The organism is Archangium sp. (genome assembly GCF_036388035.1).
GTDB lineage: Bacteria > Myxococcota > Myxococcia > Myxococcales > Myxococcaceae > Archangium.
Genome location: NZ_DASVSO010000604.1, coordinates 1 through 41,216 on the forward strand (window position 1 = coordinate 1; position 41,216 = coordinate 41,216).

Annotated in this window: 29 protein-coding genes and 1 pseudogene; 14 read left to right on the plus strand and 16 right to left on the minus strand. The window is 71.5% G+C overall.

Annotated features, from left to right (window positions below; translation table 11 throughout):
- On the plus strand, positions 1–533 hold a 533-nt coding region (locus VF697_RS24680), incomplete at its 5' end, for an NAD-binding oxidoreductase (protein WP_331099038.1).
- Here the strand turns inward: VF697_RS24680 and VF697_RS24685 are convergent.
- The 8 genes from VF697_RS24685 to VF697_RS24720 all read right to left on the minus strand — a co-directional run bounded on the left by VF697_RS24685 (position 530) and on the right by VF697_RS24720 (position 14,034).
- Positions 530–2,131 carry a WD40 repeat domain-containing protein gene (locus VF697_RS24685; protein ID WP_331099040.1) on the minus strand — a complete coding sequence of 534 codons (1,602 nt, stop codon included), beginning with the start codon at positions 2,129–2,131 and terminating at the stop codon, positions 530–532. The two genes, VF697_RS24680 and VF697_RS24685, sit on opposite strands and share 4 nt — an antisense overlap.
- The gene (locus VF697_RS24690) at positions 2,128–4,314 is read right to left on the minus strand and encodes a penicillin-binding protein activator (RefSeq protein ID WP_331099042.1); all 2,187 of its coding nucleotides are present in this window, start codon (positions 4,312–4,314) and stop codon (positions 2,128–2,130) included. The genes VF697_RS24685 and VF697_RS24690 overlap by 4 nt, the downstream gene beginning before the upstream one ends.
- A 199-nt stretch (positions 4,315–4,513) precedes the next feature.
- Positions 4,514–5,596: a methyltransferase gene (locus tag VF697_RS24695; protein WP_331099044.1), complete on the minus strand. Its 1,083-nt coding sequence runs from the start codon at positions 5,594–5,596 to the stop codon at positions 4,514–4,516.
- Complete coding sequence (locus VF697_RS24700) at positions 5,593–6,738, minus strand: aminotransferase class V-fold PLP-dependent enzyme (RefSeq protein WP_331099046.1); 1,146 nt, start codon at positions 6,736–6,738, stop codon at positions 5,593–5,595. The genes VF697_RS24695 and VF697_RS24700 overlap by 4 nt, the downstream gene beginning before the upstream one ends.
- Positions 6,735–8,507, minus strand: a complete 1,773-nt coding sequence (locus tag VF697_RS24705; protein WP_331099048.1) for a tryptophan dimethylallyltransferase family protein — start codon at positions 8,505–8,507, stop codon at positions 6,735–6,737. Before VF697_RS24705 ends, VF697_RS24700 begins: the two co-directional genes overlap by 4 nt.
- Before the next feature lie 343 nt (positions 8,508–8,850).
- Positions 8,851–11,982: a protein kinase domain-containing protein gene (locus VF697_RS24710; protein ID WP_331099050.1), complete on the minus strand. Its 3,132-nt coding sequence runs from the start codon at positions 11,980–11,982 to the stop codon at positions 8,851–8,853.
- Positions 11,983–12,318: 336 nt separating this feature from the next.
- Positions 12,319–13,446 carry a molecular chaperone DnaJ gene (dnaJ, locus tag VF697_RS24715; protein WP_331099092.1) on the minus strand — a complete coding sequence of 376 codons (1,128 nt, stop codon included), beginning with the start codon at positions 13,444–13,446 and terminating at the stop codon, positions 12,319–12,321.
- 144 nt (positions 13,447–13,590) lie between these two features.
- The gene (locus VF697_RS24720) at positions 13,591–14,034 is read right to left on the minus strand and encodes a hypothetical protein (RefSeq protein WP_331099051.1); all 444 of its coding nucleotides are present in this window, start codon (positions 14,032–14,034) and stop codon (positions 13,591–13,593) included.
- A gap of 139 nt (positions 14,035–14,173) precedes the next feature.
- Between VF697_RS24720 and VF697_RS24725 the strand changes: the two genes are divergently transcribed.
- Positions 14,174–15,937 (plus strand): ABC transporter ATP-binding protein, encoded by a 1,764-nt coding sequence (locus VF697_RS24725; protein WP_331099053.1) that lies wholly within the window; start codon positions 14,174–14,176, stop codon positions 15,935–15,937.
- A 130-nt stretch (positions 15,938–16,067) separates the two neighbouring features.
- A complete protein-coding gene (locus VF697_RS24730) occupies positions 16,068–17,018 on the plus strand; it encodes a hypothetical protein (RefSeq protein WP_331099055.1) in 951 nt (316 codons plus the stop codon).
- A gap of 21 nt (positions 17,019–17,039) precedes the next feature.
- Here VF697_RS24730 and VF697_RS24735 read toward each other — a convergent pair whose 3' ends face one another.
- Positions 17,040–17,666 (minus strand): hypothetical protein, encoded by a 627-nt coding sequence (locus VF697_RS24735; protein WP_331099057.1) that lies wholly within the window; start codon positions 17,664–17,666, stop codon positions 17,040–17,042.
- A gap of 239 nt (positions 17,667–17,905) precedes the next feature.
- Between VF697_RS24735 and VF697_RS24740 the strand changes: the two genes are divergently transcribed.
- Both VF697_RS24740 and VF697_RS24745 read left to right on the plus strand, forming a co-directional pair.
- On the plus strand, positions 17,906–18,670 hold the full coding sequence (locus VF697_RS24740; RefSeq protein ID WP_331099059.1) for a hypothetical protein: 765 nt from the start codon (positions 17,906–17,908) through the stop codon (positions 18,668–18,670).
- 3 nt (positions 18,671–18,673) lie between these two features.
- Positions 18,674–19,243 (plus strand): hypothetical protein, encoded by a 570-nt coding sequence (locus tag VF697_RS24745; protein WP_331099061.1) that lies wholly within the window; start codon positions 18,674–18,676, stop codon positions 19,241–19,243.
- Positions 19,244–19,288: 45 nt separating this feature from the next.
- On the opposite strand, the gene VF697_RS24750 is transcribed toward VF697_RS24745, so the two are convergent.
- Positions 19,289–20,074: a LysM peptidoglycan-binding domain-containing protein gene (locus tag VF697_RS24750; protein ID WP_331099063.1), complete on the minus strand. Its 786-nt coding sequence runs from the start codon at positions 20,072–20,074 to the stop codon at positions 19,289–19,291.
- A gap of 99 nt (positions 20,075–20,173) precedes the next feature.
- On the minus strand, positions 20,174–23,209 hold the full coding sequence (locus VF697_RS24755) for a helicase-related protein (protein WP_331099066.1): 3,036 nt from the start codon (positions 23,207–23,209) through the stop codon (positions 20,174–20,176).
- A gap of 241 nt (positions 23,210–23,450) precedes the next feature.
- Here VF697_RS24755 and VF697_RS24760 point away from each other — a divergent pair, with 241 nt between their 5' ends.
- The 5 genes from VF697_RS24760 (at position 23,451) to VF697_RS24780 (ending at position 30,980) form a co-directional block, all read left to right on the plus strand.
- Positions 23,451–24,398: a HAMP domain-containing sensor histidine kinase gene (locus VF697_RS24760; RefSeq protein ID WP_331099068.1), complete on the plus strand. Its 948-nt coding sequence runs from the start codon at positions 23,451–23,453 to the stop codon at positions 24,396–24,398.
- 285 nt (positions 24,399–24,683) lie between these two features.
- Positions 24,684–26,471, plus strand: a complete 1,788-nt coding sequence (locus VF697_RS24765; protein WP_331099070.1) for a cytochrome C — start codon at positions 24,684–24,686, stop codon at positions 26,469–26,471.
- 29 nt (positions 26,472–26,500) lie between these two features.
- Complete coding sequence (locus tag VF697_RS24770; RefSeq protein WP_331099072.1) at positions 26,501–27,652, plus strand: FIST signal transduction protein; 1,152 nt, start codon at positions 26,501–26,503, stop codon at positions 27,650–27,652.
- A 3-nt stretch (positions 27,653–27,655) separates the two neighbouring features.
- Positions 27,656–30,586 carry a response regulator gene (locus VF697_RS24775; RefSeq protein WP_331099073.1) on the plus strand — a complete coding sequence of 977 codons (2,931 nt, stop codon included), beginning with the start codon at positions 27,656–27,658 and terminating at the stop codon, positions 30,584–30,586.
- Positions 30,579–30,980 (plus strand): response regulator, encoded by a 402-nt coding sequence (locus tag VF697_RS24780; RefSeq protein ID WP_331099074.1) that lies wholly within the window; start codon positions 30,579–30,581, stop codon positions 30,978–30,980. Before VF697_RS24775 ends, VF697_RS24780 begins: the two co-directional genes overlap by 8 nt.
- A 232-nt stretch (positions 30,981–31,212) precedes the next feature.
- Here VF697_RS24780 and VF697_RS24785 read toward each other — a convergent pair whose 3' ends face one another.
- Together VF697_RS24785 and VF697_RS24790 are read right to left on the minus strand one after the other, a co-directional pair.
- Positions 31,213–31,893, minus strand: coding sequence for a response regulator transcription factor (locus VF697_RS24785; RefSeq protein ID WP_331099075.1), 681 nt, complete (start codon positions 31,891–31,893; stop codon positions 31,213–31,215).
- Between the two features lie 216 nt (positions 31,894–32,109).
- A complete protein-coding gene (locus tag VF697_RS24790) occupies positions 32,110–32,400 on the minus strand; it encodes a hypothetical protein (RefSeq protein ID WP_331099077.1) in 291 nt (96 codons plus the stop codon).
- A gap of 176 nt (positions 32,401–32,576) precedes the next feature.
- Here VF697_RS24790 and VF697_RS24795 point away from each other — a divergent pair, with 176 nt between their 5' ends.
- The gene (locus tag VF697_RS24795; protein WP_331099079.1) at positions 32,577–34,541 is read left to right on the plus strand and encodes an ATP-binding protein; all 1,965 of its coding nucleotides are present in this window, start codon (positions 32,577–32,579) and stop codon (positions 34,539–34,541) included.
- Positions 34,542–34,763: 222 nt separating this feature from the next.
- Positions 34,764–35,180: a response regulator gene (locus VF697_RS24800; protein WP_331099081.1), complete on the plus strand. Its 417-nt coding sequence runs from the start codon at positions 34,764–34,766 to the stop codon at positions 35,178–35,180.
- A gap of 6 nt (positions 35,181–35,186) precedes the next feature.
- Here VF697_RS24800 and VF697_RS24805 read toward each other — a convergent pair whose 3' ends face one another.
- The 3 genes from VF697_RS24805 to VF697_RS24815 form a co-directional block, all read right to left on the minus strand.
- Positions 35,187–36,497, minus strand: coding sequence for an AarF/ABC1/UbiB kinase family protein (locus tag VF697_RS24805; RefSeq protein WP_331099083.1), 1,311 nt, complete (start codon positions 36,495–36,497; stop codon positions 35,187–35,189).
- 16 nt (positions 36,498–36,513) lie between these two features.
- A complete protein-coding gene (locus tag VF697_RS24810) occupies positions 36,514–38,400 on the minus strand; it encodes a protein kinase domain-containing protein (RefSeq protein ID WP_331099085.1) in 1,887 nt (628 codons plus the stop codon).
- Between the two features lie 486 nt (positions 38,401–38,886).
- Positions 38,887–39,216, minus strand: coding sequence for a hypothetical protein (locus VF697_RS24815; RefSeq protein ID WP_331099087.1), 330 nt, complete (start codon positions 39,214–39,216; stop codon positions 38,887–38,889).
- Positions 39,217–39,454: 238 nt separating this feature from the next.
- On the opposite strand from VF697_RS24815, the gene VF697_RS24820 reads away from it, so the two are divergent.
- Positions 39,455–40,798, plus strand: a complete 1,344-nt coding sequence (locus VF697_RS24820) for a short-chain fatty acid transporter (RefSeq protein ID WP_331099089.1) — start codon at positions 39,455–39,457, stop codon at positions 40,796–40,798.
- A 106-nt stretch (positions 40,799–40,904) separates the two neighbouring features.
- Positions 40,905–41,216: pseudogene (locus VF697_RS24825) on the plus strand (hypothetical protein); the annotation flags it as partial.

The window sequence follows — 41,216 nt, forward strand, 5'->3', positions numbered from 1 at the left end:
TCGCCATCGCCTCGGCCCCGGAGCCCTTCGCCACCCGGTGGGAGTTCCTCCTCAAGGGGGGCAGCCCGCTGGCGGACACCCTCATGCGGCTCCAGCCCGGGGCCCAGGTGTACAGCAAGCACCCCGAGGGCCGCGGCTTCCCCCTGTCCCTGGGACGGGGAAAGGACCTGCTGCTCTTCGCCACCGGCTCGGGCATCTCGCCCATCCGCTCCGTCATCGAGAGCATCCGCGCCGAGCGCGGCGCCTACGGGAAGGTGACGCTGTACTTCGGGGCGCGCACGCCCCAGGCCTTCGCCTACGAGGACGAGCTGCACCACTGGGAGGCGGCGAACATCCGCGTGGTGCGCACGGTGAGCCAGCGGGGCGCGAGCGGCTGGCAGGGCCTCACCGGCTACGTGCAGGAGTGCCTGGGCGAGGAGGCCGTGGAGGGCGCCCTCGTCTTCGTCTGCGGCCAGTCGGGGATGGTGCAGGGCGTCATCGACGCGCTGCGCACCCGCGGGGTGCCCCGCGAGGCCATCCACCTCAACTACTAGCGCCGCTCCACGGTGGGGGCGGCGTAGCGCACGGTGAAGAGCGCCGCGGCCGGGTCACTCTCCTGGTTGCCGGTGGCCTTCTGCGGCGTCCACGCGGCCACGCCCACCCGCCGGCCCTCCGGGCTGAAGCGCACCCGCCGCACGGACCAGCCGAACTTCCGCTCGGCCACGGGAGTCTCCTGACCCTCGCGCCACAGGTAGAGCCGCTTGTCCCAGCCGCCGCTGGCCAGCGCCCGGCCGTCCGGGGAGATGCCCGCGGTGGCCACCACGCCCCGGTGCGCCGTCCACTTGCGCAGCACCTGACCGGTGGCGGCGTCCACCAGCGCCGCGAAGTTGTGCGCGGAGGGCGGCTCGGCGAGGCCCTTCTTCTCGCGCTCGTAGATGGCGCGGGTGCGCTCGGCCCTGGACTCGGAGAAGGCCACGCCCAGGCGCCGCCCGGCCGCATCCAGCGTGACATCGTTGACGTGGGCCTCGAAGGTGAAGGTGGTGCGAGGCGCGAGCACCAGCCCCCGCCGCGCCTCCGGCCCCACCGGCGCGGGCGCCTTCAGGGTGAGGACGGCCTCGCTCGTGCTCTCGTCGAAGGCCACGTCGACACGCTCGGAGAAGGGCGCGCCGAGCACCCCCGCCACATCCTGGGGCAGGCACGCGTCGCACACCGCCACGTCCACGCCCTCCAGCTCCATGCCCTTGAGGCGCAGGCGCTGACCGCGGGCCACACGCGCCAGGTTGGCGCCGAGCGGCGTAGGCAGGGACACCGTCTCCTGCAGGAAGGCCGTGTCGATGCCGGCCGCCGCCGCCGCCTGCGTGCCGAGCACGATGGCGGGCGTGCGCGCATCCAACGCGAAGGTCACCGCCGACTTGCCGTTGACGGTGCCTCCCACCACGGCGAAGCCCCCGCGCCGCTCGAAGCGCAGCCGCGTCTGCTCGCGCCTCAGCACCTCCTCGCGCGAGTCGAAGACCTGGATGCGCTTGTCCCAGCCTCCCGAGTACAACGTCCCGTCCTGAGCGAAGGCGAGCGCGCTCACCCGGTCCGCGTGGGGCCGCGCCTCGAAGGAGAAGCCCAGGTCCGACACGCGCAGCACGGTGAGGAGCCCCCGGGCACTGCCCACCACGAGGGAGCCGCCCGTCGGGTGGAAGGCCACCGCGGTGAGGGGCTCGTCGGTGCGCAGGCTCGCCGTCCGCGCGCCGGTGGCCGCGTCATACAGGCGCACCATGCCGTCCCAGCCCGCGCTCGCCAGCAGCTTGCCGTCGGGCGAGAAAGCCAGGGCCTCCAGGTCGAACTCGGCGGGGTTGACGGACTGGTCCACCACGCGCGCCGGCGGGGGGCCCAGCGTCCAGAGGGCGAGCTGGTACTCGCGGGCGCCCAGGTGCGAATAGGCCACGCGCGAGCCGTCCTGCGCGAAGGCCAGCGTCCACACGAAGTCCTTGCGCTCCAGGACGTCGGCGTCCTCGAGCCCCTTCACCTCGCCCGCGAGGTACGCGCCGGGCGTGGACTCCAGGCGCGCGGAGATGTCCGGAGCCACTCCTGGCGCGTGCTGACACCCCGCCAGCGCCAGCAGTCCCACCATGGCCAGCGCGCGCGGCGCGGACGGGCTCATGAGCCCCCCAGCGCCGCTGTCTTCTCCGGCGGCACCTCGGTGATGCCCTTGTTGTCCACGGAGAGGATGAACAGGGGCTTGCGCGCCTCGCGCTTCTCGTCGAAGGACGTCTTGCCGGTGGCGCCGTCGAAGTCCTTCAGGTTGACCAGGGCCTCGCGGAACTCCCCGCGGCTCCTCGGCGCCTGCTTCGAGTCCATGATCTGCCGCACCATGCGCGCCGAGTCATACCCGTAGGCCTCCAGCAGCCCCGGGTCGCCGGGGTTCGCCTGCCGGTAGGCCTTCACGAAGCGCTGCGTGGCCGGGCGCTGCGAGTCCACGAAGAAGCCGTCCACGTACACCGAGCAGGTGACGAACTTGCCGCCGCGCTCGAGGAGCTCGGGCAGGCCGCTGGCGCCCTTGGCGCTGCTCCAGGCGTTGGTGCCCAGCAGCATCACCGTCTTGAGGTCCTTCTTGCCCGTCGTCTTGCGGATGCGCTCCACGTCGCGCGCATCGCACGCGTTGGTGACGATGTCCTCCACCGCCAGCGCCGGAGCCACCAGGCTCACCCGCTTCCACTCGTCCGGGAGGAAGATGGCGTCGAAGTCGATGATGGGCTCCACGTTGCCCTTGGCCTTCTCCATGGCCTTGCGCTTGCGGAACGCATCCATGCCGCTGGTCTGCTGCTGCACCTCGCGCACGCTCTCGATGTAGTCGAGCCGATCCTCCAGGTAGTAGCGGCCCACCAGCTTCTTGGCCTCGTTGGTGAAGGTGGTCTGGTCATGCGCGTACGCCTCGGCGCCGCGCACCTGTCCACCGTTCGCCGTCACGTGGTCCCAGAAGTCGTTGGCCAGCTCCACCCCGTACGGGAGGTTGGGGTAGAGCATCGCGAAGCTCTTGAAGCCCTTCTGCTTCATCGCGTAATCCGCGATGGCGCGAGCCTGGGCCTCGTTGGTGAGCATGTTGCGGAAGACGTAGGGCCCGATGTCGGTGATGCCCTCCAGGCGCGTGAGGGTGATGAGCGGCACCTGGAGCTCCTCGGCCACCAGCGCGGCGCGGCGCGAGTCGTCCGAGACGATGGGGCCCAGCACCACCATGGCGCCCTCGTCGAAGGCGAGCTGCTCCATGGCCTGGCCGGTGATGTTCACGTCGCCCTGGGTGTCCTTGACGACGAGCTCCACGTCGCTGCCCGCGAGGCCCAGCTTCACGCCGCGCAGCACCGCCTCGCCCACGGCCTTGTACTTGCCGGACATGGGCAGCAGGATGCCCACCGTCTTGGGGCGCACCTCCACGCGCCGGGTGGCGCGCGCGAGCAGCTCGCGCGCCTGGCCGGCGAAGGGGTGCGAGGGAGCCTCGGCCAGGAAACGGTTGAGCGTCTCCTCCAGGCGCGTCCAGTCACGCAGGTGGTAGTAGATGCGCGCCAGCTTGAAGGTCAGCACCGGCCAGGCGGGGTTGGCCGGGGACAGCTCGTCCATCACCTTCGCCACGTCCGTGAAGCCCGCGCGGCCCTCCACGAGCTGCTGCACCCGGGCCACCGCGGCCTGCCGCGCCTCGGGCGTCTGCGCGTTGCCGGCGAGGTCCACGGAGATCTGCAGCGCCTGCCCGAAGAGGCCCGCCTTCTCGGCGGCCTTCGCGGCGTCCTCGAGGAGCTGGAGGCGCTCGGGGCCCTCGGCGCGCTCGGCGAGGCTGTAGAGCGTCTGGTACGCGTCGCGGTAGGCCCCCACCTCCAGCGCGGCGCGGCCCAGCCGGCGCTTGGCGTCCGGAGCCTGCGGGTGGAGCGGGTTCTCGAAGAGCAGCTCGTTGAAGGTCTTGCGCGCGTTGACGTAGTCCTGCGAGTCGTAGAAGACCACGCCAGCGCGGTAGAGGGCCTCCTGGCCCGCCGTCGTCTCCGGGTAGGCCTTGCGCACGGCCAGGAAGGACTCGGCGGCCTGCTTGCGCGGCAGTGTCTCGGCCTGCTGGACGGCCTGGGCGAGCGCCTCATCGGCTCGCGCATCCTTCCGGGCCTCCACGGAGGGCTTCTTCGGGAAGGGGTCGCCCTGGGGGACGTCTTGGGTGTTTCCGGTGCTGGAAGACGTGCCGGTCGAGTTGCCGGTCGAGGTGCCCCCGCCCGTGGCGGAGGGCGTCTTGCAGGCGGACATCAACAGCGTCAGCGCCAGCAGCAGCGCGCGGCGCGGAGAGGGACGGACATCCATGGTGTGGGTGTGCATAGCAGTGGGCCGGGTCTCCGTCGACAGTCGAGCGGGGGGAACATTCCCCTCGTCGGCGGATGGGTCTTGCACCCGACGTGCCTCCCTTGACTCCGAGTAAACCCAGAAGCCGCGCGGGCTGAACGCGGGCCGTGGGCCACGGTGCTGTGGCCCGGAGTGCTCGCCCGCCCGGGGGACGGCGGGGAAGCACCCCACCCGGCTAGCCTGGACGGCGAGCCACCGCGAGGTCCCGCAGGCCCTGGGCGCCGTTGAAGCAGAGGCGGATGTCCGACAGGCCCGCCGCGCGGAGCATCCCCTCCAGCTCGTCCGGCGTGAAGTTGTCGCCCCCGGTGCTGAGCAGCATGAAGAGCGACAGGAGCGCGGGCAGCAGGGGCCCCCGCCGCTCGGGGTGGAACAGCGTCTCGCTCACGAGCAGCAGGCCCCCGGGGCGCAGCAGGCGCACCGCTCGCGCGAGGACGCGGGCGCGCTCCTCGGCCACGAAGTCGCCAATCACCCCCGACAGCAGCACCGCATCCGCCGGTGCGAGGGAGCCGCTCAGGTCCTCGCGCAGGTCCGCCGTCGTGCAGCGGATGCGCTCGGAGAGCCCGGCACGCGCGATGCGCCCGGCGGCATGGGCCCGCGCGGGGGGCGTGTCGACGAGCTCGATGGACAGGTGCGGCACCGCCCGCGCCAGCTCGAGGGCCACCTGTCCTCCGCCGCCCCCGAGGTCCACGAGCCGGTGCACCCCGGAGAAGTCCACCTGCTCGGCGATGAGGCGCCCTACCCCACGGCTGGCGCTGTCCATGGCCCGCATGAGGAGCGCGTACTCGTCCGGGTGCCGGGCCAGCTCCGAGTACGGGTCCCCGGCACGGCGCGCGGGGTCCACGAAAGGCCAGTGCTCGAATTGTGGGCGGCCCGTGCGCACGCCCGCGTCCAGGTGCGCGAAGAGCGAGTCGACGTGACGGCGCTGGTGGAGGAGGAAGGGCACGAGCGAGTCCTCTCCACCGGAGGTGAGCGCCGCGGCCGCCAGGGGGCCGTTGCGGAAGCGCGGGCCCTCCTCCTGCTCGACGAGTCCGAGCGCCACGAGGGCCGTGAGGAGGCGCCGCGCCCCGTCCACGGAGATGCCCGCGCGGGTGGCCAGCGCCTCGGCGTCGAGCGCTCCGGCCGCCAGGTGGTCGAAGAGCCCCAGGTCCACCGCCGCGCCGAGCACCGAGCCCAGCAACGGCGCGCAGGCGAGCAGTTGGAGGGTGGCCGGCGTACACGGCACCGGCTCGCCTCGAAAGTCGAGCGTCGCCCCACTCATCGCCGTGTCAGGCGCGCGAGCTCGTCGATGACGCGGTCGCACTCCTGCTCCGTGTTGCAGGGGTGGGGTGAGACGCGGACTCCCGCGCCCGGCCGGGTGTCGATGTCGATGCCGAGCGCGGCCATGCGCTCGACGACCGAGGACCCGTCCTCCAGGTCGAAGCAGAGCATCCCGCCGCGCCGCTCGGGCTCGTGCGGCGTCTTCACCGAGAGCCCCGCGTCGAGCGCCCGGGCCAGCATCCGGGTGGTGAGCGCCACGTTGCGCGCCCGCAGCCGCTCCACTCCCGCCTCCAGCACGAAGCGCAGCCCCGCGCGCGCCGTGTAGATGGGCTCGAGGGCGGGCGTCCCCTGCTGGAAACGCGCACCACCCGGTGCGGGCTCATAACGCTCCGCGAACCCGACCATCTCCCGGTGGCCGATCCACCCCGGGTAGGCGGGCAGCAGCCGCTCGGCCAGCGAGGGCCGCACGTACAGGAAGGCGAGCCCGGTGCCGCCGCCGCCCAACCACTTGTGGGTGCCGCCCACCACGACGTCCGCGCCGAGCCGCCGCACGTCCACGGGCACCACCCCCACGGCCTGGTACGCATCGAGGACCACGAGGGCCCCCGCGTCATGCGCCGCCTTCACCACCGGCACGACGTCCAACAGCGCCCCGGTGCGTGGAGACACCAACGACAGCGCCACGAGGGCCACCCGCTCGTCCAGGTGCCGGAGCACGTCCTCGGGCCGCAGCGCCACCCCGTCCTCGGGCCGCACTTCCTCGACGGAGAAGCCGCGCCGCACCTGCGCGGACCACAGGTAGCGCGAGGAGTGGAAGTCGAGGGCGCTGAAGAGGATGCGGTGGCGCTCCGGCCGGGGCGTCACCGCGGAGGCGATGGCCGCCTGTGCCGCGGTGGCACTCTCCCGGAGCGCCACCGAGCCCGCCTCCGCGCCGAGCAACTGCTCCAGCAGGCCGATGAGCTCGGCCATGCGCTCGAGCCACAGCGGGATGGAGCGGCTGCGCAGCCCCAGCGTCCGGGCGTACTCGAAGAGGTCCGCGTACGCCTCGGCGGGCATGGGGCCGAGGCACTGCGTGGCGAAGTAGGTGCGCTCGGAGAAGATGGGGAAGCGGGCGCGCAGCGCGCCGAAGTCGAGGGCGCTCATGGGTAGCACTGGCGGTAGAGCGCGTCGAAGAAGGCGCGAGATGCGGTGGCCACGGCCTTCGCCCCGCGCCACGCCGCCTCGCTGCCCGCGCCGGAGGGGATGAGGCGGGCGATGTCCATCGACTCGTCGGCGTGCTCCACCTCCAGGTTCTCGTGCAGGTGCAGCCACTCCAGCGCCGAGGGGGGAATCTGCGTCTGGCGGCGGAACTGGTCCGCGATGACCGTGTCCACCTGCTTGCCGTAGACCTCGACCACGAGGCTCGCGCCCACGCCCTCGTACGGCTCGGCCGTCACGTAGCAGCGCTCCAGCTCCTCGCCGAGCGCGAAGCCCGGCGCGAGCACCTCCTCCGTTTCCGGCGGAGCCCAGGGCGCGAGCACCTCGAACATGCGCTCGAAGAGACCCCGGTGGGCACGCGTGAAGTCCCCATCCCCCAGCTCATCGTTGAGCTGCTTGGCCAGCACGCTCCGGATGCACTCGTCCCCGACGCGCGCGGTGAGCCACGCCAGCCGGCGCGGGAACTCCCGGGTGATACCCACGCGGAAGTTGGCCAGCACGCGCGCCAGGACGTCCAGCCGCACCGGCTCGCGGCGCATCCGCGCGAAGAACGGATGGTCCGCGAGGGAGTGCGCCTCGAAGTGGTCGACAATCCCCGTCGCGGGCCGGGTCTCCTTCATCGGTCCCGCGCTCCGCTGTTGCATCATCCCGTAGGTCTCCGGCGAGAAGTACACGGTGACACGGGGCTTTCCCTGCCACCGCACGGCGGCATAGGTGTGGATGCCCGCGCCGGCCTCCAGCGGACGGCGAGCACAGGCCTCGAGCGCCCCCAGGTACGGGGCCGTGGCGAGCCCCTGCTCCTTCAGGTAGTCGACGAGCCGCTGGCGGATCTCCTGGTCGTCGCGCGCGTGGTGCGCCACGGGGAAGTAGGCCGTCACCGCCTTGGGCCGCGCATCCGACGGGTCCGTGAAGCTCAAGCACGTCACCGGCCCCTTGCCGCCATAGGGTCCCTCGCCACCGCCCGCCATCTGGCGGCAGAACGCGGAGACGACGCCCGGCTGGTGGTGGCGCGCCACCGCGCACACCTCCTCGAGGAAAGCGGCGGTCGGCTGGTAGTGGCGCAAGTAGAGCTTCGCCCGTGCGTCGGCGCGCGAGGACAGGTCGAGCGCGAAGTAGACGACCGCGTCCAGGCCCTCCTCGCGGCGGCTCAGCACCTCGGCCACCGTGGCCCAGGCCTCGTGGAAACCAATCCGATCCAGCGCCTCCTGGGTGAGCCGGGCCGCGCGACCCGGGCCGTGGGCCAGCAGGTTGAAGTACACCTTGAAGTCCACCGGCTGCCCCGGGCTGAAGGCCGCCGAGTGCCACGCGACGAAGCGGCCCTGGGCATCCTCCGGCATCAGCAGCGACTCGAGCGCGCGCAGCCGCTCGACGTTGACGCCGTGGTGGCGCGCGAGCTCCTCGTGCAGGCGCAGGCTCGCGGCCCGGTTGGAGGAGAGCGAGGGCGACGCATCCATCGGCTCCACCAGCACGCGAAGCTGGGGTCCCTCGGCGTCGAGCGCGATGGACAGCTCGAAGGGCGAGTGGTCGTCACACACGTCCGAGGGCCAGGGGGGAGCCCCACCGGCTGGCACCTCTCGCCAACTCGAGGCGAGGGTGAGGAAGACCTCCTGCATCGCCTGCGTGGCGGGCGCGTCGAAGCCCAACGTCCGTGCGAGCGCCGTCAGCCGCTCACGCCCCGAGGTGATGAGCGTTCCAGCGAGACCCTTCTCCCGCATATCTCCTCCTCAAAAAGGACGCGGGGGTGGCCCTCCGTTCCAAGCAGAACGGCGTGCCATCCCCCGCGGCGACTCGTTTGCTCAATACATAAAGCTCATCGCGTGTGGCTGTCTATGAGCGGTGGTCGCACCACCGCATCAGCTCACACGAGCCGAGCAACCGAGTTGCGGATAGCGAGAGAGTACCGAGGGAAGCGTGGAGCCAGCGCCTCGAGGAGAGCCAGGAGATTTCCTGACTCTCCCCGCACGCTGAAAGGAATCATCCAGACTCGCCATCGCGGCTGTCACCGCGATAGGAATTATCCAGAATCCAGACTTCCGTCCGAACGTCAGACAACAAACGTCACGCACTCGCGGAGGCTGGGGTCATCATGACCACCGCTGGGGTCACCGCGACCCGGCGAGGCTGAAGGGCGCGGCGCAGCTTGGCCACCAGCACGTCGGGATTGACCGGGTAGGTGAGGACGTCATCCGCGCCGGCATCCAGCCCGGCCTCCACCAGCCCGGGGTCCTCCGGAGGCGCCAGCACGAAGATGGGCAGCGAGGCGGTGTCCGCCGCGGAGCGCAGCGAGCGCGTGAGCCCGGCGCCGTCTCCGTCCGGCAACCGCGAGGCCACCACCAGCGCCTGGCTGCCCTGCGAGAGCAGCACGCGCACGCGAGCGGCGGAGTCGGCGAGCACCACCCGCACCCCGTCCGCGAGGAAGCGCGCCTGGAGGGCCGAGGCCCGCGCCGCGTTGGGCTCGGCGAGCACCACCGTGTGCGAGACACTGTCGCCCAGCACCAGCTCCATCACCTCCGCGGAGAGAGCTTCCAGGGCGGGCGCGGGCAGCTTGCCCTCGGCCCGCAGCTTGACGAGCGACTGCGACGCGGTGGAGGCCGCGGGAGAAGCCGTCCCCGCCACCTCGAGCAGCGCCACCGCCGCGGCCAGGGCCAGCGCGTCCCGGCTGCTCTTGGCGGACAGCGGCGGAGCCTCCCGGGTGCAGGCGCTGATGAGGTCGGCCAGCTCGCCCGCGTCCCGGCCGAGGATGGCGCGCATTGCCTCGCACGAGGGCCGGATGAAGCGATCCTCCGACTCCTGGAAGGCCGCGAGCGCCACCGCGTAGGCCACCGCCGAGGCCCGCTCGGCCTCGGTGCGTCCCGCGCCCAACCGGCGCGCCACGCGCCGGGCCAGCTTGGCGAGCGAGGCACCCTGCACGCCCACTCCCCCCAGCTCGGCGAGCGCCGCGTCCACCACCCGCGCGTGCAACCGCGCCGCGCGGCTCAACGGACCGGCCTCGCCACCGAGCGCCTCGGCCAGCGAGGGCAGCACGCGCACCTCCATGGTGGGCGCCACCCGCATCAACCGGGCCACCAGGGCCGGTGCGTCCGGGACGGTGTCCGCGGCCACCAGCGCCACCTCGGTGCCACCGAGGGCCACGGCCTTCTCCACGTCCGCGGCGCCGCTGCCCGAGGCCGCCACGCCCTGGCGCGTGAGGAGCCGCACCGCCGCGTCCCGCAGCTCCACGTCGTCCGTCACCACCAGCATGGTGCGCGCCAGCGAGGCGGGCGCGAGCGTCGGAGGAGGCGGCGCGGGGGCCGGCTCCGCCACGGGCGGCGGAGGCGCGGGCGGCGGCGCGGGGACGGCCTTCACCTCCTCGAAGGCGGACTCGTCCAGCAGGCGCTCGCGCGTGCGGGTGTGCTTGTCGGCGAAGGGGGTGACGCCTGCCTCCGCCTCCGAGCCCGCCAGCGGCATGGAGTTGGACCAGTCATCCATCTGGTCCGGGTCATCTCCCCGGTAGAAGCGGCCGATGGCGCGGCGGATGGCGCCCTCGGTGGCGTAGATGCCGCGCACGGGGCTGCCGGTGACGAACTTCAGCTCGTCCAGCCGGGCCAGGTCGCGCGGCTCGCGCATGGCGCACACCAGCTCCTTGCCCTGCTGGGCCACCAGCACCGACTCGAGCCGCTCGGCCTTCTCCAGTGGCAGCAACGCCAGCAGCGCCTTGGGCACCGGCATCGTGCGCAGCACCTTGTCCGAGACGAAGGGGATGCCGCCCTGCTCACTCAGCATCCGGACCACGTCCTCCTCGGTGATGAGGCCCTCGGCGACGAGCAGCTCGCCAATGCGCCCGCCGGTGCGCTTCTGCCGCTCCAGCGCGCCCTTGAGCTGCGTCTCCGTCAGCTTGCCGGCGGCCACCAGCATCTCGCCCAGCTTGCGGCGCGCCGCGCGCATCACGCGCGTGGGCACCGGCATGGCCAGGGAGGAGGCCCCCCCGGACGCCGCGCGCGCCGGAGGCGGAGACACCGTCGTGAGGGGGGAGGCCCCCACGCCCGGCTGCGTCATCGCGCGCGCCGCGAGCGGCAGCGGCGGCGGCACCTGCATGGTCAGGGACGTGCCCGGCGGCGGAGGCGGAGGCGCCCGGCCCGGGTCCGTCAGGGCGCGCATGGGCGTCGAGGGCGTGCCCGGACGCGGTCCCCCCGGGAAGGGCGGGCGCGAGCGCACCGAGGTGAGCGTCTGCGGGCGCTGCAGCCCCGCGTCCGAGCCGAGGCGGATCTCCTCGCCCCGCACCTCGGTGGAGCCCTCCAGCGGCGAGCGGCGCTCGGGGAAGCAGCGCCCGAAGAGGGCCGCCACGTCCTGCGGGCCCACGCGCAGCCGGTGGTCGAAGAGGAAGTTCTGCAGCGCGTCCGAGATGTCGCGCGCCCGCTGGAAGCGCGCCGTGGGGTTCTCCGCCAGCGCCCGGGTGACGATGCTCCAGAGCGCCGGAGGCACACCCGGCACTGGCGCGAGGCTCTTCACGTCGAACTGGGCGATGTTGCGCAGCGTGGCGAAGTAGTCCGCGCCCCCGAAGAGCTGCTTGCCCGCGAGCAGTTCGTACAGCATCAGGCCGATGAGGAAGAGGTCCGCGCGCTGGTCCACCTCCAGGCCCTTCACCTGCTCGGGCGCGAGGTAGCCCGCCTTGCCCTTCACCACGCCCACCTGGGTGCCATTCTGGGCGTTGGCCGCCTTGGCGATGCCGAAGTCCGCCAGCTTCACCTCGCCGCTGCTGGCCACCATCACGTTGGACGGGTTGACGTCGCGGTGGATGATGTTGAGCGGCCGGCCCGCGGCATCCGAGCGCCCGTGCGCGTACGCCAGGCCCTCCGTCACCTGCTGGACGATGAAGCACACCTCGCGCATCCCCAGCGGCACCTGGTGGGACGCCGCGCCGCGCTGCACGGCCCGGAGGTTCTCCCCGTCCACGAACTCCATCACCATGTAGTACTGGCCGCTGATGGAGCCCAGGTCGAACACCTGCACCACGTTGGCGTGCTGCAGGCACACCGTCAGCTTCGCCTCCCGCAGGAACAGCTCGATGAACTCCCGATCCTGCGCCATCGACGGCAGCACACGCTTGACCGCGACCGGCTTCTCGAAGCCCTCGGCCCCGACCACCTTGGCCAGGAACACCTCCGCCATTCCGCCTGCCGCGATCTTGCGGATGAGTCGGTATGTGGCCATGCCGGCACCTCCCCCATCTCCCTGGTTGCGTGCTCGGTATGGGCACGGGGGGGCGCATCGGTGAGTGCCCATCGCCGCCGGACGTGATGAACGTCCACCCCACGGCACTCGGACGCCAGCTCACGCCCCCGCGCCGTTCACGGGCGATCACCCGTCTGCGACTTCGGGGACGGTGGGGCCCTCTGCGGCACGGGGGCAGGTGGCGGTACATGCCCCTGCATTCCGGCAGCTCCACGGGCCCGCGCTTCGCGGAGGATCAGACACATGAAGAGGGCCGACGGTGGAGTCCGGAGACCCACACGTCGGCCCTGGTGCCGCACCGCGCGAGCGCGGTTCTCAGCCGAAGAGCTCGCGCACCTTGTCGAAGAAATTCTTCGACTGCGGGTGCGCATCTTCCCCACTCACCTCGGAGAACTTCTCGAGCAGCTCGCGCTGCTTGGACGACAGCCCCGTGGGCGTCTCCACGATGACGCGCACGTGCTGGTCCCCGCGCTGCCCGCTGTGCAGGTGGGGAATGCCCTTGCCCTTGAGGCGGAAGACCTTGCCCGACTGGGTCCCCTCGGGGACAGGCAGCTTCACCTTGCCGTCCAGCGTGGGCACGTCGATCTTCGCCCCCAGCGCCGCCTGGGTGAAGGAGATGGGCACCTCGCAGAAGACGTCGTAGTCCTCGCGCTGGAAGAGCGGGTGCTCGCGCACGATGACGGACACGTAGAGGTCGCCCGGAGGCCCGCCCCGGTCACCCGGCTCGCCCAGGCCGCCCAGCCGCACCCGCGTGCCGCTGTCCACGCCCGGCGGGATGTTGATTTCGATGGCCTCCTCGGACGCCACCTTGCCCGAGCCCTTGCACTTGGCGCACGGGTCCGGCACCACCGCGCCGGTGCCGCTGCAGTCGGTGCACGGCCGCGACACCGCGAAGAAGCCCTGGGTGAAGCGCAGCTCGCCCGAGCCTCCGCACGTGCCGCACGCCTTGGGGCCCGCCCCGCTCTTGCTGCCCGTGCCCGTGCACGTCTCGCACTTCTTCGGGCGCGGAATCGTCACCTTCGGCCGGCAGCCAAAGGCCGCCTCCTCGAAGGAGATCTCCAGGTTGAAGCGCAGGTCCGAGCCGCGGTTGCTCACCCGGCCCCGGCCCCCCCGCCCCCCGAAGATGTCTCCGAAGATCTCCCCGAAGATGTCGTTGATGTTGACGCCCTGGAAGCCGCCGAACGGATCTCCGCCCGCGGCACCGCCCACGCCCGCATGACCGAAGCGGTCGTAGCGCGCCCGGCGATCCGGATCGCTCAGCACCTCATAGGCTTCGGAGGCCTCCTTGAACTTCTCCTCGGCCGCCGCGTCCCCGGGGTTCCGGTCCGGGTGGTACTGCAGGGCGACCTTTCGGAACGCGCTCTTCAAATCCTGCGCCGAGACGGTCTTCTGGACCCCGAGTACCTCGTAATAATCGCGCTTCTGACCCGCCGCCGCTGGCATTGCGTTCAAACCCCTGGATTTATTGAACTTTCTACGCTCGCGTAGTCTTCGAAATCACTATAACGCAGGCGAGAGTCCAGGCAATCCGGGCCCGCCCCGAGGAACGGAGCGGGCCCCTGGTTCGAACGCTCGACAACGGAAGGCTCAGACCGTCCAGACGCGGTTGGCCGTCAGCTCCATCCGAGCAAGCCGCCGCTTGAGGACCTGGTCCACCGCGCCCCGTGGAGCCCACTTGGGGATCACGAAGTGCAGCTCCGCGTTGTAGAGCTTCGCGGCACTGGACAGCAGGCTCCAGCGGTTCTCGGTGACGGGGTCTTCCACCATGTTCGGAGTGACGATCTCCAAGATGATGGGAGTCCGAGCCGAGTCGGATTGACGACAGGTGAAATCTGGCCGGTGATCCTCGATGGTGCCCGAGAGGACGGGCGGTGGCATGAATCCGGGCAGTCGGGCTTTGATGTCCGTGCAGCCAATGGTTCGGAAGTACTCCGCCATCAGCCACAGGAGCCGACGGCGCTCTTCTTCCTCCACCACCGGCTCACACCCCGGATTGAACAGCGCCTCTTTCCCTGTGTTGTGTGTGTCCATGGCTGAGGGAAAGCTGACCGCCGCTTCCCGGCGGAGCAATGAAAGGGCCAAAGACCGGTAATCGGTGGGCAGCAGGGCAGGCAAGGGAGCGAGAGCCTTTGCCGGGCGGCGAGCAGGGTGCGAGAGTGCGCGCTCCGCCGTGGCCCCCCGACCCTCTTCGCACGTCTATCTCCGCCTGCTGGGCTACCTCCGTCCCTATCGGCGCCTGCTCGTCGCGGGCGTGGGGGCCTCGCTGGTCACCGCCGTCGCCACCTCCGCCTACGCCTGGCTCGTGGGGCCACTGCTGCGTGCCGTCCTCACGGGCGCCCCGGTGGAGCTCGCTGGCCTCACCCTGCCGAGCACGCGGCTGCTCGGCCTGCTGCCCCTGATGGTGGTGGCGGTAGCGGCCGTGAAGGCCACGGCGGCCTTCTTCCAGGGCGGATGGATGCAGCGGCTGGGCCAACGGGTGATGGCGGACCTGCGCGGCTTCCTCTACTCGCGGCTGCTCGCCCAGCCGCCCGCCTTCTTCGAGCGCCAGCACTCGGGTGAACTCCTCACCCGCTTCACCGCGGACGTGCCGTTGGTGGAGTTCGCGGTGACGCAGGCGCTCACGTCCTACGTGAAGGACGGGCTCCAGATTCTCGCGCTGCTCACCACCTGCTTCCTCATCGACGCGAAGCTCTTCCTGCTCACCTTCGTGGTGATGCCCCTCACGGTGCTGCCGGTGCGCAGCTTCGCGCGCTCGCTGAAGAAGGTGGCCAACCGCTCGCAGACGAGCCTCGGCGCCCTCACCGCGCTCACCGCCGAGCAGCTTCAGGCCCTGCCCGTCGTCCAGGCCTATGGCGGCGCGCCGCGGGCCCTCGGGGCCTTCGAGGCCGAGTCGGCGCGCTACCTCAGGGAGATGCGCCGCTCGCTCTTCCTGCGCGGGGCGTACAGCCCCACGGTGGAGGTGATGGGGATCCTGGGCGTGGCGGTGGCGGTGGCCTGGGGCGCCCGGGCGGTGTCGGTGGACCCGGCGCTCTCCGGGCGGCTGCTCTCCTTCATCGCCGCGGCCCTGCTGCTCTACCAGCCGGTGAAGTCCCTCAGCGGCACCCTCTCCCAGGTGATTACCGGCCTGGTGAGCGCCGAGCGCCTCTTCGCGCTGGCCGACGCGCCGGTGGCCCCGGACGAGGGCGAGGAGGCCCCGCCCCTCACCCGCGCGCTGGAGCTGGAGGGGGTGCGCGCCACCTACCCGGACGGCCGCGAGGCCCTGCGCGGGGTGGACGTGACGGTGCCGGCGGGCGCCCGCGTGGCGCTGGTGGGCGCCTCGGGCGCGGGCAAGACGACGCTCTTCTCCGTGCTGCTGGGCTTCGTGCCCCCGAGTGGCGGCACGCTGCGCTGGGACGGCACGCCGCTGTCCCGGCTCAAGCCCTCGAGCGTGCGGGCCCGGATGGCGTGGGTGCCCCAGGAGCCGATCCTCTTCTCCGGCAGCGTGCGGCACAACCTGCTGCTGGCCCGGCCCGAGGCCACCGACGCGGAGCTGTGGGAGGCGCTGCGGCTGGCCCATGGGGAGGACTTCGTGCGCGCCCTGCCGGGTGGACTCGACGAGCCGGTGGGTGAGCGCGGTGCGCGGCTGTCCGGCGGACAGCGGCAGCGCCTCGTGCTGGCGCGGGCCTTCCTGCGCCGCCCCTCGGTGCTGCTGCTGGACGAGCCCACCAGCGCCCTGGACGCACAGAGCGAGGCCGCCGTGAGCGCGGGCCTGGCGGCGCTGATGAAGGGCCGCACGGTGCTCGTCATCGCCCACCGTCTCTCCACCGTGAGAGACGCGGACCTCATCGTCGTCCTGGATGCGGGCCAGGTGGTGGAGGCCGGTACCCACGCGGAGCTCGTCGCCCGGGGCGGACGCTATGCCCAGCTCCTCGGCGAAGGCGCCGTGGCCGCCTGACGTTCGAGCGCCCGCTCCCCCGCCTGTCCTCCGGCACGATGCTTGCTTGGCGTGTTCTCCGCCAGGCAGGCAAGTCACACTTTTGGACCAAAACTGGAAATCCCGGCGGAGAGTGTATAAACCTCCAGGCATGCTGGTCCCCGCAAAGCTGAATCCCCTGCCTGGTCTCGCCCTCGCCGCCCTGCCCCCCGTGGCGGTCCTGGGCTTCGGTCTCGCGTTCCTCTCCTTCGTGGGAGGCAGCGCCGCGGTGTGGCGCATGGCGAATGCCGCGGGCTCCTACAGCCTGCTGATGGTGGCGGCCATGGTGGGCGTCACATGCCTGCTCTCGTGGCTGCTGTGCATGGGCCTGTCGGGACGGCACGCGCCGCTGGTGGCCCTGGTGGGACTGGCCACGCTGCCCTGGTTCGTCGGCATCGCCGGGACGGAGGACGCGGTGGAGCGGGTGCTGGCGGCCCTGCCGGAAGTCGGCGGCGGCAACGCGCTCGCGGTGCTGGTGGCGGGCACGGGCGAGGCCATGGTGACGCGCCTGCTGGGCGCGTGGACGAGCGCGGCGCTGCTGGTGAGCGTCTCGGTGGGACTCGTCCTGCTGCGCGAGGAGGCGGCGCTCTCGGGCGAGGGCGCGGGCCGACTGCTGGGCGCCGGGCTGGGGCTGGTGCTGGGCGCCATCGCGCTGCTGGTGGCGCTCGAGGCGCACCAGCTCTTCGAGCTGCTCACCTCGCTGGCCACGCAGGCGCCGGAGTCCCGGGCCGGGCTCATCCTCGCGGGCACCCGGCAGCTCACGCAGTGGCAGGAGCTGCGCTCGGCGACCCTGGGCGCGCTGGGTGTCCTGGCGCTCGCGCTCGTGTGCTGGCAGCTCTTCCTCCACCCGGAGGCCATTGGACAGTGGGTGGGCAGCATGGCCCTGGTGGTGCTCGCCGCGGCCGTGCTGATGCTGGACGCGCACCCGCTGCGGCTCGCCGCCCAGGGGGCACGGCAGCCGGACCTGGCGCACCTGCTGCTGTCGGCGCCGGTGCACAACCAGGCGCTCAGCGCCCTCCCCTCGGTCAAGCTCCCGGCGCGGGGCCTGCACTCCGCGCGGTAGGCGCGCGGGCCTCCAGGGGCCTCAGACGATCCACAGCAGCAACGCCACGCCCACGATGAGGCCCAGCCCGAGGACGATGAGCATCGTCAGGCCCTCGGTCTTCTGCCGACGGAGCATCACGGGGTCGATGAACGGCTCCGGGGCCGGCAGCGAGGACGGAGCGACGGGAGCGGGGGCGTGAGGCGAAGTCCTCGGGGGAGCCGGGGCCCCCGGAGCGGGAGCGAACCCCCCGGGGGCGGGAGCCGCGGCGGCGGCGCCTCCGGAGAGCACGAGCCCCTGGCGCGCGAGCGCGAGCACCCGCTGGATGTGGAGGATGTAGCGATCCTCGCCCTGGTAGTTCTCGAGGGCGAGCGCGGCGCGCAGCAGCCGGGCGGGAACGAGCTGGGCGTCCGGGTGGACGACGCTGGTGTCGGCGCGCGCGGCGCCCTCCTGCTCCACGCGGCCGGTGCGCAGGCCCACGCCGCTCGTCCACACGCAGTGCTCGTCCAGCAGCGTCAACTCCTGGCGCTGGACGCGCCCCTCGCCATCCACGAAGGAGAGCAGCTCCGCGCCGTGGTTGGACAGGTGCCAGACGGAGCGCTGCCCGTCGTCACCCGGAGGGCCTTCCATGGGACGCGCCTGGAACAGCGCCAGGATCGCGGCCTTCACTCTCTCGGACGACGGTTCGCTCATGTACGGCGGGCGAGCCTAGGACCGGACGCGGGCAAACGGAAGCGCGCGTGTCCAGGACAGGACGGGTCGGGCATGCCGCTGACCCCCTGGCCGGTCTGCGCGAGACAACCCGGGCGAGGGAGCGTGGGCGTCCCTATGCTTGGGCCTGGAGGCATCGCCTGGCACGGCGAAGGCCACGTGCCTCGCCGCCGTCCGGGCGCTACGGTGTGCACCTCATGAGTCGCTCTCGCTCCAAAGGAATGGATTTCGTCCGCCACTTCGAAGGCGCGCCGGTGCTCGACGGGCTGCTGGAGCTCGCGGGCACTTCGCACGACAGCCTGACGGTGCTGGCCCACATGCGGCAGGCCCACGCCGAGGGGCGCCCCTCGCAGGAGGTCATCTCCGACCTCTTCGAGAAGGAGCCGCGCTTCGGCTCTCCCGAGCTGGCCCGCCGCCTCTTCCAGAACCTGCTCGGGTTGTGGGACCTGGTGGAGGAAGGCAAGCCGGTGCGTCTGGAGGACGGGCCGCGTCCCCCGCGTCCGAAGAAGGAGAAGGTCCCGGCGCCCCCGGCCTTCGCCCCGGGCGAGCCGGACACGGCATTCGTGGAGGCCGCCTGGCGTTACCTGGAGGACGACGAGAAGGCGCGCACCCGCCTGCACGATGCGTTCGAAAACAAGCAGGACGCGCTCCTGGGTGAGCTTGACGCCGCGGGGCTCACGGACGAAGGATATGGCGCTGCCCGCCACCTGCTCTTCGAGCTGCACGCCATGCTGGAGCTCGGCTGGCCGCAGGGACTGGCGAGCGTGGCGGCCAAGGCGATGGAAGACTCGGGCACGGAGGTTCCGCCAGTGCCCGCGGCCCTCACCGCGTACGCGGACGAGGCGCTGTTCGAGGCGGAGCAGGACGAGGAGCACCCCCTGGCACCCGAGGAGCTGACGAAGGTCCGCACCCTGGTGAAGCGCGGCATGGCGGCGCTGTGGAGTGCTCGGAAGGGAAAGTGATGAATGGCACGTGACAAGGACGATGGGGGCGGCGGGGGCTTCTCCGGCAAGCGGACGAAGAGCTGGCGGGAGATCGACGCCGGGCGCGGCAAGGGCCGAGGCCACACCTCCCGGCAGGACGACCCCGCGCAGCAGCGCATCGAGCGCAGCGCGTCCTACCAGAAGTACAAGGCGGCGGCGGACGCGCTCTTCACGGGCGGCGAGCTGCCCGAGGGGCTGGCGAAGACCTTCGACCCCGAGGGCAAGCGCAAGGCGCAGAAGCAGGCCATGCAGAAGCTGATGGAGTCCGCCGAGGACCCGCGGGCCTGGGCCCAGGGCGTGCTGGACTACCTGGAGAAGTACCCCGAGCTGCCCGACGACCCGTACTTCCTCGACAGCCTGCTGGGCCACCCCCGCGAGCGCATCGCGGACAAGGCGCTGGGCAAGCTGGAGGGGATGGAGGCCGAGGGCAAGCTGGTGAAGGCGAAGCTGCCCAAGAGCCTGGACCAGCGACTCAAGGGCATCGAGCTGACCAGCTCGGACCCGGACACGCAGAGCCGGGCCAAGACGCTGCGCGAGAAGCTGCGCGCCTGAGAGCGGCAGCGCGCGGGGGGCTCATCGCTCCCGGCGCGCCTCCACCTAGTTCAGCGCGGCGAGCGCGCGGCGGTAGTACGCCTCGCGATCGGCGAGCCCGTTGTAGCCACCGTTGATGCGGCGGGTGAGCTCCCGGAAGTTGCCGGAGTCCGCGTAGCTGTTGAGGTTGCGCGAGTTCCAGAACCAGGCGGCGGTGCGGAAGCCCACCTCGGGGGTGGCGGCCTGACGGGGGTTGTTCACCAGGTCCAGGCCCAGGGCCCGGCCGGCGGCGGCGTAGTTGGAGCGGCCGGTGAGCTGGATGGGGCCACGGCCCTTGAAGCGCACGCCGTCGCCCGGCTGCGTGTTGCCCAGGTCCCGGCGGCCCTCGTACGCGGAGCCCGAGGCAATCTCCTCCATGTAGCGCAGCCCGCCGCTCTCGTGCCCGAGCTGCGCGAGGAAGGCGGCCTGGCGCTTGGGGGTGTTGATGCCGGCCTCGGCCATGGCGCGGTTGATGTGCGGCAGGTACTCCTTCGCCTTCGCCGCCGACAGGTTGGGCATGATCTGCCGCAGCTGGGCCTCGGAGACGCCCCTGCCAGGAGCCGCGTTGCTCGGACCCGAGACGGGGCCCGCGCTCTGGGGGCCACTGGTCGTCGGATTGCGCCCCGCCGTCGGCCTGCCCGTCGGCGCGGGCTCGAAGCTGTCGCGCGAGCCGGGGATGTTGAGCTTCTTCCCCGTGATGATGAGGTCGGGGTTCTTGATGTTGTTGGCCTTGGCGAGCTGGCCAACCGTGGTCCCGTACTTCCTCGCGAGCGCCGAGAGGGTGTCGCCACGACGGATGGTGTGGATGCTCATTTGGAAGGACCCGCGAGAAAAGGGGGGAGAAATGTGGAGTAAAGCTCTCCCCTCCATTCTCGCGGCGAGCGAAACCGAGTTGCTTGGGGGCGAGAAAATCTAGCGGTTGATGACGAAGCCGCAGGCGGCGTCGAGCACCACCTTCGCCCCCGCCAGCGCCGTCAGCAGCCGCTCGTAGTGGGTGCGCTCGGCGGCGAGCTGACCCTCCACGGCCTCGGCCTCCAGTCCCTGGTGCGTCAGCGACAGCCGCATCCGCTCCAGCGCCCCGTCGCGCTCGGCTTCAATCGCCTTGCGCGCCCGCGTCTGGAGCTTCTTCAGCTCGGCCTCGGCGGCCTGCTGCGCCACCGGCACGCCGGTGTCCACGAAGGCGCCAAAGCCCGGGAAGAGGCGCAGCACCTCGTCGCCCTTGAGCGCCTTGCCCTCGGCCTCCAGCGCGGGCAGCACGGCCGTGTCCGCCTTCGGGCCGGTGGGGCCCTCCACCACCGCCACGTGCACCAGGGTGCGCTCCAGGAAGCGGGCGATCTGCCGGCTCGGCACGCGCGCGCCCGGCGAGGTGTCCTCGGGCTCCGGCATCTGCACGTGGTAGAGCAGCTCCAGGCCCCGCGCCTTCATCGGCCCGCGCCTCTCGATGAAGCGCGCCCCGCTGCGCCCGTACGGCCCGTCGCGCAGGAAGCCGAACAGCGCCTCGACGATGGGGTGGCCCGTGGCGAAGTACTCCAGCTCCTCGGCCTCCACCGCCGTGTCGCGCCAGAAGGTGCCCAGCACCGTCCGGTCCTCGGTGATGTCGATGCCCGGCAGGCCCTCCACCTTCAGCGCGTGGCCGAAGTGCAGCGCGCACTGGAAGGCGTCCACCTGCTCGTCCGTGTCCACGCCGATGCCCACCCGGCGCGCCAGCTCCGTCACCGACTCCTCGAGCCGCTCGTCCAGGTCGCGCGCCACGCTCCACAGGCCTTCCTCGAGGGTCGACTCGTCCTCCTCGTCGGCCTCCACGCCCATGCGCTCCTGGGCGCGCGTCACCAGCCGCGCCACCGCCTCGCGGTCGAACGAGCGGATGTCCAGCAGCGGGTCATACGCGCGCTTCACCTGCGCCCGCGCCGTCTCCACCCGCGCCTTCAGCTCCGAGGCGTACGCCATGCGCGACTCGCGCGGCAGCAGCGCCAGCTCGGTGAGCCGCTCCTCCACCTCCTCCAGCACCGCGTCCAGGCCGCCCACCGTCTCGCCGAAGACGCCCACCGCGTCCGCCAGCAGCATCAGCACGTCCGAGGCCAGCGTGCCCGCCGGGTCGAAGACGTGGATTTCCACGGGGTGGTTCTGCCCGATGCGGTCCAGGCGGCCAATGCGCTGCTCCACCGTCGCCGGGCTCCACGGCAGGTCGTAGTGCACCAGGTGGTGCGCGAACTGGAAGTTGCGGCCCTCGCCGCCCACCTCGGTGCACAGCAGCACCTTGGGGCCCTCGGGGTCGCGGAAGCGCGCCACCTGCCGGTCCCGCTCCACCATGGGCAGGTCGCCATGGTAGGCGAGCGCTTCAATCCCCTCGCGCCCCAGCTCCGCGCGCAGGTTCTCCAGCGTGTCCCGGCTCTCGGTGAAGACGAGCACCTTGGCGCTCGGCTCCGAGCCCCACACCCCGCGCAGCACCTCCAGGAAGGCGCTGAACTTCGCGTCACGCGCGGGCAGCTTGAGGCTGCCGGCCACGCCGGCCAGGGCCTTGTTGGTGCGCAGGGCCTCGCCGAAGGCGGCGGGGCTGGACTCCAGCCGGCGCAGCAGATTGCCCAGGGGCGCGCCGCGCAGGGTGGAGTCCGCGAGCGCGGCCAGGGCGGCGTCGCGCGTCTTCAGCTCCTCGGCGGACAGCGTCACCGGGTGGCGGTGCAGGCGGCGCGTGGAGAAGCCGCCCACCACCGCGCGCCGGTTGCGCACCAGCCGGTCCGACAGGCTGTATGTCTCCGCCAGGTGCTGGAGCAGCGCGTCTCGCTCCTTCAGCCCCGCGAGCTTCGGGTCCTCCGGGAAGCGCGCGGCCAGGGCCTTCACCGCGCCCGCCGCGTCCTTGCCCTCCAGCAGCCCGCGCACCGCCGTGCTCAGCTCCTCCTGGCGCGCCAGCCGCTGCTCGAAGCCCTTCACCGTGGGCGCCGTCGCCGCGTCGATGAGCGTGAGCAGCCCGTGGTACTCGGCCGGATCCAACTGCATCGGCGTCGCCGTGAGCAGCAGCAGGCCCCAGCTGTTGGCCGCCAGCCCCTCGGCGGCCTCGAAGGCCTTCTCGCCCTTGAGGTGGTGCGCCTCGTCGATGATGACCAGGTCCCAGAAGGCCCCCTCGTCGGCCACGGCCTCGCGGTGCTCCTCGCCGCGCGCGAGCATCTCCAGGCTCGTCACCACCAGCGGGAAGCGCGCCCACGGCGACACCGTGGGCAGCTCCTTGAGCGACTGCGCGTAGCGCTCCGAGTCCATCAGCGTGAAGAGCTGGTTGAACTTGTGGAACAGCTCCACCAGCCACTGCACGGTGAGGTGGCTGGGGGCCACCACCAGCACGCGCCGGGCGAGCCCCGACAGGCGCAGGGCGCTGAACACCATGCCCGCCTCAATCGTCTTGCCCAGGCCCACCTCGTCGGCGAGCACGAAGCGCGGCCGGCGCGCGCTCAGCACGCGCTGCACCACGCCCACCTGGTGCGGCTTCACCATCACCCGGCTGGCCAGCAGCGCGCCCAGCGCGTCACAGCGCCGCTCGTCGTCCAGCACCAGCGCCTGCTTGCGCAGGGCGAAGGCGCGCGCATCCCCCACCCGGCCCTCGCGCAGCGTGGAGAGCAGATCCGAGCGCGGGGCGAGCGCGTGCACCTCGGACTCGGGCATCTCGTCCTCCTCGCCCGTGTCCGCGTAGCGGATGACGTAGCGGCGCAGGCCGCGGCCGCCCTCCTCCTCGCCGATCACCGTGGCCCGCCGGCCCTTGGCCGTCTGCACGGGCTCCCCCTTCATCAGCGCGTGGGGCACCAGGGCCCCGCCCTTGGTGGACACCAGCACCGGCTCCCCCTCCCGGGCAGGGAAGAGGACGAGCGCCTTGGCGCCCGCATCCTCGATGGAGAGGAGGTGCCCCACGCCCCAATCGGGCTGGGGGAGGTAACGGACCTTGTTGCCTGGAACGAGGGACATGGTCGGAAGCGAGCCCTTCGACTGGGAAAGGAAAAAAGAGGGTTCGCTCATAACCTCGGGAGGCCCCCCTGGCCATCCCGCGAACCCCGCGAATTTCGGCCCGGCCTCGTACTCCGGGGCGATGCGCCTGTCATCTATCGGACGCGGACCTGTCCGCGAGGGTGATTTCTCGACAGGCACGCCCCGGGCAAGGTGCACGGGCCTGTGACCCCGGACTCGGGGCCGCTGGGGGGGAAGCCACATGCCGCCAAGTCATCCGATCGCGCCGCGCGCCGGCGCGAGCCTGCTCTTGTCGACGCTGTCGATGGGAACCGTGTTGGGGCTGCTGCTCCTGGCCCCGGGTCCCCTGCCCTCGCTGGACCCGAGGGCCAGCGGGCTCCGGCTGCTGGTGATGACGACGGGCTTCGTGGCGCTGGCGCTGGGGTGCGCGCTGGGCTGGACGCTGCGGCAGACGCTCCACCCCGAGCCGCCCCACCCCGCGGCGCTGACCCAGGAGAACGCCCGGCTGCGCGCCCAGGTCCAGGCCGCCCTGGAGCTGGTGGGGGTGGCCGCGCACGACCTGGGCAACCCCCTGACGTCGCTCCAGCTGCGCCTGCACCGGCTGCGCGGCCAGCTGCCCCCGGACGCCCGCGCCCTGGAGGCCCTCGCCAAGGCCGAGCGCGAGACGCGCCGCATGGGCCTGCTGCTGCACGACCTGCTGGACCTCTCGCGGCTGTCCGCGGGCCGGCTCGAGCTGGCGCTGGGGGAGCTGGACCTGGCCGCCCTCACCCGCGAGGTGGCCGAGCGCTTCGCCGATCAGGCCGCCGCCGCGGGCACGCCCCTGGTGGTCCACGCGTCGGGCCCGGTGCGCGGCCGGTGGGACCGCCAGCGCCTGGACCGGGTGGCCACCAACCTGCTGAGCAACGCCCTCAAGTTCGGCCAGGGCCAGCCCATCGAGGTCCACGTCCTCGCCGAGGGCTGCCGCGTGCGCCTCGAGGTGCGCGACCACGGCAGGGGCATCCCTCCCGAGGCGCAGGGGCGGCTCTTCGGCCGCTTCGAGCGGCTGGGTGATACCGGACAGCCCGGCACCGGGCTGGGCCTCTACATCGTCCGCCAGCTCGTGGAGGCCCACGGCGGCACCATCCGCGTCTCCAGCCGTCCCGGGGCCGGCTCCACCTTCACCGTCGAGCTGCCGCAGTTCTCCGCTTGACGTGCCGTGTCTCCTGACGCGGTGCGTTCCCGCAGAACTGTACAATCCGGACTCCAGGGAATACTTAATTTTCTCCCGGAAGTTGAAATTCCAGGGGGAAACACTTTATTCTGTCGTTGCTCGAATCGAGCTGTTTCCTGGTTGACAGGGAACGGCTCGGAACCCAGCGCTCCGACCTGGTGGGTCGGGACGAGAGCCGCTGGCGCGAAACAGCCCGGGCGTAGTCCGCGCCCGCCGCAACGATAGCGAGGAGGGGCCGCCATGAGCGGAACTGGAGCGCATTGTGTGCCGTCGCAGAGGACTGTCCGCACCCCGGTGGTGAAGGGGCTTCGGAGGGGCCTGTGGCTCGCGGCACTGGCCCTGCTCGCGACGGGTTGCGCGGAGCGTGAAGGAGCCGAGCAGGCCGCCTCCCGCGTGGCCCAGTCCCTGGAGGAGGCCGCGCGCCCCGCTCCGGCCAGGAGCCCCGTGGGACTGGCGCTCGAAGTGGACAACGGCGTGCCCGCCTCCCTCAAGGTGAAGGCCGGCGAGACGTTCTTCATCAACCAGATCGACCTGCGCGCCGCCATCTCCACCTCGGTGGACCAGGGCGTGAATGGCCTGCGCACCGCGGGTGACTTCGCCTCGCTCGCCTGGCAGGGCGTGGAGCTCGCCGACGACGACCGCTCCCTGGCCGCCAACATGGACGGCACCTTCACCCGCCGCCGCTTCTACCGGGGCGCGCAGTGGATGGAGCAGCCCAGCGTCTTCACCGTGCAGCCGGTGAACGCCGAGGGTCGCGCCACCGGCAAGGCCCTCGTCCTGCGCCTGGGCAGCGAGGACAAGCGCAAGTCCAACGACGACTTCTTCATCCGCCGCCTGCGCGCCATCCAGTGGACGCACAACTGCCGCTCGGCCAAGGACTGCACCGGCGCGAGCAACTTCACCGAGGAGGCGCTCGTCGAGGTTCGCAACGCGCGCACCGGCGCCACCCCCTTCACCCTCTCGGCGGACACCCGCGCCCTGCGCCTGGACTGGTCGGCGCGCCAGGGCGCCTCCTACCTCATCCCCGTGGAGCAGGTGCACAACCCCACCTGGGGCTACGGCTTCTCCATCGACATCAAGGCCCTCACCCCGCCGCGCGCCGACGGCACCTACGCGCCCGGCTCCGCGGTGACGTTCCAGATGACGCTCCGGGACGGGGCCGGCAAGCCCCTGCACCCGGCCGGCAGCCTGCCCACCTACTTCGAGTTCCTCTCCGGGCAGATCCAGTCCGGCATCGAGTACTACCGGGGCTTCTCCGAGCCGGCCGCCACGTACTATCGTCGCAAGCATCGCGAGCGGAACTTCTCGGTGTCCTTCATCGGCCCTGCCCACCGCATCCAGCCCCTGCGCAACATCGTCGAGTTGGAGTCCTTCCTCGGGCCCGATGATGTCATCAGCATCGCCACGCCCGAGCGCGACGGCGTCCTCGCCCAGGCCTCGCTCGTGCCCCCGGCCAACGACACGTTCGGCGGCGCGTATGACCCGAGCCACGCCGGCTGGTTCGCGCCCGTGAGCGACACCTGGACGCACCAGCTGCCGGCCAACGCCGAGCCGGGCACCTACCGGGTGACGGTGAAGGCCCGCCGCGTCTACCTGGGCGAGGACCTCCCCGCCAGCCGCACCGTGGAAATCCAGGTCGGCACGACCCAGCACACCGAGGCCACGCTCACCACCGGCAAGTGCGACACCTGCCACGTGCAGGGCGGCGAGCTGGGCCAGGTGCTGCACGCCACCGACGACCGCGCCACCTGCACCACCTGCCACGCCCCGCTCTCCTTCGAGCTGGAGGGCCCCGTCGCGGTGCGCACGCACTTCGTCCACTCGCGCGGCCGCTTCGACGCGCCCCTGGAGAAGTGCTCCTCCTGCCACCTGTCGCAGGAGAGCACCCAGCGCACCAGCAAGGCCGCCTGCCTCTCGTGCCACAAGAGCTACCCCGACTCCCACGTGGAGAAGTTCGGGCCCATCGAGCACCTGTACGTGGGCGGCGGGCGCGAGTCCTTCCAGCAGTGCACCGGTAGCTGCCATAAAACCCACCCGGGCAGCGGCTTCTAGCGCCGCCGCCCTCCCCCCGGAGGTCCTCCTTGGCAATCGTGAAGATGCAGACGGCCCGTACCACGCAGACGGAGCCCGTCGCGGCCGCCGAGGACCTCGTCAGACAGCTTCAAGGGGGGGCGACGCCCAAGCTCGTCACCCTCTTCGCCTCGCGGGAGAGGGACCAGCTCGCGCTCAACCGCGCCCTGCGCGAGCGGCTGCCCCCGGGCACGCGCCTGGTGGGCGCCACCACCGGCGGCGAGCTGGACAACCAGGGCATCTACCAGGGCAGCGTCGTGCTGGGCGCGCTCTCGGGGGACTTCGAGGTGGGCCTGGGCCTGGGCACCGGCCTGACGCTGGACGCGGTGGGCGCGGGTGCCACCGCCATGAAGCGCGCCGCCCAGGACCTGGGCGTGCGCCAGCAGGACGTCGACTCGCGCAAGTTCGTCGGCCTCGTGATCGACGACGGCTTCCGCTACAAGAAGGAGGAGCTGCTCCTCGGCATCCTCGAGAAGAACCCCACCCTCATCCTCGTGGGGGGCGGCGCCTCGGACGACAAGCTCCAGTCCGCCCAGCTCCACGTGGACGGCGAGGTGGCCACCGACGGCGTGCTGGTGGCCCTCTTCAAGACCAACGCCCCCTGGGCCGCCCTGCGCTCGCACTGGTACGTGCCCACCGGCGAGCGCCTCGTCATCACCAAGGTGGACGACAGCGCCCAGCGCGCCCTGGAGATCGACGGCAAGCCGGCCGCCCTGCGCTACTCCGAGCTGCTCGGCGTGCCCCTGGAGGAGCTGGAGTACGGCAAGCCCAAGGGCTTCGCCGCCCAGCCCACCGCCCTCAAGGTGGGCCGCGAGTACTTCATCCGCGCCGCCTGGAAGCCCCTGCCGGACGGCTCGCTGCTCTTCGCCAACCTCCTGGAGGAGGGCACCGAGCTGGAGCTGATGAAGGTGGGCGACATCGCCGGCGCCACCCGCTCCTTCTTCCAGGAGGAGCTGCCCCGCCGCGTCCAGAATCCCCAGGCCGCCCTGTTGTTCCATTGTGGCGGTCGCATGTATTATTCCCACATGGTTGGAATGGCCCCCCAGCTTGCCGACACCTTGCGCCACGCACCCTCGGCGGCTGGCATGAATGTGCACTTCGAGATCTACTCGGGGTTCCACATCAACACGACGCTGACCGTCCTGGCGTTCGGGGGAAACTGACCGATGACCACAGAGGCGCCTGCCGCGACGGGCACTGAGCTGCCCCGGCTGCTCTTCGTCACCAGCGAGGCGGAGTCCACCCGGGTCCTGGAGCTGCTGCGCGGCTCCGGGGTGGATGTGGCCGCGGAGCGGGTCTCCACGCCCGAGCAGCTCGAGGCGGCGCTGGACAAGCCCTGGGACCTGGCCGTCGGGGGCCCGGGGCTGCCCGGGCTGGGCTTCCGCACGGTGGCGCCGCGGCTGCGCGAGCAGGTCGCGGATCTCCCCTTCGTCGTGCTCGCCTCCGTCTGGGACGAGGCGGAGATGCGCGCGGCCATGGAAGAGGCCGGGGCCTGCAGCTACCTGGAGCTGGACAGGCTGGCGCTGATCGTCCCCGTGGTCCGCCGCGAGCTCAAGCGCGCCATCGAGCGCCGCCAGCACCAGCGGGCCGAGGAGGAGCAGCAGCGCTCGCGCTGGCTGCTGGAGCAGATCGTCGACAACCTCCCCTTCGTCCTCTTCGCCAAGGACGCCGAGGAGCGGCGCATCCGGGTCGTCAACAAGACGCTCGCCGGCATGTTCCAGATGACCAAGGAGTGGCTGTACGGCAAGCGGGACCATGACTACATGCCCCCGCACATCGCCGACGCCTTCGTGGCCATCGACACGGAGATCATCACCACCAAGAAGATGAAGGTCTTCGAGGAGGTGGCGCTGGTGGGCAACGAGGAGCGCATCTTCGCCACCCGCAAGCTGCCGCTGCTGGATGACGCCGGTGAGGTCCGCTACGTGCTGGGCATCACCGACGACGTCACCGAGCGCATGCACTCCGAGGAGAAGCTGCGCAAGTCCCAGGCCGAGCTGGAGGAGGCCAACCGGCGCCTGGCGGAGAACCTGGAGGAGCTCAAGAAGAGCCGCGCCGTGTCCGCGCGCACCCTGGCGAGCTACCAGCAGCGCGCCCTCCAGATGGAGATCATCCGCCAGCAGAACGAGGACCTGGACCGGCTGGCCACCGAGCTGGCCATCGCCAAGCGCAACGAGGAGGAGCGCGCGCGCGAGGCCGAGTCCTCCGCCCGGCTCAAGAGCGAGTTCCTCGCCAACTTCAGCCACGAAATCCGCACGCCGCTCAACGGCATCATCGGCTACTGCGATCTGCTCTCGCGCGAGGAGGGCAGCCGGCTCACGGCGCACGGCCGGCGCGACCTCAACGTGGTGAAGAAGAACGCCCAGACGCTGCTGGCGCTCATCAACGACATCCTCGACCTGTCGAAGATCGAAGCCGGCCGCGCCGAGGTGGTCGTCGAGCGCGTGGACATGCAGGAGCTGGGCGAGGAGTGCACGTCCACCGTCAAGGAGTACCTCAAGGGCAAGGACGTCGCGCTCACGCTCCACATCGAGGAGAAGGCGCAGTACGTCCGCACGGACGCGCTCAAGCTGCGGCAGATCCTCCTCAACCTGCTGTCCAACGCGGCGAAGTTCACCGAGTCCGGGGAGATCGCCCTGAGCGTGCGCGCCGAGGGCCCCGAGGCCGTCTTCACCGTGGAGGACACGGGCATCGGCATCCCCTCGGACCAGGTGCCCTTCATCTTCGAGAAGTTCCGCCAGGTGGACGGCTCCACCACGCGCAAGGTGGGCGGCACCGGGCTGGGGCTCGCCATCGTCCGGGAGCTGAGCAAGATCCTGGGCGGCACCGTGGCGGTGCACAGCATCCTGGGCCGCGGCACCACCTTCACGGTGCGGCTGACCGGCGTCCTCGAGGGCGAGGGGCTGGGCGACTCGCGCGAGCTGGACAGGCCCGTGGCCGTGCAGGACGTGGCGGCGGCGCTCGCGCCCATGGCCACGGGCGGCACGGTGCTGGTGGTGGATGACGACCTGCTCGTGCAGCAGCTGATGGCCGGGCAGCTCGGCCCCGCGGGCTTCAACGTGGTGACGGCCTCCGACGGCCTGGAGGCGCTCAAGAAGGCCCGCGAGCTGCGCCCGCAGGCCATCGTGCTGGACCTCTACCTGCCCCGCCTGGACGGCTGGACCGTGCTGTCCACCCTCAAGAGCGAGCCGGACCTCGCGCGCATCCCCGTCATCATCATCTCCGTGGAGGAGCAGCGGGCGCGCGGCTTCTCGCTCGGGGCGTGCGAGTACCTCATCAAGCCCGTCGAGCCGGACCACCTGGTGGACGTGGTGCGCCGCAGCATCGGCACCACCACCGGCGCGGGCGAGGTGCTGGTGGTGGACGACGACGCCTCCACCCGTGAGCTCGTCAGCCGCTCCCTGCGCCGCGCCGGCTTCTCCACCACCGAGGCCCACAACGGCGAGGACGCCCTGCTCAAGGCGCGCGTCTCCCCGCCCACGCTCGTGGTGTTGGACCTGATGATGCCCAACCTGGACGGCTTCGAGGTGCTGCGCCGCCTGCGCGCCGAGAAGCTCAACGTCCCGGTGGTGGTGCTCACCGGCAAGACGCTCTCCCTCGAGGAGCAGGCCGTGCTGCGCGACGGCTTCGCTGGCTTCGTCCAGAAGGGCGGCCACGCGCTGGAGGACGTCATCGGTCAGGCCAAGGGGCTGCTCCTCAAGCAGAGCGCCCAGCGCGCCGGTCGCCTGCCGCGCATCCTCTACATCGAGGACAACCCGCAGAACCGCGACATCGTCCGCCGCTACCTCGGGGGCCTCTTCGAGGTGCTGGAGGCCGAGGACGGCGAGATGGGCGTGGAGCGCGTCAGGCGTGACACGCCGGACCTCATCCTGATGGACCTGTCCCTGCCGCGCATCGACGGCTGGGAGGCCACGCGGCGCCTGCGGCAGCTGCCCATGGCCGCCACCATCCCGGTCATCGCCGTCACCGCCCACGCCGGCCGCGAGTACCAGGAGAAGGCCACGTCCGTCGGGTGCAACGCCTACCTCACCAAGCCCTTGGATCGCGAGCAGCTGCTCGAGACCATCCGCAAGCACCTGGGGAGAACTCATGGTTGACGCAGCAGTACCCAAGGTCCGTGTCCTCGTGGTGGACGACGATCCAGACCAGTTGGATCTCGTCCGCCGGACACTGAGCGCCCATGGCTTCGACGTGCAGACGCACAACTCGGCGCTGGGCGTGTCCAACCTGGTACGCAACAGCGAGCCGGACCTGGTACTGCTGGACGTGAACTTCCCCGCCCTCAAGGGCGACCAGGTGGTGAGCCTGGCCCGCCGCTACGCGCCGCAGGGCACGAAGTTCATCCTCTACTCGGCGTCGGATGAGTCCAAGCTGCGCTCGCTCGCGCTGGCCTCCGGCGCGGACGGCTACCTCTCCAAGAGCGTCCAGGGCGCCGACCTCATCCGCAAGCTCACCGCCATCCGCAACCAGGGGCGCCCCCTGTCCGCCTGAGCCTCCTTCGTTGGGAAGGCTCGGCCGGGGCAGGGAGGGACGGCCCTGCCCCGGGCCGGAGGGGACTGAGGACAACGGGACCCGGGACGAACACGCTGGAGGGAGGCAACGGCTCGCGGTCCCGGCAGGGCCGGAGGGAACTCGGCCTGCCGAGACTCAAGGTGGGCGCGGGCCCCTTCCCGTCACAGTGTGCTGGAGTACACCGTCCAACGGTACAGGGGAGCGCGCGCGGCTACAGGCGCTGCGTGTCCCCGGGACTCGCCAGCCCCATCTGGCAGGCCACCATGGCCATCTCCACGCGGTTCTGCACCCGCAGCTTGCGGTAGAGGTTGGAGACGTGGGCCTTCACCGTGCGCTCGGTGATGGTGAGGCGCGCGGCGATCTGCAGGTTGTCGGAACCGGCCGCCACCATGCTCAACACCTCGCGCTCCCGGGGCGTGAGCCTGTCGCGCATCGAGGCGTGCTCCTCCGGCTTGGACGGCTGCGGGGGATTCACCAGCTCCGGCGGGACGAGCCACTCACCGCGGGCCACCTGCTCCACGGCGGAGACCAGCTCGGAGCAGCTCACGTTGAGCTTGCACAGGTAGCCGGCGGCACCCGCCTGGAAGCAGCGCTCCAGCAGCGGCAGCTCCCGGAACATCGTCAGGACGAGCGGGCGCGTGCGGGACTGCGTGTCCCTCAGCCGCTCCACCACCTTCAGACCGTCGCCGACTTCGTCGCTGTCCGAGCGCTCGAGCCGCACGTCGATGAGCGCCACGTCCGGTTGGGTCTCCTGAATCTGCTCCAGGAACCCCTGCACGTCCGAGCCCCGGGCGACCACCTCCATCCCCGAGCTCTCGAAGATGGACGTCAGACTCTCCCGAAGGACCTGCTGGTCCTCCAGGATTCCCACCCGAATCCGTCCCGTTCCCATGAGGGACTCCTTTCCCCAGCCCCCGGACACCCGGATTTCCGGATTTCCGGATTTCCGGATTTCCGGATTCAATCACCGTGGGCGCACCTTTATCCAAAATGGATTCTAATGATGCAACTGGACAGGTGCATGGAGACTGGAAAACCCTCTGTCCGCCAGGACGCACACCCATCGTGAACTGCCCAACAGTTCAGCGACCGGGCGAGCAGGCGTCTGTCAGCAGGGCGCCAGCTGGGAGAGGGAGATGCGGACACGGCCAATCTGCTCCACCCGCACCTGTCGCCGACCGGGCAGCAGGTGGAGGCGGACGCAGCAACCCGCCACGTAGGTGCGCAGGCCATCCCCGTCCGGGTGCGCCATCTCTTCCCAGCGCGGATCCTCGGGCGACAGGTACTCGGCGACTTCGGCGATGCGTTGGAGATGGGCCTGGAGCGAGGCCCGCACCTGGACGGGCAGTTCCTCCAGTAGGAGGGTCAAGGGCTGGTCGATATGAATGGCGAAGGACATTTGTCCTACACTCTGGCCACTATCCCCCAGATGTGAATTGTACTGGTGAACAGGCGCGGGGCCGGAGCGCGCGGCGCTGGACGCGGCGCGACAACCCTCCCCCGAGTCCTGCCTCTTCAATGGCTGGCTGGACTCCATCCACGCGGCCCGTGCCAGAAGCGGTAGGCTTGCCTTTCATGAGTGGACTGGCCGAGCTCCTCGCCACGCGGCGGGAGGACATCCTGCGGCGCTTCGAGCGCGCGGTGCGGTCCCACTTCCCGACGGAAGGGCTGACGCGCTCGGCCATCATCGACACGGTGCCCGCCTTGCTCGAGGAGCTGAGCGTCCTGCTCCAGCACACCCTGGCGGGAGGAGCGCCCCAGACGGCGCCCAGCCAGGTGCGGCAGAGGGCGGAGCAGCACCGGCTCCAACGGCTCGAGCTCGGCTACGACTTCGCGCAGATCGTCCGCGAGTACGGCCTGCTGCGCGATTGCATCCTGGAGCTGCAGGAGGAGCTCGGGGGGCCCTTCTCCCTTCAGGAGCAGCGGCTCGTCCACCGCGCGTTGGACCTCGCCATGAGCGATACCGTCTCCGAGGCCCGGCGCTGGCAGGAGGCGCGGCAGCGCACGGCGGACCAGGAGCGCGCGGAGCTGCTGGCCCGCGAGCGCCAGGCCCGGGCCGAGACCGAGGAGCAGCGGGCCCTGCTCGAGCGCATCATCGCGCAGAGCGGCGATGGCATCATCATGGCGGATGCCCAGGGCGTGCTGCGGATCCTCAACCCCGAGGCCGAGCGCCAGCACGGCGTGCCCCTGCGGGTCGTGGGCAGCGCGGAGTGGGTGGAGCGCTACGGGCTGACCGACGAGGAGGGCCGCCCGCTCCCGCTGGAGCAGGTGCCGCTCTACCGCGCGCTCCAGGGCGAGTTCGTGCGGGACCTGATCCTGTGGGTCCGCCGTCCGGATGGCACGCGGCTGCCCCTCTCCGTCACGGCCGGGCCCCTGCGACGGCCCGACGGTACCCTCGCCGGGGCGCTGCTCTCCGCGCGGGACGTGGCGCTGCGGCGCGCCCTGGAGAAGGAGCGCGAGGAGGCCCTGGCGCTGCTGGACACGCTGCTGGACACCGCGCCGGTGGGCCTGTCCTTCCTGGACCGGGAGCTGCGCTACGTGCGCATCAACCCCGCGCTCGCCGCCCTCCACGGCCTGCCCGTGGAGCAGCACCTCGGGCGCATCGCCCACGAGGTCGTCCCGGAGCTGGCGGCCCCCACCGAGCCCTACTACCGGCGCGTCCTCGAGACGGGCGAGCCGGTACTCAACGTCGAGCTGGCGGTCCGCACGCCCGGCCGGAAGGGAGAGCTGGGCTACTTCCTGGTGAGCTACACGCCGGTGAAGGACCGCGAGGGCCGCACCCTCATGGTGGGCACGGCGGTGGTGGACATCACCGACCTCAAGCGCTTCGAGGAGCGGCTGCGCCAGACGGCGGAGTTCCGCGAGCGCTTCCTGGGCATCGTCAGTCATGACCTGCGCAACCCGCTGAGCGTCATCAACCTGTCGGCCAACCTGCTGCTGCGCCAGGAGACGCTGCCGGAGCGCGCCCTGCGGCTGGCCCAGCGCATCGCCCTCAACGCCGAGCAGATGGGGCGGATGATCGCCGACCTGTTGGATCTCACCCGCGGGCGGCTGGGGGGCGGCATCCCCATCACCCCGGCCCCGGCCGACCTGGACCCGCTGGGCCGCCGCGTCGTGGGCGAGCTGGAGGTGGCCCACCCGGACCGGGAGCTGCGGCTGGAGGCCCGGGGCAACCTCCAGGGCGAGTGGGACCTGGACCGGCTGGCCCAGCTCATCGGCAACCTCCTCAAGAACGCCCTCGACTACAGCCGCGAGGGCACCCCCGTCACCCTGTCCCTCCAGGACGAGGGGGAGCGCGTGCGCCTGGAGGTGGGCAACCGCGGAGAGCCCATCCCCGCCGAGCTGCTGCCCCTGCTCTTCGAGCCCTTCCGCCGGGGCGGGTCGCGCGCGGGCTCGGCCTCCTCCGGGCTGGGGCTCGGGCTCTTCATCGTCCAGCAGATCGCCACCGCCCACGGGGGCACCGTCGAGGTGCGCTCGAGTCGCGAGGAGGGAACGGTGTTCACCGTGCGGCTGCCCCGGATGGCTCCGCGGCGTCCGTGAGCGCTCCGACTTCCCGGACTTTTCCCGTCTCGCCAACGTCGTAACCCTGGAATATTCCAGGCATTGCGCCTCCCCTCGGGTTGGGACGTTGGATTTCGGGTCCCCCGGCTTCCTTCACGGGGAGGCAGGCATCAAACTGCGTGGGCGGGACGAGTATCCTGGATTCTCGCAGCCCTCCGGCTGCCTCCACGAAACCTTCTTGCCCATCACCAAGGGGAGCCCATGTCCGAGAGCGAGAACAAGATTCGTGTCCTCGTGGTGGACGACGATGTGGACCAGCTCATGCTGTTGGAGCGGACGCTGAACGCGTACGGCTTCGAGGTGCGCACCCACCGCTCGTCACTGGGAGTGTCCAATCTGGTGCGCCACGCGATGCCAGACCTGGTGCTGCTGGACGTGAACATCCCGGCGCTCAGCGGCGACAGGGTGCTGTCGCTGGCGCGCAACCAGGCCCCGGCCACCACGCGCTTCATCCTCTACTCGGCCTCGGACGAGTCCAAGCTGCGCGCGCTCGCGCTGGCCTCGGGCGCGGACGGCTACATCTCCAAGAGCACCCAGGGCGAGGCGCTGGCCCGCAGGCTCATCAGCATCTACAAGAAGAGCAAGCTGCCCGCCGCGGCGAGCACCAGCGCCCAGTAGCCCCGCTCACAAGAGCGCGGCGACTTCCTGGTAGACGCTCCGGAAGTCGCCCCGCGCGCCGATGAGTCGCAGGTTCTGCGCCAGCCCACCGGTGGAGCGGAAGAACATGACGCCCTCGGCGGGCGGACGGATCTTCAGGAAGCGGGCCGCGTTGCGCGCGAAGTGCAGCTTCATGTCGCGGGTGATGGAGCACGTGGCGTAGTCGTAGGGCGAGGCGCGCATGGGCCGCCCGGCGATGTGCAGCACCTCCTGGATGAGGGCGGCGGCCTCCGCGTCCGGCAGCTCCGAGGTGAAGCCCACCTCGCGGCTCAGCCCGAGCACGTCCATGGACTCGAGCTTCACGGCGTGCAGGAACATGCGCCGGTTGGCGTCCACGAAGCGCGGGGAGAAGCGCTTGATGGAGCCGAAGTCGAGCAGCCCCAGCCGCCCGTCGTCGAGCACCATGAAGTTGCCCGGGTGCGGATCCGCGTGCATCTCGCCGTGGGTGAAGAAGGGCCCATAAATGGCGAGGATGAGCAGGCGCGCCACGCGGAAGCGCTCGGCGGCGGAGGGCTCGGAGACGACCCAGTCCTTGAGGGTGCGGCCCTGGAGCAGCTCCAGGGTGAGCACGCGCCCGGTGGTGCGCTCGGGGATGACGTCGGGCACCTTGAGCTCCGGCAGGCGGGCCACGCTCTGGGCGAAGGCGGCGCACAGGCGGGCCTCGCGGCGGTAGTCCGTCTCCAGCAGCATCTCCTCGCGCAGCTCGCGGAAATAGGCGGTGCCATCCGTGAGGCGCGAGGCCTTGGACACCGTCTTCACCACCAGCCCGAGGTTGTCCATGTCCCCGGCCAGCGTGTCGGCGATGCCGGGGTACTGCACCTTCACCGCCACGCGCCTGCCATCGTGCAGCACCGCGCGGTGCACCTGCCCCAGGGAAGCGGCGGCCAGCGGCGTGCGCTCGAACTCGCGGAAGAGGACCTCCGGGGCCTCGCCGAGCTCCTCGCGGAGCACCCGCGCCACCACCTCGTAGGGCATGGGCGGGGCCTCGTTCTGCAGGCGGGCGATGACCTGGCGCACCTCGGGGGAGAGCAGCTCCGTGTCCATGGACAGGGCCTGGCCGAGCTTCATGGCCGCGCCCTTGAGCTCCCCGAGCGTGGAGACCAGCTTCTCGGCGGAGGCCTTGCTGAACAGCTCCGGCTCCTCCCCGACGAGCCGCTTCGCCCCATTCTTGAGGACGTCCGCGCTGAGTTGCGCGGAGAGGCCCGCCAGCTTGCGGAAGCGGGTGAAGCGCCCCTGGGTGGGGAGCGTGTCGTCGAGGTCGGAAGGGTCGGAGGCCATGCGTGCGCGACCGATACTAACGGTGCGACGCGGTCACCGCACCGGCACGCATCCTCGCCCGGAGGGCATTCCAGCGCTTGAGCGCTTCCAGGTGGAGCGGATCCACCCGGAGGGCGGCCTCGTAGGCGGCGAGCGCCTCGGTGGAGCGGCCGGCGGCCCGGAAGGCATCTCCGGAGGCCAGGTGCAGCACCGAGTGGCCCTCCGTCTCCGGGTGGCGCGCGAGGTAGCGCCGGCGGCTCGCCTCCAGGGCGGTGACGGTGAGGCCGGCGGCGAGGCAGCGCAGCACGCCGTCCACGTTGCGCAGCTCCGCGTCGTACTCCACGCGACGGTCCACGTGGCCGAGCACCAGGAGCGCCTCGGCCACCTTGGCGAGCCCGCGCTGCACGAGGGCACGCTGGCCAGGAGACAGGGAGAGGGCGAGCAGCGGCTCGAGCCGGTTGCGGGCCTCGCGGGCGTGGGTGCGCACCGTGTCGGCGTCCGCGTCCCGGGGCACGCCCAGCACGGTGTAGTGGTCGCCGACGAGGCGCTGGCGGAACTCGCGCAGCACGGGCTCGGCGCGGGCGTCGTCCTGGGCGGAGGGAGGCGTGGCCTCGGGAGGCTTCTCCCCCGCCAGAAGCCGGGCGAAGGTCTGCTGGAAGGCCACCGTGGTGTCGCGCAGCTCCACGCCGAAGCCGGGGACCATGTTCCACGCCTGGGCCTGCTCGGCCGTCACGTGGCGCACCACCTGGCCGGTGCAGGGCAGCTCGCCCCCGGGCAGCCGCAGCAGCATGGACACGTCGGCGAGCAGCGGCGGCGGCGCGTCCCCCGTGCGCAGGAAGAGGCCGGTGCGGCCCACGCGCTCACAGGAGTACTCGCGCACGCCCAGCGAGCCGTGCACGGGCACGCGCGCGGTGAAGGTGACGCCGTCCAGGAACAGGGGCGCGGGCGTGCGCGCCGGGGTGATGGAGCACTCCAGCGCGGCGCGCATCTCGGCGGCGGTGGAGTAGCGCGCCTCGGGCCGCTTGGCGAGCGCGCGCAGCAGCACCGCGGAGAGCGCGGGCGGAATCCCCGGGCGCACCTCGTGGGGCGGGCGCGGCGTCTGCTGCAGGTGGGCCACGAGGATCTCCGCCGCGTTGCTGCCGGAGAAGGGCGTGGTGCCCGTGAGGAGCTGGTAGCCGAGCACCCCCACCGCGTAGAGGTCCGTGCGCGCGTCGACTTCCTTGCTGCCACACTGCTCGGGGGCCATGAACTCGGGCGTGCCCATGAGCACGCCGGTGCGGGTGGGCGTCTCCCCCTCGAGGCGCACGAGCCGCTTGGCGATGCCGAAGTCGAGCAGCTTCACCCGGTGGCGCCCGTTGGGGCCCTGCACGAGGAAGAGGTTGGCGGGCTTGAGGTCGCGGTGGATGATGCCGCGCGCGTGCGCGGCGCCGAGCGCGTCGCACACCTGGGCCAGCAGCTCCACCACCAGGCGGGGCTCCAGCGGCCCGCGCGCGAAGGAGGCGAGGCTCTGCCCCTCCAGGTACTCCATGACGAAGTAGGGGCTGCCCTCGCGCGTGTCGAGGTCGTACACGGTGACGACGTTCTCGTGCTGCACGAGGCTCATGGCGCGGGCCTCGGCCAGGAAGCGGGCGACGAGCTCCGGCTCCTCGGCGAGGTGGCGGTGGAGCACCTTCACCGCCACGCGCTTGGGGATGAGGACGTGCTCGGCGAGCAGCACCGTGCCCATGCCGCCGCGGCCCAGCTCGCGCAGCGCCATGAAGCTGCCGAAGCGCTGGCCCACCAGCGGCTCCCCACCGCGCTCACCCGCGGGCGCCAGCGTGGGCTGATTGGTCCCCTCCTCGCGGGCCCGCAGGAAGGTGGGGCACTCCGCCAGTTCCGGATGCGGGGTATGGCAGGAGCAGTGCGGCAGGGGGTCGGGAGTCACGGCACCCTTCTTCCTTGCCAGCTTCATGCCGAGCCCCTCGGGCCTGCATCGCGGGGTTGGTACGTTGCCAAGTGGTTGATGATCCCCGCCTCCAGGCCACTATCGGTGCGTATCCCCTGATTCCGTGGTACCGGGATGATTCGACGAGGCTGTAAAAAGCGGCGAAGCGGGGCTGAAACTTCTACCGACTCCTGCCCTGCCCCTGGCCCGCGGGCCGATCAGCACGAGTGCGTGGAAGTCCGGCGAGAGGGGGCCCGGTGAAGCGCGGGACGCGGACGCTGGGAGGGGGAGGCGCGGTGGCGTCAGGACAGGTGCGGTGCTGCATCATCGGCGTGGACGGCGCGATGACGGCGGACGGCTTCCCACACACCCGGTGAAACACTCACGCGACAGCCATTCATCTCGCCCCGAGACCCGGACGGGGAGAGGACATCCAGGACCGCGGACCGCAGGACGGGAAACGGGACGCCCTCGCGGGGCGGGCCCTCAGTGCCCGTGGGCGGCCATGAGGCTGGAGGACAGGGAGTGCGCGTCGTCCTCGACCTTCTCGACGTCGAGCACGGAGACGGTGCGGCAGGACTCGTCCACCTCATAGAGGACGGCGTAGCCATCCACGACGCAGCGCAGCAGCGGCAGGTCGGTGGCACCGAGCTTCAACCAGAGCGGGTTGAGGGGAGGAGCCATCTCCGCCAGCTGGGCGATGTCGTCGATGCGGCGATGCAATCGCTCGACGAGCTCCGAGGGGAGCGCCTTCAAGGTGCTCCACAGCTCCACGGGGATATGGACGCGGTAGGCCATTGGGGCCCAGATGGCCATTGTCCCGTGGCCGGACAAGTGGGGGGTTGCGCATTGCCAGACAGGGACGGGCGCGCAAGGTTGGCCTCCCAACGAATTCCCGGCGCCCGAGCGGCCCGGACCGTGCGCTGTCTGTCATTGGAGCGGCTCGGCGCCGGGAGGGCGCCCGTGGGGGATTTCTCGGAAGGCGTGCTGCTCCGTGCTCAGATGTGCTCCGGGGCGCACGCCCCCTCGCCCGAACATCGGAGCCCGACGTCCCGTGGAAACACTCGTTCGCTTCGCGGAGGCCCTCGGTCGCTTCTCCGCGCGCTTCGTGCCCAGTGCGTTCGCCATCGCGGTGCTGCTCTCGCTGCTCACCCTGGGGCTGGCCCTCGGGTGGACCGAGACCCCCCCCGCGCGCGTGCTGGACGCCTGGGGCGGGGGCTTCTGGGAGCTGCTCACCTTCTCCATGCAGATGGCCGTGGTGATGTTCACCGGTTATCTGTTGGCCCTCACCGGGCCGGTGCGGGCCCTGCTGGTGCGGCTGGCGGGGCTGGCCCGGAGCCCCAGGGGCGCGGTGGTGCTCATGGCCGCCGTCTCCATGGGGCTGGCCTACATCAACTGGGGCCTGTCGCTGGTGGCGAGCGCCATGCTGGTGCGCTTCGTGGTGCGGCGGCAGCCGGACGTGGACTACCGCCTGCTGGTGGCGTGCGCCTACTTCGGCCTGGGCGCCACCTGGCATGCCGGCCTGTCCGCCTCGGCCCCGCTGCTGGTGGCCACCCCCGGCCACTTCCTGGAGAAGCAGCTCGGCGTCATCCCCATCACCCGCACCCTCTTCTCCTCCTTCAACCTCGGGCTCACCCTGGGAGTGGTGGGCGTGCTCACCCTGCTGGCGTGGGCGCTGCATCCGCGCGGCGAGCGCACGGTGCGGGTGGACCCGGCCATCCTCGAGCAGCTCCAGGACTTCCAGCCGCCCCAGCGCCCGCGCGAGCGGAGCCCCGCGGTGTGGCTGGACTTCTCCCCGCTGCTCAACGTCGTCTTCGGCGCGCTGGGCCTGCTCTGGTTCGGGCGCTACCTGTGGCTCAACGGGGGCTGGAAGGCCATCAACCTCAACGTGGTGAACTTCCTCTTCCTCACGCTGGCGGTGCTGCTGCACGGCACGCCCGCGCGGCTGCTCAAGGCCAGCGAGGAGGCCGCCAGCGTGCTGCACGGCATCGTGCTCCAGTTCCCCCTCTACGCGGGCATCTACGGCATCTTCAAGGCCACCGGCCTCACCGAGCGCATCGGCCAGCTCTTCGTCTCGCTGTCCACCCCCACCAGCTTCCCCGCCATCGTCTACCTCTATAGCGGCGTGGTGAACTACTTCGTGCCCTCGGGTGGCTCCAAGTGGGCCATCGAGGCGCCCTACCTGCTGGAGGCGGCCAGGACGCTCGGGGTGGCGCCGGAGAAGGTGGTGCTGGCGTACGCCTGGGGGGACATGGCCACGGACCTCATCCAGCCCTTCTGGGCCCTGCCGCTGCTGGCGGTGGCGCGGCTGGAGTTCAAGGACATCCTCGGCTTCCTGCTGGTGGCCTTCTTCGTCTACCTGCCGCTCGTCACCCTCGCCTTCTTCCTGTGGGGCTGAGGGCCCCTCCCCGCTGGCCAGCCCGGGTCGGTCTTGTGCTAGACACTCGCGCGCGGGGCCGGTCCGTTGCGCCGGCCCGGGGAACCCAACTCGAGGGGGAAACACCATGGCAGGCAATCTGAAGAAGCTGGCGATGTGCGCGGTGGTGGCGTTCGGCGGCGTGGCGATGGCTCAGGACGCGGCGCCCGAGGCGGCGGCCCCGGCGCACGAGCCGGTGAAGGTTCCGTCCGGCGACGCGGTGAAGAGCACCTGGGAGTACTTCTACAAGGGCCAGGGCCAGGGCCCGGTGCTGGTGGACGCCAAGCTGTGCACCGAGGTGGGCAAGGAAGGCCCCAACAAGTTCGAGTGCACCGCCGAGGTGCCCGCCGAGGGCGTCAAGGCCAACACCACGGTGATGGTGTGGCAGTCCTACCTGGTG

Bases quoted from the DNA above. Each gene is read 5' to 3' on its own strand.
- VF697_RS24685 (WP_331099040.1), bottom strand. From the start codon at position 2,131: ATGAGCCCGTCCGCGCCGCGCGCGCTGGCCATGGTGGGACTGCTGGCG.
- VF697_RS24690 (WP_331099042.1), bottom strand. From the start codon at position 4,314: ATGCACACCCACACCATGGATGTCCGTCCCTCTCCGCGCCGCGCGCTG.
- VF697_RS24695 (WP_331099044.1), bottom strand. From the start codon at position 5,596: ATGAGTGGGGCGACGCTCGACTTTCGAGGCGAGCCGGTGCCGTGTACG.
- VF697_RS24700 (WP_331099046.1), bottom strand. From the start codon at position 6,738: ATGAGCGCCCTCGACTTCGGCGCGCTGCGCGCCCGCTTCCCCATCTTC.
- VF697_RS24705 (WP_331099048.1), bottom strand. From the start codon at position 8,507: ATGCGGGAGAAGGGTCTCGCTGGAACGCTCATCACCTCGGGGCGTGAG.
- VF697_RS24710 (WP_331099050.1), bottom strand. From the start codon at position 11,982: ATGGCCACATACCGACTCATCCGCAAGATCGCGGCAGGCGGAATGGCG.
- dnaJ (WP_331099092.1), bottom strand. From the start codon at position 13,446: ATGCCAGCGGCGGCGGGTCAGAAGCGCGATTATTACGAGGTACTCGGG.
- VF697_RS24720 (WP_331099051.1), bottom strand. From the start codon at position 14,034: ATGGACACACACAACACAGGGAAAGAGGCGCTGTTCAATCCGGGGTGT.
- VF697_RS24730 (WP_331099055.1), top strand. From the start codon at position 16,068: ATGCTGGTCCCCGCAAAGCTGAATCCCCTGCCTGGTCTCGCCCTCGCC.
- VF697_RS24740 (WP_331099059.1), top strand. From the start codon at position 17,906: ATGAGTCGCTCTCGCTCCAAAGGAATGGATTTCGTCCGCCACTTCGAA.
- VF697_RS24745 (WP_331099061.1), top strand. From the start codon at position 18,674: ATGGCACGTGACAAGGACGATGGGGGCGGCGGGGGCTTCTCCGGCAAG.
- VF697_RS24750 (WP_331099063.1), bottom strand. From the start codon at position 20,074: ATGAGCATCCACACCATCCGTCGTGGCGACACCCTCTCGGCGCTCGCG.
- VF697_RS24755 (WP_331099066.1), bottom strand. From the start codon at position 23,209: ATGTCCCTCGTTCCAGGCAACAAGGTCCGTTACCTCCCCCAGCCCGAT.
- VF697_RS24760 (WP_331099068.1), top strand. From the start codon at position 23,451: ATGCCGCCAAGTCATCCGATCGCGCCGCGCGCCGGCGCGAGCCTGCTC.
- VF697_RS24775 (WP_331099073.1), top strand. From the start codon at position 27,656: ATGACCACAGAGGCGCCTGCCGCGACGGGCACTGAGCTGCCCCGGCTG.
- VF697_RS24780 (WP_331099074.1), top strand. From the start codon at position 30,579: ATGGTTGACGCAGCAGTACCCAAGGTCCGTGTCCTCGTGGTGGACGAC.
- VF697_RS24785 (WP_331099075.1), bottom strand. From the start codon at position 31,893: ATGGGAACGGGACGGATTCGGGTGGGAATCCTGGAGGACCAGCAGGTC.
- VF697_RS24790 (WP_331099077.1), bottom strand. From the start codon at position 32,400: ATGTCCTTCGCCATTCATATCGACCAGCCCTTGACCCTCCTACTGGAG.
- VF697_RS24795 (WP_331099079.1), top strand. From the start codon at position 32,577: ATGAGTGGACTGGCCGAGCTCCTCGCCACGCGGCGGGAGGACATCCTG.
- VF697_RS24800 (WP_331099081.1), top strand. From the start codon at position 34,764: ATGTCCGAGAGCGAGAACAAGATTCGTGTCCTCGTGGTGGACGACGAT.
- VF697_RS24805 (WP_331099083.1), bottom strand. From the start codon at position 36,497: ATGGCCTCCGACCCTTCCGACCTCGACGACACGCTCCCCACCCAGGGG.
- VF697_RS24815 (WP_331099087.1), bottom strand. From the start codon at position 39,216: ATGGCCATCTGGGCCCCAATGGCCTACCGCGTCCATATCCCCGTGGAG.